Annotated in this window: 49 protein-coding genes (1 of these 49 only partly in view); 23 read left to right on the top strand and 26 right to left on the bottom strand. The window is 72.5% G+C overall.

What is annotated here, in order from left to right:
- The 6 genes from ACFRCG_RS00245 to ACFRCG_RS00220 all read left to right on the top strand — a co-directional run.
- Positions 1 to 1275: the 3' portion of an MFS transporter gene (locus tag ACFRCG_RS00245; RefSeq protein ID WP_380027017.1), read on the top strand. Its footprint begins 186 nt before the window's first position; 1275 of the gene's 1461 nt are visible here — the last part of the coding sequence; the start codon falls outside the window, past its left edge; its stop codon occupies positions 1273 to 1275.
- Positions 1276 to 1351: 76 nt separating this feature from the next.
- The gene (locus ACFRCG_RS00240) at positions 1352 to 2533 is read left to right on the top strand and encodes a GDSL-type esterase/lipase family protein (RefSeq protein WP_380027015.1); all 1182 of its coding nucleotides are present in this window, start codon (positions 1352 to 1354) and stop codon (positions 2531 to 2533) included.
- Positions 2534 to 2669: 136 nt separating this feature from the next.
- A complete protein-coding gene (locus ACFRCG_RS00235; RefSeq protein WP_380027013.1) occupies positions 2670 to 3368 on the top strand; it encodes an alpha/beta fold hydrolase in 699 nt (232 codons plus the stop codon).
- Between the two features lie 15 nt (positions 3369 to 3383).
- Entirely contained in the window at positions 3384 to 4019 is a 636-nt protein-coding gene (locus ACFRCG_RS00230) for a C39 family peptidase (RefSeq protein ID WP_380027011.1), read from the top strand.
- Positions 4020 to 4089: 70 nt separating this feature from the next.
- Positions 4090 to 4524, top strand: a complete 435-nt coding sequence (locus ACFRCG_RS00225; protein WP_380027009.1) for a hypothetical protein — start codon at positions 4090 to 4092, stop codon at positions 4522 to 4524.
- 39 nt (positions 4525 to 4563) lie between these two features.
- The gene (locus tag ACFRCG_RS00220; RefSeq protein WP_380027007.1) at positions 4564 to 5298 is read left to right on the top strand and encodes a peptidase inhibitor family I36 protein; all 735 of its coding nucleotides are present in this window, start codon (positions 4564 to 4566) and stop codon (positions 5296 to 5298) included.
- Positions 5299 to 5357: 59 nt separating this feature from the next.
- On the opposite strand, the gene ACFRCG_RS00215 is transcribed toward ACFRCG_RS00220, so the two are convergent.
- From ACFRCG_RS00215 to ACFRCG_RS00135, 17 genes are all read right to left on the bottom strand, one after another.
- Positions 5358 to 6698, bottom strand: coding sequence for an MFS transporter (locus ACFRCG_RS00215; RefSeq protein WP_380027005.1), 1341 nt, complete (start codon positions 6696 to 6698; stop codon positions 5358 to 5360).
- A 5-nt stretch (positions 6699 to 6703) separates the two neighbouring features.
- On the bottom strand, positions 6704 to 8038 hold the full coding sequence (locus tag ACFRCG_RS00210) for an acetyl-CoA carboxylase biotin carboxylase subunit family protein (protein WP_380027003.1): 1335 nt from the start codon (positions 8036 to 8038) through the stop codon (positions 6704 to 6706).
- Positions 8039 to 8170: 132 nt separating this feature from the next.
- Positions 8171 to 9331, bottom strand: coding sequence for a saccharopine dehydrogenase C-terminal domain-containing protein (locus ACFRCG_RS00205; RefSeq protein WP_380027001.1), 1161 nt, complete (start codon positions 9329 to 9331; stop codon positions 8171 to 8173).
- Positions 9324 to 10409, bottom strand: a complete 1086-nt coding sequence (locus ACFRCG_RS00200; RefSeq protein WP_380026999.1) for a saccharopine dehydrogenase — start codon at positions 10407 to 10409, stop codon at positions 9324 to 9326. Before ACFRCG_RS00200 ends, ACFRCG_RS00205 begins: the two co-directional genes overlap by 8 nt.
- Before the next feature lie 81 nt (positions 10410 to 10490).
- Entirely contained in the window at positions 10491 to 12818 is a 2328-nt protein-coding gene (locus tag ACFRCG_RS00195; RefSeq protein WP_380026997.1) for an iron-containing redox enzyme family protein, read from the bottom strand.
- Between the two features lie 43 nt (positions 12819 to 12861).
- Complete coding sequence (locus ACFRCG_RS00190; RefSeq protein ID WP_380026994.1) at positions 12862 to 13779, bottom strand: 3-oxoacyl-ACP synthase; 918 nt, start codon at positions 13777 to 13779, stop codon at positions 12862 to 12864.
- Positions 13776 to 14639: an isocitrate lyase/phosphoenolpyruvate mutase family protein gene (locus ACFRCG_RS00185; RefSeq protein ID WP_380026992.1), complete on the bottom strand. Its 864-nt coding sequence runs from the start codon at positions 14637 to 14639 to the stop codon at positions 13776 to 13778. The genes ACFRCG_RS00190 and ACFRCG_RS00185 overlap by 4 nt, the downstream gene beginning before the upstream one ends.
- A gap of 70 nt (positions 14640 to 14709) precedes the next feature.
- Entirely contained in the window at positions 14710 to 15504 is a 795-nt protein-coding gene (locus ACFRCG_RS00180; protein WP_380026990.1) for a thioesterase II family protein, read from the bottom strand.
- Complete coding sequence (locus ACFRCG_RS00175) at positions 15501 to 16595, bottom strand: C45 family autoproteolytic acyltransferase/hydolase (protein WP_380026988.1); 1095 nt, start codon at positions 16593 to 16595, stop codon at positions 15501 to 15503. Before ACFRCG_RS00175 ends, ACFRCG_RS00180 begins: the two co-directional genes overlap by 4 nt.
- Complete coding sequence (locus ACFRCG_RS00170; protein WP_380026986.1) at positions 16592 to 17206, bottom strand: GNAT family N-acetyltransferase; 615 nt, start codon at positions 17204 to 17206, stop codon at positions 16592 to 16594. The genes ACFRCG_RS00175 and ACFRCG_RS00170 overlap by 4 nt, the downstream gene beginning before the upstream one ends.
- 1 nt (position 17207) lies before the next feature.
- Positions 17208 to 17471: an acyl carrier protein gene (locus tag ACFRCG_RS00165; protein ID WP_380026984.1), complete on the bottom strand. Its 264-nt coding sequence runs from the start codon at positions 17469 to 17471 to the stop codon at positions 17208 to 17210.
- Positions 17455 to 19005: an AMP-binding protein gene (locus ACFRCG_RS00160; RefSeq protein WP_380026982.1), complete on the bottom strand. Its 1551-nt coding sequence runs from the start codon at positions 19003 to 19005 to the stop codon at positions 17455 to 17457. Before ACFRCG_RS00160 ends, ACFRCG_RS00165 begins: the two co-directional genes overlap by 17 nt.
- Positions 19002 to 22343 (bottom strand): amino acid adenylation domain-containing protein, encoded by a 3342-nt coding sequence (locus ACFRCG_RS00155; protein ID WP_380026980.1) that lies wholly within the window; start codon positions 22341 to 22343, stop codon positions 19002 to 19004. Before ACFRCG_RS00155 ends, ACFRCG_RS00160 begins: the two co-directional genes overlap by 4 nt.
- Positions 22340 to 24667 carry a class I tRNA ligase family protein gene (locus tag ACFRCG_RS00150; RefSeq protein WP_380026978.1) on the bottom strand — a complete coding sequence of 776 codons (2328 nt, stop codon included), beginning with the start codon at positions 24665 to 24667 and terminating at the stop codon, positions 22340 to 22342. The genes ACFRCG_RS00155 and ACFRCG_RS00150 overlap by 4 nt, the downstream gene beginning before the upstream one ends.
- Positions 24668 to 24686: 19 nt before the next feature.
- Positions 24687 to 25781: an NAD(P)/FAD-dependent oxidoreductase gene (locus ACFRCG_RS00145; protein WP_380026976.1), complete on the bottom strand. Its 1095-nt coding sequence runs from the start codon at positions 25779 to 25781 to the stop codon at positions 24687 to 24689.
- Complete coding sequence (locus ACFRCG_RS00140) at positions 25778 to 27130, bottom strand: lysine N(6)-hydroxylase/L-ornithine N(5)-oxygenase family protein (RefSeq protein WP_380026974.1); 1353 nt, start codon at positions 27128 to 27130, stop codon at positions 25778 to 25780. Before ACFRCG_RS00140 ends, ACFRCG_RS00145 begins: the two co-directional genes overlap by 4 nt.
- Positions 27131 to 27977: 847 nt before the next feature.
- Positions 27978 to 28139 carry a hypothetical protein gene (locus tag ACFRCG_RS00135; RefSeq protein ID WP_380026972.1) on the bottom strand — a complete coding sequence of 54 codons (162 nt, stop codon included), beginning with the start codon at positions 28137 to 28139 and terminating at the stop codon, positions 27978 to 27980.
- Positions 28140 to 28472: 333 nt separating this feature from the next.
- Here ACFRCG_RS00135 and ACFRCG_RS00130 point away from each other — a divergent pair, with 333 nt between their 5' ends.
- From ACFRCG_RS00130 to ACFRCG_RS00115, 4 genes are all read left to right on the top strand, one after another.
- Positions 28473 to 28625 carry a hypothetical protein gene (locus ACFRCG_RS00130; protein WP_161500921.1) on the top strand — a complete coding sequence of 51 codons (153 nt, stop codon included), beginning with the start codon at positions 28473 to 28475 and terminating at the stop codon, positions 28623 to 28625.
- Positions 28626 to 28771: 146 nt separating this feature from the next.
- Positions 28772 to 30700 (top strand): hypothetical protein, encoded by a 1929-nt coding sequence (locus ACFRCG_RS00125; RefSeq protein WP_380026970.1) that lies wholly within the window; start codon positions 28772 to 28774, stop codon positions 30698 to 30700.
- Positions 30697 to 31986: a hypothetical protein gene (locus tag ACFRCG_RS00120; protein ID WP_380026968.1), complete on the top strand. Its 1290-nt coding sequence runs from the start codon at positions 30697 to 30699 to the stop codon at positions 31984 to 31986. The genes ACFRCG_RS00125 and ACFRCG_RS00120 overlap by 4 nt, the downstream gene beginning before the upstream one ends.
- A complete protein-coding gene (locus ACFRCG_RS00115; protein WP_380026966.1) occupies positions 31983 to 33287 on the top strand; it encodes a cupin in 1305 nt (434 codons plus the stop codon). The genes ACFRCG_RS00120 and ACFRCG_RS00115 overlap by 4 nt, the downstream gene beginning before the upstream one ends.
- Here the strand turns inward: ACFRCG_RS00115 and ACFRCG_RS00110 are convergent.
- Together ACFRCG_RS00110 and ACFRCG_RS00105 are read right to left on the bottom strand one after the other, a co-directional pair.
- On the bottom strand, positions 33274 to 34770 hold the full coding sequence (locus ACFRCG_RS00110; protein WP_380026964.1) for a sensor histidine kinase: 1497 nt from the start codon (positions 34768 to 34770) through the stop codon (positions 33274 to 33276). The genes ACFRCG_RS00115 and ACFRCG_RS00110 overlap by 14 nt on opposite strands.
- Positions 34764 to 35498 carry a response regulator transcription factor gene (locus ACFRCG_RS00105; protein ID WP_380026962.1) on the bottom strand — a complete coding sequence of 245 codons (735 nt, stop codon included), beginning with the start codon at positions 35496 to 35498 and terminating at the stop codon, positions 34764 to 34766. The genes ACFRCG_RS00110 and ACFRCG_RS00105 overlap by 7 nt, the downstream gene beginning before the upstream one ends.
- Before the next feature lie 214 nt (positions 35499 to 35712).
- On the opposite strand from ACFRCG_RS00105, the gene ACFRCG_RS00100 reads away from it, so the two are divergent.
- The 3 genes from ACFRCG_RS00100 (at position 35713) to ACFRCG_RS00090 (ending at position 38543) form a co-directional block, all read left to right on the top strand.
- A complete protein-coding gene (locus tag ACFRCG_RS00100) occupies positions 35713 to 37932 on the top strand; it encodes an MMPL family transporter (RefSeq protein ID WP_380026960.1) in 2220 nt (739 codons plus the stop codon).
- On the top strand, positions 37926 to 38060 hold the full coding sequence (locus tag ACFRCG_RS00095) for a hypothetical protein (RefSeq protein ID WP_380026958.1): 135 nt from the start codon (positions 37926 to 37928) through the stop codon (positions 38058 to 38060). The genes ACFRCG_RS00100 and ACFRCG_RS00095 overlap by 7 nt, the downstream gene beginning before the upstream one ends.
- 84 nt (positions 38061 to 38144) lie before the next feature.
- Positions 38145 to 38543, top strand: coding sequence for a hypothetical protein (locus ACFRCG_RS00090; protein WP_380026956.1), 399 nt, complete (start codon positions 38145 to 38147; stop codon positions 38541 to 38543).
- A gap of 90 nt (positions 38544 to 38633) precedes the next feature.
- Here the strand turns inward: ACFRCG_RS00090 and ACFRCG_RS00085 are convergent, their stop codons facing one another.
- Entirely contained in the window at positions 38634 to 39530 is an 897-nt protein-coding gene (locus tag ACFRCG_RS00085) for a sigma-70 family RNA polymerase sigma factor (RefSeq protein WP_380026954.1), read from the bottom strand.
- Positions 39531 to 39632: 102 nt separating this feature from the next.
- On the opposite strand from ACFRCG_RS00085, the gene ACFRCG_RS00080 reads away from it, so the two are divergent.
- Positions 39633 to 40094, top strand: a complete 462-nt coding sequence (locus ACFRCG_RS00080; protein ID WP_380026952.1) for a carboxymuconolactone decarboxylase family protein — start codon at positions 39633 to 39635, stop codon at positions 40092 to 40094.
- Positions 40095 to 40246: 152 nt separating this feature from the next.
- On the opposite strand, the gene ACFRCG_RS00075 is transcribed toward ACFRCG_RS00080, so the two are convergent.
- Positions 40247 to 41026 (bottom strand): alpha/beta fold hydrolase, encoded by a 780-nt coding sequence (locus ACFRCG_RS00075; protein WP_380026950.1) that lies wholly within the window; start codon positions 41024 to 41026, stop codon positions 40247 to 40249.
- 188 nt (positions 41027 to 41214) lie between these two features.
- On the opposite strand from ACFRCG_RS00075, the gene ACFRCG_RS00070 reads away from it, so the two are divergent.
- The 3 genes from ACFRCG_RS00070 to ACFRCG_RS00060 all read left to right on the top strand — a co-directional run bounded on the left by ACFRCG_RS00070 (position 41215) and on the right by ACFRCG_RS00060 (position 44098).
- Positions 41215 to 42189: a S1C family serine protease gene (locus ACFRCG_RS00070; protein ID WP_380026947.1), complete on the top strand. Its 975-nt coding sequence runs from the start codon at positions 41215 to 41217 to the stop codon at positions 42187 to 42189.
- 245 nt (positions 42190 to 42434) lie between these two features.
- Positions 42435 to 43082, top strand: coding sequence for a hypothetical protein (locus tag ACFRCG_RS00065; protein WP_380026945.1), 648 nt, complete (start codon positions 42435 to 42437; stop codon positions 43080 to 43082).
- Between the two features lie 803 nt (positions 43083 to 43885).
- A complete protein-coding gene (locus ACFRCG_RS00060; RefSeq protein WP_380026943.1) occupies positions 43886 to 44098 on the top strand; it encodes a hypothetical protein in 213 nt (70 codons plus the stop codon).
- A gap of 133 nt (positions 44099 to 44231) precedes the next feature.
- Here ACFRCG_RS00060 and ACFRCG_RS00055 read toward each other — a convergent pair whose 3' ends face one another.
- Positions 44232 to 45155 (bottom strand): anti-sigma factor RsbA family regulatory protein, encoded by a 924-nt coding sequence (locus ACFRCG_RS00055; protein ID WP_380026941.1) that lies wholly within the window; start codon positions 45153 to 45155, stop codon positions 44232 to 44234.
- Positions 45156 to 45350: 195 nt separating this feature from the next.
- On the opposite strand from ACFRCG_RS00055, the gene ACFRCG_RS00050 reads away from it, so the two are divergent.
- Positions 45351 to 45926, top strand: coding sequence for a DsbA family protein (locus ACFRCG_RS00050; RefSeq protein WP_380026939.1), 576 nt, complete (start codon positions 45351 to 45353; stop codon positions 45924 to 45926).
- 85 nt (positions 45927 to 46011) lie between these two features.
- Here ACFRCG_RS00050 and ACFRCG_RS00045 read toward each other — a convergent pair whose 3' ends face one another.
- The 3 genes from ACFRCG_RS00045 to ACFRCG_RS00035 form a co-directional block, all read right to left on the bottom strand.
- Complete coding sequence (locus tag ACFRCG_RS00045) at positions 46012 to 47448, bottom strand: MFS transporter (protein WP_380026937.1); 1437 nt, start codon at positions 47446 to 47448, stop codon at positions 46012 to 46014.
- Positions 47449 to 47610: 162 nt separating this feature from the next.
- Positions 47611 to 48216, bottom strand: a complete 606-nt coding sequence (locus ACFRCG_RS00040) for a TetR/AcrR family transcriptional regulator (RefSeq protein WP_380026935.1) — start codon at positions 48214 to 48216, stop codon at positions 47611 to 47613.
- Between the two features lie 119 nt (positions 48217 to 48335).
- On the bottom strand, positions 48336 to 49892 hold the full coding sequence (locus tag ACFRCG_RS00035) for a class I adenylate-forming enzyme family protein (protein WP_380026932.1): 1557 nt from the start codon (positions 49890 to 49892) through the stop codon (positions 48336 to 48338).
- A gap of 422 nt (positions 49893 to 50314) precedes the next feature.
- On the opposite strand from ACFRCG_RS00035, the gene ACFRCG_RS00030 reads away from it, so the two are divergent.
- The 3 genes from ACFRCG_RS00030 to ACFRCG_RS00020 all read left to right on the top strand — a co-directional run bounded on the left by ACFRCG_RS00030 (position 50315) and on the right by ACFRCG_RS00020 (position 54837).
- Positions 50315 to 53374 (top strand): hypothetical protein, encoded by a 3060-nt coding sequence (locus ACFRCG_RS00030; RefSeq protein WP_380026930.1) that lies wholly within the window; start codon positions 50315 to 50317, stop codon positions 53372 to 53374.
- A gap of 120 nt (positions 53375 to 53494) precedes the next feature.
- Entirely contained in the window at positions 53495 to 53905 is a 411-nt protein-coding gene (locus ACFRCG_RS00025; RefSeq protein WP_380026928.1) for a BlaI/MecI/CopY family transcriptional regulator, read from the top strand.
- Positions 53906 to 53907: 2 nt separating this feature from the next.
- Entirely contained in the window at positions 53908 to 54837 is a 930-nt protein-coding gene (locus tag ACFRCG_RS00020) for a M56 family metallopeptidase (protein ID WP_380027429.1), read from the top strand.
- 27 nt (positions 54838 to 54864) lie between these two features.
- Here the strand turns inward: ACFRCG_RS00020 and ACFRCG_RS00015 are convergent, their stop codons facing one another.
- Positions 54865 to 55119, bottom strand: a complete 255-nt coding sequence (locus ACFRCG_RS00015; RefSeq protein ID WP_380026926.1) for a helix-turn-helix transcriptional regulator — start codon at positions 55117 to 55119, stop codon at positions 54865 to 54867.
- Between the two features lie 184 nt (positions 55120 to 55303).
- Between ACFRCG_RS00015 and ACFRCG_RS00010 the strand changes: the two genes are divergently transcribed.
- Together ACFRCG_RS00010 and ACFRCG_RS00005 are read left to right on the top strand one after the other, a co-directional pair.
- A complete protein-coding gene (locus ACFRCG_RS00010; RefSeq protein WP_380026924.1) occupies positions 55304 to 55744 on the top strand; it encodes a hypothetical protein in 441 nt (146 codons plus the stop codon).
- A 459-nt stretch (positions 55745 to 56203) separates the two neighbouring features.
- Entirely contained in the window at positions 56204 to 57070 is an 867-nt protein-coding gene (locus ACFRCG_RS00005; protein ID WP_380026922.1) for a hypothetical protein, read from the top strand.
- The last annotated feature ends 32 nt before the right edge of the window (positions 57071 to 57102 follow it).

Raw genomic sequence — 57102 nt, 5'->3', positions numbered from 1 at the left:
CTCGGCCTCGGCGCCTCCGGCCTGGTCTGGACCGGCGCCGCCTACACCCTCGCCTTCAGCGGCCTGCTCCTGCTCGGCGGCCGGATGGCCGACCGGTACGGCCGCCGCAACGCCTTCCGGGCCGGTATCGCCCTGTTCGCCGCCGCCTCGCTGGCCGGCGCGCTCGTCCCCGGCGGGGGATGGCTGATCACCATCCGGCTGCTCCAGGGCACCGGCGCCGCGGTGGCCGCGCCCGCCGCGATGGCCCTGGTCGGGGACGTGTTCCCGGTCGAGGCCGCCCGACGGCGCGCGATGGCCGCGTGGGGCGGACTCTCCGGCGTCGGCGCCGCGTTGGGCATGCAACTCGCCGGTGCCACCGCCACCTGGGCCTCGTGGCGCTGGTCCTTCGTCGCCCTGGCCCTGGTCGGCCTCGTGGTCGCCGCCCTCGCCGGGCGATACCTGCCGGCGGGCCCGACGCCGACGCGCGGCCGGGTGGACGTACTGGGTGCGGCCCTCGTCACCGGCGGCGTCGCGCTGCTCAGCCTGGGCCTGGTGGCCGTCGGGACCCACGGTTGGCTCACCGCCGCCGTACTCCTGCCGATCGGCGCCGGCCTCGTGCTCCTGCTCGGCTTCGGCGTGGCCGAGAACCGGGTCGCCGCGCCGCTGATGCCGCTGCGCTTCCTCGCCTCGGGGCGTCGGGTCGGCGCGCTGGCCACCGGCATGCTCGCGCCGATCGCCGGATCGTCGGCGGCGTTCCTGATGTCGCTGTACTTCCAGCGGGTGCTCGGCTGGTCCGCGTTGCGCTCGGCGCTGGGCTTCGTTCCGTACACCCTCGCGCTGATCGTGGTCAGCGCCACCAGCGTATTGATCGTGGCCCGGCTCGGCGCTCGGCGGACCGCGTCCCTCGGCCTGATCACGATGGCGATCGCGTTCCTGCTGTTCGGCCGGATCGACGCGGAATCCGCCTACGTCGGCGCGCCGTTGCTCGGCATGCTCGTCCTTCCCGTCGGGATCGCACTGACCGCGGCCTCGGCGGTGGTCGGCGCGACGCGGGGCGTGTCGGCCGGGGACGCCGCACTGGCCGGCGGCGCCTTCAACACCTCGATGCTGATGGGCCCGACCATCGGCATGGCCCTGTTCGCCTCGCTCGCCGACGCACACACCGGCACCGGCCCGTCCCCGGAGCAGGCCGCCACCGACGGCTACGTCTTCGCCTTCCACGCCGCGGCGGCGCTGTTCGCGGTCGCCGCGGTGGCCGTGACGGTCCTGCGCGGGAGCCGGCCGGCGCGGGCCTGATCGGGCCCGCCCACCGCACCACCCGTCAACTCGCCCGCCGACCAACCACCCTCATCCATCGGGGAGTTCACCGATCATGACCAGCATCGACACGACCACCACCACCCCCGTCACCGCTGCCGCCCCCGCCACCACCTGGGTGGCGGGCTTCCGCTCCGCCGTGCTCGGCGCGTACGAGGAGATCCGGATCCAGCCGTCACGCGCCTTCCGCGACCAGACACTTCGGCAAATCCTGCACATGGACGGCGGCGGCACCACGTTGCGGGTGTTGCTGAGCAACGAATACGGCCGGGAGCCCCTGGTGATCGGGGCGGCGCGGGTCGGCGCGGCCGGCTCGGGCGGCGTCGTGGATCCGGCCGGGGAGGTCGTACTGCGGTTCGCCGGGGCGGCCGAGGTGACCATCCCGGTCGGCGCCCGGATCCGGAGCGACCCGGTCGAGTTCGCCACCGAGGCCGGCACCGACCTGGCGCTGACACTGTACTTCCCGCAGGACACCGGCCTGGCGACCTACGCGCACACCCCTTCCCAGAACGCCTACGTGGTCGCCGGCAACGCCGTGGGGCGGGCCGCGTTCGACGACGCGGAGGAGGTCGACGGGCGGTACTACGTGGCCGGGGTCGACGTCCTGGCCCCCGAGGGCACCGCGATCGCCGTGGCGTTCGGGGACTCCTGGTTCGGCGGCGGTGGCACCACCGTCGGAGCCAACCTGCGCTTCCCGAACCAGCTGAACCGGCGACTGGCCCGGGGCTGGGTGGTCAACCAGGGGCTCGGCGGCAACCGGCTGCTCACCGACGAGGTCGGGCCGCACGGGCTCGCGCGCTTCGAGCGCGATGTGCTGTCCGTGCCGGGCGCCACCCACGTGCTCTTCCACTTCGGCCTCAACGACCTGGGCCTGCCCGGCATGTCCGGGAAGCCGCCGGCCGGCGCGGCGGACCTGATCGACGGCTTCATCGCGCCGGCGGCGCGGGCCCGAGCGGCCGGACTGACTTCGATCGCCGCCACGATGGGCCCGTACGGCGGCACCATCTACCCCGGCGTGGACAGCGTCCAGGGCCGGGCGGAACGCCGTCGGGTGAACGACTGGATCCGCGCCTCGGACGTCTTCGACGCGGTCGTCGACGTGGCCGCCGCGGTGCAGGACCCCGACGCCCCGGACTTCATCCGGGCCGACCTCGACAGCGGCGACCACCTGCACCTCAACGATGCGGGCGTGCGCGTGATGGCCGACGCCTACGACCTGGCATACGTACGGCTGTGACGGTCGCGCGCCCGAGCGCGTCCGCCGTCGAAGCACAGTCCGTCGAACCCCCGTCACCCGCCGCCCGGTCCCAGGACCGCGACCGGCGGGTGACGTCGTTCCGGGCGGTGTCGCAGTGATCGGATAGCGTGCCGCGATGACGGATTTCGTGCTGGTCGCAGGTGCGTGGTTGGGATCCCCCGCGTGGGACGAGGTGGTGCCGGAGCTGCGGGCCGCAGGGCACGGGGCGTATCCGCTCTCGCTCTCCGGCCTCGCCGAGAAGCGGGGCGTACCGGCGGGGCAGCGTACGCACGTCCGGGACATCGTGGACGAGGTCGAGGATCGGGACCTGCGCGATGTGGTCCTCGTCGGACACAGCTACTCGGGCATCCCGGTGGGTCAGGCCGCGGAGCGGATCGGCGAGCGGCTGCGGAGGATGGTCCTGGTCGACTCGAACGTGGCCGTGCACGGCGAGTCGTTCGCGTCCGGATCCTGGTCCGGAGAGGCGGCGATCACCGCCGCGATCGTCGCCGACGGCGGCTTCTGGGCACTGCCGCCGGCGGCGGAGTTCGCGGGACAGGGCCTCACCGACGAGCAGATCGCCCGGCTCGTGGCCGACGCGACGCCGCACCCCGGCGACTCCCTGACCGAACGCGCCGAGTTGGCCGGGTCGTTGGGTGACATTCCGACGACCTACCTGAAGTGCCTCCTCGACGGCCCGGAGCCCGGCGACGCGGTGGCGAAGCTGCTGACGAGCGAACGGTGGCGGCTGGTCGAGATGAACACGGGCCACTGGCCGATGTACTCCCAGCCGCACGAACTGGCCCGAATCCTCCTGGAAGAGGCCGGCCGGTAGCCGGAAGGAGTCCACATGTCCGACCGACACACGCGTCACCCGAACACGCGTCATCCGATACCGGCGATCACCCAGTACGCGAGCCCGGACCTGATCGACGCGATCGTCTACGCCGGCCGTCCGCCGGGCGACGACGACGCCTGGGCGGTGAGCGGGGCACCGGACCGGACCGCCTACGGCTACTGGGCCGGGCGGTGGTGCGGGATGGCCTGTCTGCGGATGGCGCTGTTCGCGCGCGACGGCCATGCGCCTCCGCTGTACGAGCTGATGGTCGGCTGCGCGACGCACGGCGGGTATGTGCGTCGGGAGGACGGCGGGGTCGACGGCCTCTACTACCGGCCGTTCGTCGAATACGTACGGGAGGCGCACGGATTGCGGGCGGAGGTCGTCACCGAGTTGGGGCCGGACCGGCTCGCCGACGAACTCGACCGGGGCCGCCTGGTGATGGCCTCCGTGCACCGGGAGATTCGCCGCCCCGAGCGTCCGGCGCCGGGGCGTGGCGGACACCTCGTCCTGGTCACCGGTCGGCGCGACGACGCGGTCACCTTCCACAACCCGTCCGGACACACCCCCGAGGCGGTATCCGCGGTGCTCGCGCCGCACCGCTTCGACGAGTTCGCGGCGAGGCGCGGCATCGTGCTGCACGTGTGAGGCACGCGGCCCAGGTCGCGGCGCGGCACTACGCTGGGCGCAAACGTTCGTTCGGTGAGGAGCATCGGCCGTGATCCTGAGTTCGCTGACGTTCACGCTCGTGCCGAAGCCGTGGGACAGGATGTCGTGGGTGGAGGTTCCCGACGGCCTCGAGTTCATGCGCTACGAGATCACCACGATCCCCGCGCCGAAGCGCCCGGAGGTGGAGGGCACTCCGGAGGAGGCGGCCCGGTGGGAGCGGGCCGCGCAGGACTTCGTACAGGAACTGATGGACGCCCAGTCCGAGGTGCGGTGGGAGCACGGCATCCGGACGAAGCCCCGCTTCATGGCGGACACCGCCACGGTGCGCCTGTGGCGATACTCCTGGTTCCCCAACCGCCGGGCCCGCTCGCGCCGCTCCTGGGATCGATGCGTGGCCCGCATGCGCGCGGCCGAGGAACGCTACCGCCCGGTGCGCGAGGAGATCGAGGCCCGCGTGGCGGCGACGAAGGCGCGCGAGAACTGAGCCCGCCGGCGGACTCCGGGGCCGGAACCCGGAGTCGGCATGATCGTTGAGCCCGGCATGACACACACCAAACGAATCGTGGTCGGACTGGCAAGCGTGGTCGCGGTGCTCGGCGCCGCGCCGGTCTCCCCGGCCCGGGCGGCCGACGGATACGACCGGTGTCCCGACGGCTACTACTGCATGTTCTCCGGCCTCGACGGAACCGGGGACATGATCACGCTGAGGGCGAGCACGCCGGATCTCGCGGCGCTGGGTATGAACGACCGCGCCGAGTCGGACTGGAACCGGACCACCTCGACCATCCACCTCTGGTCCGACGCGCAATACAGCGGCTGTACGGCCGTCACCTCGCCCGGCCCGACCGGCAAGGGCAACTTCTTCCCGAGCTTCCGCGACTTCTTCAGCTCGGTGCAGTTCGACGGCCCGGGCGGCCAAGCTGCGGCACGCCCCCCGGTGAGGCCCCGGGCGACGAGGCGTGACCGGACCGCTCCCCTGACCGCGCCACCCCGTCACGGCGCGACGGCGGCCGCTCCGGTGAGGGGGAGCGGTTCGGGGCGGCCGGTGGCACGGGCGGTGTACGCGTGCACGTCGGCCCAGGATCGGATGTGCTCGTCGATGCCGCGTCCGCAGGGGCAGTTTTGCGCACCGCGTGTCGCGAAGGCACAGACGAGCGTGGTGTCTTCGGCGCCGCCGCCTTCGAACGGTGCGTTGCGGCCATCGGTTGAGCGTCGGGCACGGTCCGGTGTCGCGCATGCGGGACACCGGCCCGTGTGAGGCGGGGCGAGGGGGACCCCATGACGCGGGTCCTGGGGTGCGACAGCCTGACGGGACTGTCATGGCGGTTGGCGGATGCTTCCGGCGTGGGTCGAGGTGTCGGTGGGGTCGGCTTCGCCGACGGTCGGCCGACCCGTGGTCGGCCGGTCCCGCACCGAGACCAACACCAGCACGATCGACAACGCCGAACCCACCGTCAGAACCGGCCACACCCCGTGTCCGAACCGGATGAACAACCACCCGCCCACGACCGGTCCGACGGCCGCGCCCAGACTCCAGGCGAAGTGGAAGCCCGCGATGTAGTGGCTCTTGAGCCGCGCGGGCCCGGCCACCACCGGATAGGCCGTGGTCGCCGGCCCGCCCAGGATCTCGCCGACGGACCAGACCAGCGTGCCGAGCAGGATCACGGCCGGACCCAGCGGCAGGCCGTACACGCCCACGCCGACGCCCACCAGGACCAACGCCCAGGCGATGGTCAGCCGTTGCGACCACGCCTGCGCGTACTTGGTCATCAACAGTTCGAACGCGATGACGATGAAGCCGTTCAGCGACACGGCCAGCGTGTACCAGAAGATCGCCACGCCGCTGTCCTTCACGTCGAGCGGCAGCGTGGACAGGTACTGCACGTAGACGACCCCGAAGAAGAAGATCGCGGTCAGGTACAACATGTAGCGGCGATCGCGGATCATGGCCCGATACCCGTCGCGCCCGACCGGCTCTCCCTCCCCGCCCTCCTCGCCGGCCTCGGGGGTCGTGTCGCGGCGCGCCGCGCCCGGCTCGGCGGAGCGAGGCGGCAGCGTCACCCACGCGAGGGTCGCGTAGCACAGCGCGACCGCCGCCTCCACCCAGAAGACCAGGGCGTAGCTGTGGCCGGCCAGGTTGTACAGCGCGAACCCGAACAACGGCGCGACGGTGACGCCGAGGTTCAGCCCGAACCGGTACATCGCGAAGATCATCACCTGGCGGTTCGCCGGGGTGAGGTCGGAGAGCAGGGTGGCCGACGCCGGGCGGTACAGCTGCCCGGCCATGCTGACCAGCGCCACCGCGACCAGGATCAGCCCGAACGAGGGCAGGTACAGGATGGCCGCCAGCGGCACGCTCGCGCCGACCATGCTCACCACGCTCGCGTTGCGCGCGCCGAGCCGGATCGACAGCGCCCCGCCGAGCAGGACCCCCACGATCGCGCCGCCGCCGTACACGCCCAGCGCGAACGCCGCCTGCCCGTCCGAGTAGTCCCGCGAGGTCAGGAACAACACCAGGAAGATGTTCAGGAAGGCTCCGAGGCGGTTGATGAACGCCCCGGTGAGCAGCGTCTTCGCCGGGAGCGACGCCTGCCGGAAGGTGGCCACCACGGTCACCTCGTCGCTGTCGTGGCCCTCCTCGCGGGCGACGCGGACCATGCCGGTCAGCCGACGACGACGCGGATGGCGGCGCGCACACGCTGCTCCAGGGCGTCGAGCCCGTCGGGCGTCGGGGCGTCGATGAAGAACGTCACGGACCGGTCGTCGGAGTCGGCGAGCGGGGTCAGCGACGCGCCGCGCTCGCGCAGGACCAGTACGGCGCGCAACGTCGGCTCCTCGCCCGGCCCGCCGGGCTTGATGTCGGGCCACACACCGCTGGCGCCGATCCACTCCGGCCGCACGTCCGGCCAGTCGAGCACCACGTCCTCCAGCGTGCCGGGCCGGTGCTCCAGGTAGACCTGCCGCGTGTAGCGATGCGGCTGCGGGTAGTTCGCCGGCTCGCCGAGCGCGACGCGCAGGATCTCCGGCTCCAGCGGTCGCCCGGTGGCCAGTTGATACAGCGTCAGCAGCCCGTCGCCGGGGGTGCGCGCGGCCACCTCCATCAGGCGCGGGCGACCGTCGTCGCCGACCCGCCACTCGGAGTGGGCGATGCCGTGCTCGAACGCGAGCGCCGCCACCAGTTCCCGATTGGCCGTCAAAAGCGCCTCGCGCAGGTCCTCGCGCACGCTCGGCACGCTGTGCGCCATCTCCACGAAGGTGTGCGCGTGGCTGTCGGTGGTGACCTTGTCGGTCACCGACGCGAAGACCACCTCGCCGTCCTGGACCAGGCTCTCCACGGAGAACTCGGGGCCCGAGACCTTCTCCTCGACCAGGACCACCTCGTGATCGGGGTACGTCGCCAGCTTCGCGCGCAACCCGGCCGGGTCCGCAACCGTCTCGACGCCCGAACTGGACGCGCGGGAGGCGGGTTTGACCACGGCGGGGAAACGCACCGCGTCGAGGTCGACCCGCTCGCGCTCGCCGGCGGGAATGGTCAGCGACGCCGGGCCCAGGTCGGGGGCGTACCAGCGCTGGAGGTACTTGCTGCGGCAGGCGCGGCTGGCCCGCAGCCCGGGCGAGCGCACGCCGAGCCCGTCGGCGAGCAGACCGGTCGGCTCGGCGAGGTAGTCGCCCACCGCGTAGGCGCCGACGATCGTGTACGCCTCGCGCCACGCCGAGGTGCGCGCGATCGCGCCCGCTACGAACGCGCCCTGCACGGTGAAGTCGCCCGTTACATAAGCTATTTCGGTGATCTGTGCGGCGGGGTTGGAGGTGTCGGCCATGGCCTCCGTCGCCTGCGCGCGGTAGGACTCCGCGGTGATGACCAGGATCTTGAGCCCACGCCCGGAGAGTTCGGTCAGGTAGAGCGGATTGCGGCGGATCACGGGAAACGAGCCGGTCAGGATGAACGCCTGGGGCCGGTCGGCCGATTCCCGCGACTCGAACGGTGCCTGGGTCATGGTTGCGTGTCCTCCTGGATCGGGCGGTTCCGGTGGTCCGGGTGGTTCGGGCGGGGTCGAACGGTCGCGGTGCTCGGGCGGCCGGGGTGGTTCGGATGGGGTTGCCGGGTGGATCGTGGCGACGAGTGGTGTTCAGCCCGTCCGGTGCTGCTCGTCGAAGCGCCAGTCGACGCCGTTCTTGCTCAGGAACTCCAGCCACCGACGGGCGTCCTCGGCGCCCTGGGCGGCCTGGCGCAGGCCCGCCGGCATCCGTCCGGCGAGGATTTCGGTGATCCCGTACGCCAGCGGCAGGGACACACACCGCGCCATCGCGCTCTCCTCGGCGTCGCCGACCGTGTCCAGCACGTATGCGCCGCGCCAGCCCGCGCCGTTCGCGCCCTCGACGTCGAGCGCGACGGCGAGCACGACCCGGTCCCGGTCGGCGTCGGTGGTCGGATACCGGGCGGCGAGTTCGTCGGCGAGGGCGGCGATGCGGTCGCCGTCGCCGGTGCGCACGGTGGCGAACACGTCCTCCCACGCCCGCAGCCAGCCGTCGAGGCGAAGTGTGCCCCGGACGAACACACGCGCCCGCCAATCGGCCGGGAACGCGTACTGGGTGAGGTAGGGGAGGCTGTCGCGGTTGGGGTATGCCTCGAACGTCTCGCCGTCGAGCACGAGCGAACGAGTCGCCGTCCACGGGAGGTCGACCACCTGCTCGACGGCGCCGTCGAGGTAGCGGGCCGGCGCGCGCAGCGCGTTCAACACCCCGCGCGGCGCCCAGCTGAACCGGTAGCGGAACTCGTTGGACTCGGCGGGGACTCCGCCGCAGTACGAGGTGAACTCGACCGTTGCGGGGCCGTCGCCGACGACCTCGCGGCCCCTGGCCACCAGCAGGTCGGCGAACAGGTGGTCGATGCCCGGGTCCAGGCCCGCCTCGGTCAGCACGACCAGACCGGCCTTCGCCGCCGCCGGCGCGCCGGCCACGATCTCCTCGGACACGTAACTGCTGCACGCGAAGTGGGCGTTGCGCTCGATACACAGTCGCAGCAGCGCGGGGTGTTCGCTCGCGGGCAACATCGACACGACGATGTCCCCGGTGCGCAACTCCTCGCCCAGCCGGTCGAGATCGTAGGCGCGGGCGGCGGCGCGACCGGTCAGGTCCAGCCGGGCCAGGCACCGCTCGGCCTTGGCGTCGGTACGGCCCCAGACCAGCAGCCGCGCGGCCCGGTCGGCCACCACACGCAGACCGCCGCCGGTGGACAGGCCGGTGCCGATCCAGTGCACGGTTCCGCCGGCGGGTATCGCGTCAGACATGAACGTTCTCCGTTTCCAGGCCGTTCGCCTCGCATGCCTCGCGGAAGATCCGCAGGCAGCGCTGCCAGGGTTGCCCCGGTTCTCCCAGGGTCGATAGATGGGGCGTCAGTTCGGCGGAGAAGGCGGTGCTGGCCTCGCCGGGAAGCAGCGACGGCAGGTTGTCGATGGCGATCACGCCCAGCGGGTCGCCGGCATCGCTCACCACGCGCACCGGCTCGCGCCAATCGGTGATGTCGTCGTAGACGGGCAACACATTGTTCCGGGACGTGACATCGCAGGTGACGTCCGCGATCAGGGACAGTCGCCGGGGGCGCGACCGCAGCGACGCGAGGGTCACGAACGGCGGGGTCGGCGCGGTCACCAGGACGGCGTTGACGAGGATGTCGTGATCGACCAGCGCCGCGTGATCCAGCGACCGGGTCTCGGCGACGTCCCAGCAGGTCGGCTCGATCCCGGCGACCGCCAGCGCGTCGCGCGCGCCGCGCCCGCACCGGCCCAGCGCGCCGATGACCAGCACGCTCGGCCGCGCGCCGGTCGACGTCTCGCGCAACACCCGGTCCAGGTCCTGCTTCGGGCGCGGTCGCAGCGGCGGATCGAGCCGGCCCCGATGCCGGAGCACCGCGAGCGCCGCGCCCACGTATCCGGCCCAGTAGCCGAACGCGGCCAGCCGCCGCCCGTCCGTGTCGGTGAGGTATTCCAGGTCGAGCAGCGCGCCGCCACCCGCCGTAAAGCGCCGCAGCAGCGCCTCGGCGTCGCGCTGGCCCTTGTACGCGTGGCCGAAGAACACATGCCGATGCCGCAACGTCGTCGGTTCGTCCGGGAGTTCCTTGAGGCCCACGACGAACTCCGCGGCCGGGGCCGCCCGCCAGCTCCCGGCCTCGGCGGCCACGCAGCCGGCGTCGAGGTAGTCCCCCATCGGGAACACGCGTTGCGGCGAGTGCTCGACGGTGACCGTGATGCCCTGCGCGACGAGCCGCGCGGCGTCGGCCGGCACGATCGGAGCACGCCGCTCGCTCTCGCGCGTCTCGTGGCGCATCGTGATCCCGACGTCGGTGGTGCGCGGGCGGGGATCGGCCATGTGCTGTCCTCCGGGTGCGGGTCGCCTGTTCGGGGTCGTGCTCGTGCTCGTGCTCGTGCAAAAGCGGGGCCGACGGCCGACTCAGATGACCAGGTCGGCCAGGTCGTCGCTCGCGCCGGGAGAGGAAGGATCGCCGGACACGGTGTCGGGTTCGGCGGGTGCGCCACCGGCGGATATGCGCTTGAGCAGGGGCTGTTCGAGGAAGTACGCGAAGGAGGCGTAGCCGCGCCAGACCCTGCGCCACTGCTCGGCCACCGCCGCCTCGCCCGCGGTGCGCCGCACCCGGTCGAGGAATCCGACGATGATGTCGGCGGCCTGTTTGGCGTGCCCGGCGGAGAAATTGTCGATGGTCAGGTGGGCCTGTTCGTAGCAGTCGTCGATGCCGTGGTGGCGCAACTTCTGGATCTCGTGCAGCCGCATCTCGCCGGAGCCGAACATCTCGATCGCCAGGTTGTAGCCCAGGATCTCGTTGTGGAAACGATCGGGGAACAGGCACATGCACAACTGCTGGATCGCGAACCCGTAGAGATCGTCGGGAAGTTCGTCCTGCTCGATGAACGCCTCGTCGCGGATGTGCGGCAGTTCGATGCCCGCACTGGCCAACACCCGGTGGGTCAGCGTGATGTGGTTCTTGCGCAGGTCGCCGTTGCCCATCTCGTCGGCGTAGATCGCGAACAACATGGCGTCGGTCTCGCGCTCGTCGTGCCCGAGGTTGCCGAGGCGGTGCAGCCACGCGCCGTCGATGAGGTAGGTGAGGTAGTAGGTGGACTGCCGGAACAACACCTCGTCGCGGTCCGGGATCTCCCGCAGCGGTTCGTAGGGATCGACCAGCTTCTCCCAGTAGACCCGCTCGGCCCGCTCGTACAGGGCCCGCGGGCTGTAGTCGAACCAGGTCGCGTCGGTGTACCGGCCGCCGGCCCCGTGTACGAACAGGACCTCCGCGTCCCGGAAGCACTGTTCGGCCCGCTCGGCGGCGATCGGCAGCGTGTTGGCGAAGTTCTCGATGTTGACCAGGCGGTGGAACAGCTCGCGGTGGTCCCGGGGTTCGGCCTCGGCGATGACGACATCGGCGGGGTCGCTGCCGATGATCGCGGCGCGTCGGCGCTCGGCCGCCGCGTCGCCGGCGGTCTCGGCGGAGATCTCGACGGCGGGCCGCTCACCCGCCTGTACGCTCACCGCCCAGGCCCGGAACGTGGCCGCCTCGTGCTCGTCGAAGATCCCGAACATCGGCCCGCCGAAGCGCATCGCGTCCAGGAGCCGGCAGTCGCCGTTGCCGGGTCCGCGCAGGTATCCGGACTCGCGCAGGTCGGTCAGGAATGCCGCGAGATCGATCCGGGCGGCGCCGAAGACGTCGGTCAGCGCCTTGCCGCCGACCCGGGTGCCGCCGTGTTGGCGGCCGGCCAGCGGGGCGTGGCGCGCGATGATCGCGGCGACCCGCGACTCCAGGGTGCGGCCGGCACGCCAGGCCGCGTGCTCGGCGAGCATCGCGACGTGCTCCCGCTCCAACTCCAGGGTCAGCCGCACGGCCGTGTACAACCGGCGGCGCGCGGCCGGTCCCGCCAGGGCCAGATGTTCGGCCAGCACCTCGCGCAGGGCCGGTTCCGGCAGCAGCGGTGCGGTGTCGGTGAGCAGGTCGTCCACGCCGAGCGCGAGGAAGGCGTAGTGCACGCCCGAGACCTCGGGCAGAAAGTTGGCCGGCAGCCGGGACAGGGCCAGGTAGAAGGCGGCGTGCAGCGCGGTGAGCGGGCGGGTGCGGGCCCGGTCCGCGAAGTCGGCGGCGGCGAGCTCCGGCAGGAATACACCCGCGTTCTCCAGCGCGCGCCGGCGCGACCCGGCCTGGCCGCGCTCGGGGTTGCCGCCGCCGCGCAGCGTCAGGTGCTGCGCGAAGAGCCGGTTGACCACGACGGACGGCTGGGTCGCGGGCTGGGAGAGCGTGTCCAGCCAACAGCCGGCCACCAGCGCCAACGGCGCGCGCCCGCGCAGGGCTTCCGCGCGCGCCTCCGGATCCGATCGGGTCAGCGCGTCCAGGATCGCGGCCGACCGGGCCCGGGCGGCCCGCACTTCGGCGGCGATCGCCTCGGCGAGGACGTCGGCCTCGGCTTCGAGTGCGGCTTCGACGTCGGCTGGGCCTTCGTCTACGTCGCCCTCCGGGCCCGGCCCCCGGCCGCCCGCATCGGCCAAAAACGCGTCCAGCACCCACCGGGCGACCACAAGCGTCGACTCCGACTCCTGGTCGCGCAGCAGCGTGCGGAACACCTCGACCGGCTCCGCGCGTACCGCCGCCCGCGCCTCGTCCAGGGCGGCGCGGCCGAAGACGAACGGTCGGTGCGGCAGCGCGTCGACGGTGTCGGGCAGGACGAAGGGCACGAAGGCACGGCCGGGACCCGGCGTAGGCGGTGCGGTGGTCATCCTGAGCCTCCAACTCGGGCGTTCGGTGGTGCCTCGGCCGCGCTCACGCGCCGACCCGGCGCAACAACACCCCGATCCGTTGCCCGGGGACGCCGGCGGCCAACAGGTAGTGCCGGCCCGGTTGTACGTGTCCCGCCTCGGCCCGGTCGACCAGGTTGATCAGCGGATCGGCGGCGAAGCAGTGGCCCACCCGGGTGATGTTGTCCAGATGGAGCTGGGCCGGGGTGAAGCCGGCCTGCCGTTCCTTCATCACGATCACGGGTTTGAAGATGTTCGCGTGCATCAGGCCCGCGATGTCGCCCGGCTTCATGCCCAGGGGGGTCAGCAGGCGCTCGTTCACGGTGCGGGCCAGATCCGCGCTGATCTCGTTGGAGTGCGCCAGTCTGCCCCGGTCCTGGGCGCTCGCGCAGGCAAGGATCTCGTAGCCGCCCGCGATCTCGCCGGCGGCCGTCACCAGGCAGCTCGCCGCGCCGTCGCTGAACAGCGCGTAGCTCGCCATACGGTCGTCCTCGTGCGCGGCGCTGTCGGTGGTGACCACCAGCACCCGCCGGTGGCGGCCGGCGCGGACGAACGCGGTCGCGGTGTCGATCGCGGCCAGCAGGTTGACGCAGCGGTTCATGTTCTGCCCGTAGAAGGGCACGTCGCCCAGGCCCGCCTCGGCCAGGAACGTCTCCATGAACGCGCCGTGCCCCTCCGAGGGGCCGGGTACGCGGGTGGAGCACAACACGACGGCGTCGGCGTCGCTCGCGCCGGCGCGCAGCGTGGCCGCGGCGCTCTCCGCGGCCAGCTCGGCCAGGCCGCGCTCGGTCCGGCGTACGCTGCCCCAGCCCCACAGGTCGGGCGTCGGCGCCATCCTGAACTCCGCGGCACGCGCGCCCAGATTGGCGATGCTCGTGTGCGCGACCTCGAACTCACCCAGCACGTAGCATGGTTGATGCAGGTAGGCGGCCGCTGCGCTCACGCGTCCTCCTCCGCCGCGCCGGCCGGCGCCGACATCAGCGTGTTCGCCTCGGCGTAGGGCACGGCCTCGCCGACGAAGGTGAACGTCCCGTGGTCGTGCACCTCGCGCGCGGCGCGCAGGAATCCGCCCAGCGCGGCCCGGGCGAACGCCGAGCCCAGGCTGATCCGCCGGGCGCCCAGCTTCTCCAACTCCGGGACGGACAACGCCGGTCCGACTCCCGCGAGCACGTTCACCGGCCGGTCGAGCACCGAGCACACGGTGCGGATCGCCTCGACGTCGGGCAGGCACGGCGCGTACAACACGTCCGCGCCCGCCGCCTCGTACGCCCGAAGCCGGGTGAGGGTGTCCTCGAAGTCGCGGCGGCCGTGCAGGAAGTTCTCGGCCCGCGCGGTCAGCGTGAACGGGAACGGCAGCGCCCGGGCCGCCGCCACGGCCGCCGTCACCCGCTCCACGGCCACCTCGATCGGAAGGATCGGGTCGTCCGGGTCGCCGGTGGCGTCCTCGATGGAGGCGCCCACCAGACCCGCCTCGGCGGCCAGACGGATCGTCTCGGCGATCTCCTCGCCCGAGGCGCCGTAGCAACTCTCCAGGTCGGCGCTCACCGGATGCGGCGTCGCGGCCACGATCGCGCGCGCGTTGTCCAGCGCCTGGCCACGATCCAGCAGGTTCACGCCGTCGGAGTGGCCCAGTGCGAAGGCCAGGCCCGCGCTCGTGGTCGCCAGCGCGGTGAAGCCGAGCCCCGTCAGCAGGCGGGCGCTGCCCGCGTCCCACGCGTTCGCCACCACGAACGCTCCCGCGCTCTCGTGCGCCTCCTTGAAGGCGAGGCCCCTGCGGTACTGGTCAGCCGGGTCGAGCAGCATTGCCGTTCCTTCCGATGTGTCGACGCGCCGGTGTGTCGACGCGCTCGTGTGGTCACGCGCTGAGAGAGGGTCAGATCACCTCGACGTGCTGGTCGGCCCGGATGGCGCCGAGCAGCAGGTCGATCACCGCAGAGGGGCCTTTGTCGCGGAAGTGGAAGTGGCCGCCGTCGACCCAGTGGCACTCGGGCGGGCGCACACACTCCCCCTCCCACAACGCGACCTTGTCGGCGGCCAGATAGGGGTCGTCGCGCCCGGCGATCACCGTGACGCCCACCGCCAGCCGTGCGGCGGCCGTGTACTCGTAGCCGGCGGCCATCCGGAAGTCGGCGATCACGCCGGGCAGCAGCAGGTCCAGGACCTCGTCCTGGGCCAGCACCTCCGGGGGCAGCCCCTCGAAGAACTCCAGCGCCTCGGCGAACTCGCGCCCCTCCAGGGCGGCGAGCCGGCACACCCGCTCCGAGGGCGCGAGCGAGGGGGCCGCGACTCCGGAGACGAACAACCGGCGCAGCGTGGGCACATCGCGCAACCGCCGCGCGGTCTCGAACGCGACGAGGCTGCCCAGGCTGTGCCCGAACAGGTACACCGGCCGGGTGGCGTCGGCGCCCGGCGTGCCGGCCCGGGCCCGGATCGCCGAGGCCGCGCCGTCCGCGAACGCCGCCAGTGTCGGTCGGGCCTCGCGGGCCCGGTGCGCGCGGCCGGGCGGGCATACCGCGACCAGTTCGCCCTCGTCGCCCAACCCCTCCTGCCAGGCCAGGAACGACCGCGAGTCGCCGCCGGCGTGCGCGAAGCAGTACACGAGCGGGGTGTGCGCGGCGGCGTCGTCGCGCGAGACGAACCAGCCGTCGCCGGTCACGGACACGCTCACGAGGTCACCTCCGACGGCGCGGATCCGAGTGTCGCGGGTGCGCGCAGCGAGAACGAGTGGGTGCGGTTCAGCGCCGGATCGCCCGGCCGCACGTGCAGTTCGCCCAGGTCGGGACGCAGCACCACGGCGGCCACCGTGCGTTCGCGGCGGATGTCGCCGTTTCCCTCGACCCGGATCGGCGCCCGCGACAGCAGCGCGAAGTGTGCCTCCACGCCGGCGTCGGGCGGCAACTCGCCCACCCGGGTCCGGCAGGCGTCCAGGCGCTGTCGGGAGAAGTTGCGGGCGAAGACGTTGAGTTCGTCGTGGGCGAGGAAGTCCGGGTGCAGGAAGTGGTTGGTGTGCACGCTCGTCGAGGACACGCTCACCCGCTGCTCGTCGTCCAGGATCTCCACCCACGCCGTCTTGCGGGCATCGCACAACACCAGGTTGCGCGAACTCGCCAGCCCGAGGGTGCGCAGGATCCGCACCGCCTCGTCCACGTCGGCGGCGCTGTCCAACAGGTGACGGATGGCCAGGTAGGGCGGCAGGCCCGGCCGCCATCTGCCGCCCAGCACCAGGTTGAGCCCGACCGCCAGGCCGTCGCTGTTGATCCCGAGATAGCCCAGAAGCCCACCGAAGCCGAGCACCAGGACCCGGCGGGGCGAGCCGGTCCGCGCGATGTCCAGGACACAGATCTGATCGTCGAGGTCGCCGTTGAGATCGACCGTCTGCGCCAGCACCGGACCGGCCGCGCCGGCGACGGCGTACGTCGTACAGTCCCCCATGGTCGGGATGCGCTGGTATCCCATCACCTCGCGCCGGATCTGCAGCAGCAGCGCCTCGTCGGCATCGAGTCCCGCACCCTCGGCCAGCCCGCGCAACTCCTCGGCCAGCAGCGGTGTCTGGGCCTCGATCTCGACCCGGTACGCGTCCAGCACCGGCCGCAGCGTCGCCCACGACACCGGGGTCGTCCCGACCCGGTTCAACCGGGCCAGCCCGTCGTCGAGGAAGGCCCGCAGGCTCTCCGCGCGCTCGACGCCGTGCCGCCGCCCGCACGCGAAGGCGTCGCCCCGGGCCCGCACCACCGGCACCGCGAGGGTGTCGGTGGTCATGCCCGCCCCGTCGGCCGGGTCACCTTGGGACCGGCAAGCAACTGCTCGCGCACCGAGGGCCATTCGCCGCGCAGCACGCTGTAGTAGATCGCGTCGCGGCGCCGCCCGCCGGGCATCGGGTTGAAGCTGCGCAGCACCCCCTCCTCGGTGGCGCCGATGTTGCGCAGACCCGCGCGCGCCTGGAGGTTGAGCACGTCGGTCTTGAACTCCACCCGCTCTGCGCCGAGTTGTTCGAACGCGTGCTCCAGCATGAGGAACTTCGCCCAGCGGTTGACGCCCCTGCCCCGGAACTCGGCGCCCAGCCACGACCAGCCGATCTCCAGCCGCCCGTCCGGCTCGGCGATGCTGCAAAAGCTCATGCTGCCCGCCGTGCGGCCCACCGACTTGTCGATCACGTTGTAGACGACCCGGCGACCGGCGGCCTGATCGGCCAGCGCCGCGTCGAAGAACGCGTCGAACTCGGCGTCGGTGGCGATCACCAGCACGAAGTAGCGCCAGATCTCGGGGTCCATCGCCTGTTTGCGGATCGCCTCGCGGTCCTCGGGGACGATCGGGCGCAGCAGGACGTGCTCGTTCTCCAGCGTCGTCGAAGCGGTCCGCACCCAGGTCATCTCAAGCCGCCTTTCCGGCGTGGCGCGACAGCGCCTCGGTCACATCGCGCAGCGTGCTCATGGCCGCGACGTCGGGTTCGGTGAAACAGGCCAGGTCCACCCCTGCATCGTCGCAGGCGGCCATCAGGAACAAGACCTTGTTCAGCGAAGTCAATCCGTACGTGCCGACCATGTCCTGGTCCGGGTCGAGGTCCTGGGGGGCGATGTCGGACTCCAACACCCGGGCCAGGTTCGCCCTGGCCACGGTCTCAATCTCGGACTGCATGGATGCCTCCCTCGGTGTCGTGGATCCGGGAACGGTAGGCGTCGAGAATGGGCCCGCGCCTGGGCTTGAGCTGCGAGGTGAGCAGTCCGTTCCCGACACTGAACCGGGGACTGGCCACCACCACCGCGCGGATCTGCTCGTCGGGCCCGAACGCGGCGTTGGTGCGCGCGAGTTGCGCGGCGACGGCGCGCTCCAGGTCGGGTCCGCCCACCCCCGCCGCCGGGGAGATCACGGCGACCAGCCGGGTCTGCGTCGGGCAGAACACCACACACTCCTCGATCGCGGGACTGGCCTTCATCCGCTCCTCCAGCGGACGCACCACGACCTTGCGGCCGTTGTCCAGCACGATCACGTCGTCGGCGCGGCCGTGCACGTACAGGAATCCGTCCTCGTCGAGCCGGCCGATGTCGTTGGTCCGCACCGTGCCGTCGGGGGCGAACACCCGCTCGGACACCCCGGGCGGCGCCTGCTCGTAGCCCGCGCACACCGGGTGGTCGGCGTGTACGTGGATCACCCCTTCGGCGTCCAGGATCACCCGTTTGCCCGGCAGGACCCGCCCGACACTGCCCCGCCGGTGCGCGCCGGGGTGGTTCTTGGTGACGATGCACGTCTCGTTGAGGCCGTAGCCCTCGAAGATCGGCAGTCCCGCGTCCTCGAAGAAGGCCAGCGTGCCGGTCGAGGCCGGCGCCGAACCGGTCCACAGGTAGCGGACGCGGTCGCCGAACAACCGCCGCGCGCCGTCGCGGCGCGCGGTCGCCTCGTCCGTGTCGGCACCCGCGCCGCGCATTCGCGCCTCGATGTGTTTCCTGGCCGTCTCGAAGAACCCCGGCACGCCCATCACCACCGTCGGCCGGATCGCGCGCAGCGCCGGGAACGCGGCCTCGTAGGTGCAGATCGTGACGTCGTGGCCCCAACGCAGCGCGGAATACGTCCAGTAGCGCTGCTGGAGCACCGACAGCGGCAGGAACACGAGCAGGTTGTCGCCGTCGCCGTGCGCGAACATCTCCTGGACCGCGCGCAGATCGTCGTCGATGCTGCCGACCGACGCGGTCAGCGTCTTGGGCTCGCCCGTGCTGCCCGAGGTGAGCTTCAGCGACAACACGTCGTCGGGCGTGTAGACGATCGGTTCCGATACCCGACCGTCGTCCGGCAGGGCCGACGCGACCTCGATGTCGGCGAGCGCCCTGCTGCCGGGAGCCCGCGGCGTCCCGTCGGTGAACAGCACGCCCAGTCGGTAGCGTTCGAGCAGCCCGGTGTCGGTATCGAACTTGGCCGGGTCGAAGCCCACCGTCACCGCGCCCAGGCGGATCGCCGCGAGATCGAGCAGTACCCATCCGAGGCCGTTCGCGGCCAGGATGCCGATCCGGTCGCCCCGCTCGATACCCAGGTCGCGCAACCACAGCGCGAGGCGTCCGGCACGCGTGTGCAGTTCGGTCAGCTCGATCGTCCGGGTCCCGCCCAGCCGGAAGAAGGAGATGTGCCCGCCGGGGGAGGGGGCCCGGGAGACGATGTGGTTGATCACCGAATCGCTCACGGCGTGCTCGCCCCCGCCCCGGCGCGCTCGGCCAGGCCGCGTTCGACGTGCGCGGCCATCGTGCGGATCGTGTCCACCTCCGGCAGGCGGTCCAGCGTGATGGTCAGACCGAACCGTTTGCGCACCCCGGCCAGGATGCGCGCGGCCACCAGCGAGTCGCCGCCCAGGTCGTACAGCGGGCGCGTGACGTCCAGGTCCACGTCCGCGACGCGCAGCGGCTTGGCCCACAACCCGGCGACCACCAGCTCCAGTTCCGAATCGGCGGCGGTGGGCGCGGCCGACGCCGGCGACACCGCCTCGGCGGCGGCCGCGAGTCGGGCCCGGTCGACCTTGCCGTTGCGGGTCAACGGCAGCGCGGCGTGCCAGTACACGGCGGCCGGGATCATGTACTGCGGCAGATGTTCGCGCAGCGCGGCGCGTACCGCGTCCACGTCCGGGCGTTCGTCGCCGGCCGGGACCAGATGGGCGACCAGCCGATCGCCCCGCGCGCCGGACTGCCGGGAGACCACCGCGCGTTCCACGGCGGGCAACGCGGCCAGTCGGGTCTCCACCTCGCCGGCCTCGATGCGATAGCCGTTCACCTTGATCTGGAAGTCGCCCCGGCCGAGGATGTCGATCTCGCCGTCCGGCAGGTAGCGGCCCAAATCGCCCGTCCGGTACAGGCGTTCGCCGCGCTCCGGGTCGAGCACGAAGCGCTCGGCGGTCAACTCCGGGTCGTCCCAGTAGCCCCGCGCCAAACCCACCCCGGCCGCCCAGATCTCGCCGGTGACCCCGTCGGGCACGTCGCACCCGAACTCGTCGAGCACGTACGCCCGGTTGTTCGCGTTGGGCCGCCCGTAGGGGATGCTGCGCGAGCCGTCCTCGTCCGGGCCGATCGGGTGCGACACGTTCCAGATCGTGGTCTCCGTCGGCCCGCCCAGCGAGACGATCCGCGCGTCCGGTACGAGTTTGCGCAACTCCTGCGGCAACGTCGGCGGAATACGGTCGCCGCTCATCATCACCAGGCGCAGCGTGTCCAGCGCGTCCGTGCCCTCCGCGGCCTGGTCGCGCAGCAGCGACACGATCGCCGGTACCGAGTTCCACACGCTCACCCGCGCCCGGCCGCACAACGACAACCAGTGCGCGGGATCGGCCGCGCGGTCCGCGTCCGGCAACACCACGGCCGCCCCGGCGCACAGGGCGCCGAAGACGTCGTAGACGGACAGGTCGAAGTTGAAGGCGCTGATCCCGAAGAAGCGGTCCGCCGGCCCGATTCCGAAGCGCGCGTTGCAGTCGGCGACCACGTTGGCCACACTCGCGCGAGCGACCATGACCCCCTTGGGCTCGCCGGTGGTCCCCGACGTGTACAGCACATATGCCAGGTGGTCGTCGTTGGCCGCGCCGGGCACCGGACGCGGATCGGGCACCGGTCCCGCCGGCAGCGGCCGGCCGGCGTCCAGCACCAAAACCTCGCGCCCCGCCTCGGCGCCCGCCTCCCCGTCGTTGGTCAACACCACCCGCGCCCGGCCGTTGTCCAGCATGTACGCGCGCCGCGCCGGCGGGAGCGCGGCATCGACCGGCAGGTACGCGGCCCCGGCGAGCAGCGTCGCGAGAATGCCGACGACCTGCTCGGGCCCACGATCGATCACCAGCCCGACCAACTCGTCCGGGCCCACGTCGTGGGCGCGCAACCAGGCGGCGGCGTGCGCGGCGTGCCCGTACACCTGCGCGTAGCTCAGCGAGGCGCCCGCGGTCAACACCGCGGGCGCGTCCGGCGCGCGCTCCACGTGCGCCAGGAACGCGTCGATCAACATGCCCGGCGCGGGCGGCGGCGTCGCCGTCGCGTTGGTCGCCCGGCGGCGCTCGCGCTGCGCCTCGGGCAGCAGGTCGAACGTCCGCGCCGACCACGACTCCTCGGCGAGCAGCGCCTCCAGGAGGTGCTGGTAGCCCGATACCAGGTCCGCCACCAGGCCGTCCGGGAACAGCGCGTCCACGCTGTCGAACTGCACCACCACGCCGCCGTGTTGCTCGAACGTGGAGACGTCGAGCCACACCTGCGGGGTCTGACTGGAGGTGTACACCTCCGGCCCGAACAGCTCCAGGGCCGAGCCGTCGACGTCGGCGTGCGCGTAGCCGAGCGCGCTGTTGAACGTGTACGGCATCGGCCCGTGCGCCGCGCCGTCGCCGCGCCGGGCGGCCTCGCGCAACACCTCGATACCGGTGAAGTGCCGGTTGTCCAACCCTCGGCGCAGCCCCGCCTGCAACGCCCGGGCCCGCTCGACGAAGGGCAGGCGCCGGTCCACCTCGATCTCGACGAGCATCGTCTCGCAGAAGTTGCCGACGGCCTCGAAGATGCGCGGGTGGATCGGCGGACGGTTCGCCACCGTCGTGTTGATCGTGAACCGCGAACCGGCGCCCCAGGCCGCGAGGGTGTCCGCGTAGACCGCGAACAGCACCGCGGAGGGGGTGAGTCCGGCCGCCGCCGCCCGGGCCTTGAGCGCGGTCCACCGCGGCTCGCTCAGTCGGGCGAAGCGCGCCGAGAAGCGGGGCGCCACGATCGAGGAGGGGCTGGTACGCAGGGGCAGGTCCGGGGCGGGCGCGAGGTCGTCGAGGCGGTCCATCCAGTAGGCGCGGGCCCGCTTCGCCGGGGCCCGGGTGCGCGCGGCCTCCACCGCGGCCACGTACGCCTCGAAGGACGCCTCCTCCGCCGCGGCCTCGGCCGTACCCTCCGTCGTGTCGTAGGCCCGGCGCCAGTCGCGGAAGAACAGGAACATGCCGATCGCGTCCATGACCAGGCCGTCGTGGTCGACGTGCAGCACCATCCGATCGTCCGCGAGGACGGTGACGTCGACCGCCACGAGCGGCGCGCGGTCGGCCGGCAGGACGCGGTGCGAGCGCGACGCGCGTTCGGCGCGCAGGTGTTCGTGCCGCGTCGCCTCGGACGCGCCGCGCAGATCCATGCGCCCGATACGCACCTCGACCTCGGCCTCCCGCACCTGGCGGCCGTCGGGGGTGAAGCGGGTGCGCAACGCGTCGTGGCGCGCCACCACCGCGCGCAGCGCGGCCTCCAGGCGGTCGAGGTCCCAGGCGCCCTCGATCTCGTGGTAGACGTGACTGGCCACGTTGCCCATCTCGACGTGCTCGCCCCGCCCGACCAGGTAGCCGCGTTGCAGGTCGGTCAGCGCGAAGCCGTCCGGCGGGTCCAGATGGGTGACGAGGGCCGCCTTGTGCTCCTTGATCAGGCGCAGCAGTTCGGGATCCATACGTTCCCGGGGACCCTGCAGGCGCAGATCGGCTCCGGCGGCCGAGATGGTCAGTCCCCTGGCCTCGATCTCGCGGAGAACCCCGAGGTGGTTCACGCCGGCACCCCCGCGCGTGCGGCAACGTCGTCCGGGTCCAGGCCCTCGGCGATCAGCGCGCTCAGTTCGGCGACGGTGCGCGCGCCGAGCAGTTCCTCGATCGGGATGTCGGCGTCGACCTGCTCGGTGAGTCGGTACTGCAGGGCGATCGCCTGCAGCGATGCCATGCCCAGTTGGATCAGCGAGCGATCGTGCACGGGCTCGTCGGCGGGCAGCCGCAGGAGATCGCGCACCAGCGCGCTGAACCACGGGAGCAGCGGCGGGGCCGATCGGTCGGCGGTGGGGGCCGCGGGTTGCGCGTCGGCGGGGGCCGCGGGTTGCGCGTCGGCCGCCCCGGGGACGGCGAAGAACTCCCGGCCGGCCAGGTCGACGACGGTCCCGGCGGGCACCAGGTCGACCCGGGCGGGCCAGCGGGTGGGCGTGGGGACGCCGAGCGCGGCCGACAGGCGCTCCGCGAACCGGGGCATCACCGGGGCGCCGCACGTGGCGAGCAGTCGGGCGGCGGCCAGTTCGAGGGCGATCCCCGTACGTGCCTCGTCCTTGAAGTCCGCCACGTCGGCGGCGGGGGCCTGGTGACGGACGAAGGTGGTGACGTCGGTGACGATGCCGTCCAGCAGTTCGGCCGCGCGATTGAGCGAGAAGCCGTCCTGCCCCAGCGCCCCGGTCAGCGCCGAGCGGCGCGCCTCCAACCGGGCCAGGAAGGCCGCGTGTTCGGGCCGCCAGACGCCGGCGTCGGGCGCCACGCCGGCGTATCGCTCGGCGACACGCCCGCCCAGGTCGTGCAGCCACGCCTGCCAGGTGCCGACCAGGGTGTCCCGCACGAAGGTCTCGTACGCGTCGGGGGAGAAGCTGGTGCGCCGGCCCTCGGGGCGGGTCAGCGCGAGGTAGAAGCGGATCGCGTCTACCGTGCGGGGGTTCAGCACGTCCTTGCCCCAGATCGCGTGGCCGCGGCTGGTGGAGAACTTGCTGTCCTCCAGGAGGTAGAACTCGTTGATGTTGTAGTCGATGTCCGGCTCCCAGCGCGGATGCGCGACCCGGTACAGCGCCGGGACGAACATGGGGTGGAAGAAGCTGCCGTCCGAGCCCAGGAAGTGCACGATCTTCCAGTCGGGCGAGGGGGCGTCCGCGTCCCAGTCCCGGCCCAGGTCGCGGCCGAGTTCGCCGATGCCGTACAGGATGCTGAAGGCGTAGTCCAGCCAGGACCAGATCACCTGACCCGGCACATCGGTCTCGGCGGGGGCGATGCCCCACTCGGCCATGTGCGTGACCGGGATGTTCAACTGTTCGCGCCGGCCCAGGCGTTCGGCCAGCTCCTTGACCGCCGCGGGGACCCGGCCGAGCCGGTGGTGGTCGGTGACCACCTTCCCGAACTCGTGCAGCGGGAAGGTGTAGCGCACCAGCGCCCGCTCGTGCGGCGGCGCGTCGCACGCCGCCGAGCGCGGCTCGATCAGGTCGGTGCACACGTTGGGTTCCAGGCACGTCTCGCAGATGTTGCCGCCGCTGTCGCCGTCGCACGCGGGGCAGCGGCCGGACACCCCCGACTCGTACAGGTACTCGCCGGTGTCGGCGGCGAACAGCGCGGCACTCTCGCGCGGTGCGACGGTTCCCGACGCGGTCAGTCGGGAGAAGAACGCCCGCAGCGCGGCCGGATAGGCGTCGTCGCGGCTGGTCGCGGTGTACTGGTGGACGTCGATGTCCATCAGCTTCAGCGTGGCCAGGATCTCGGCGCTGTAGTGCGCGGCGGTCTGCGCCGGGGTGCGGCCCTCCCGACGGGCGGCGGCCACCACGTAGTTCTGGTAGTCGTCGCTGCCGGTGATGTGCCACGCGTCGGCGCCGAGCATGCGCTGGTGGCGGACGAATACGTCGGCGCCGAAGAACGGCCCCGACAGATGCCCCAGATGCAGGTCGCCGTTGGGCGTGGGGGCGGAGGAGAAGACGAACACGGGACGGGTGCCGAACCCGCGGTGCCCGGTGTCGTGGGCGGCGTTCATCGCCCGTTCGCCGTCGCGCCAGTACAGGCTGACGAACAGCAGGTCGGTGTCACCCGTGTTCTCCACGGAGTGGGTCTCGAACGGTTCGAACTGGACCACGGTGGAGGCGGACACCGGATGGCGCTCGGCGTCCACGGTCAACTCCCCGGTGCCCGAGACGAACACCCATGTCTCCGTCTCGTCGTGCTGGTGCGCCTCCGAGCGTGCGCCGGGGGCGACGCCGACCCAGGTCGCGCCGACACCCAGCCGCGTCGCGGAGCCCGCCTCCACGGCGGCCACGGCGACGCCGTCGGCGGCGTGGGGGGCGTCGGGGCGGTAGGTGCTGATCTTCACGACGGCTCCTTCACTTCGATCACGCGTGCGCAGGAATCGAGGACAGGTCCAGCAGATCCGCGGCCTGCGCCGCGATCGCCGGGGCGAGCCGATATCCGGACCCGTTGGCGGCGCCGGCGAAGACGACGCGTCCGCCGCCCAGCGCCCGCACCTGCGGTTCGCCGGTGGGGCTGTACGCGTCGCAGAACACCCGTCCCGAGACGCGGTGTTCGGCGAACGCCGGGGCGTGGCGGCGCAGGCTCGCGCGCGCCTGGTCGACGTCGTCGGCGGACAGGCCACCGGCCAGGTCGTCGGGATCGACGTCCCAGGTCGTACAGGTGTAGCTGAACAGCCAGTGCCCCGAGGCGTGCAGCGGCAGCAGGAAGGCGTCCTCGTCGTGGAAGACGACAGCCCGGTCGGTGCGGGTCGGGACCCGCTCGACGTGCAGGGCGACGATCTTCTTGACGCGGGCGCCCAGCGGGGCCAACAACTCGCGCCAGGCGGGTTCGGCGAGCCAGGGTCCCGGAGCCAGCACGACCCGATCCGCGGTCACCGTCTCGCCGGTGCCGAGGGCGAGTTCGACGCCGTCCGGGCCAGGGCCCGGGTGGCCGACGGCGCGCAGCGTGTCCACGTGCACACCCTCGCGCAGGGTCACCCGTGCCCGCAGTTCCCGGATGAGGTCGTGGACCAGCGTGTATACGTCGGCGTACTGGGCGCCCCGACAGTCCCAGACCCGCGCGTGCTCGGGAAGTCGCAGGTCGGGCGGGCCGGTTCGGCCCTCGGGAGGGTCGATGGGGGTCAACTCGGCGCTGTCGAGGTAGATCTCGCGCACGCGTGCCGCGTTCGCGGGGGAGGCGACCACCGACATCGGCACCGCGTGGATCGGCAACGCGGGTGCGGCGTCCTTGAGTTCGGCGTAGTACCGCTGGCTGTACGCCGTCATTTGCCGTACCCGCTCCGTCGCCCCGCGCGGACAGTGCAGTCCGGCCGACCGCCGGCTCGCACCGGTACCGACGGTGTCCCGGTCCAGGAGCAGGACGGACGCCTCCGGAGCGCGGGCGACGATCTCCCGGGCGACCAGGCAGCCGACGATTCCGGCGCCGACGACCGCCACATCGGCGTGTTCCCGGCTCACAGGGCGTCCAGGTCGTCGACGGGCGGTTTGGCGGACCACTCCACGAACGACGGCAATTGTTCGTCGGAGCCCACCCCCAGAAGCCGGTCGAGGATGCGCCGGCTGCGCCAGGCGGTCAGGCTCAGATTGGGATCGGCGAGGCCGCGCTGACCCCGTGCCGCGTTCTGCATGAAGATGAGGCGATCGCGCGGCCCGTCCCATTGCACGGCGAAATCCCGGTCGATGCGATACTCGTCGCCCTCGCGTTCCAGGCGGCTTTCGATCGGCGCGAGGAATTCGGTCGACGCCGGACGGAATCCGGTGGCCCACACGATGGTGTCCACATCCACGTACTCGACCACACCCGGCCGGTCGTTGTGGCCCATCTCGATGGTCCATCCGCCGGACTCGTTCCCGCTCACGTCGGTGACCCCGCGATTGGGCAGCAGCGCCAGCAGATCCTGCGTGCCCTCGATGAAGCGGTGTTCGTAGCAGCGCTGGTAGATCTGCCGCAACGTCGACTCGGAGATGCCGTCGCTGCTCAGCACATGACGACTGTTGAGCGACTCGCGGACCGCCCGGTCCACCCCGGCGAAATACTCCGAATAGCTGGGCGTGTAGTACTCGTTCGTGAACGGCGAGTCGTCGATGGGAAAGTAGTTCCCGCGCCGCGAGATCCAGGTCACGCGCCGGGGTAATTCCTGCGGCGCACGGGATATCAGATCCAAGAACGCCTCGGCCCCGGACTGACCGCCACCGACCACGGCGACCCGCTTTCCGGCGAGTCCGGGGCGTGTTCCGTCGATGAAGTCGCTGACGTGGAACTGGGTGTCGCCGAGTTTGTCCCGGGCATGCTCGGGAACCCACGACGTGGTGCCGACACCGACGCAGATGTTCTCCGCCGTCACGGTGCGCCGGCCGGTGTGCACGACGAACATGCCGCGCGTGTCGTCGAACTCCACGGCAACCACTTTTTCGCCGAAGACGATGTTCTCGTTGCGTCGGCTCGCCCACTCCAGATAATTCCGGAATTCCCGGCGGGGAACCGCGTCGTACTGCGCGTTGATGAAGTGGTAGATCTTGCCCTGCTCGTGCAGATACGAGAGGAAGGAGAACCCGTTGGTCGGGTCGGAGAGGATGACGAGATCCTTGAGCAGCGACACCTGTAACGACGCGCCGGGGATCTGCTGATTGTCGTGCCAACCGAACCGCTCCTTCTGGTCGAGAAAGAGGTTCGGCGTCTCCGCGCGCCCGTGCAGCAGTGACGCCAGGCTCAGGTTGGCGGGACCGACTCCGATGCCGACACAGCGGTACTGCGCCGACTGGGGTTCGATGTTTCCCGAAACACGGTTTTCGACTGGTTTCCCCACGGCTCGACGACACTCCCAGCACTCGCGCAGGACTGGTCATCCGGCGAAATCCCCGTTGGACGCGCGTAACACGCGTGACGGCCGGGGACAGCCCCGGGCGTCGGGAACGGCACGCACGGAGCTTCACGACGGATGCTTCTCGGAGGGGTGGCCGCCGGGCACCGCGGTGGTCGAACGATGGTCCGCGGCGCGCGTCGGGCGGTGACAAGTGGTCGGATGGTGCGCGCACGAGATTCCCTGCCGGCCTGTTCTCGAATTCCGAGAATCGGCGGTAGGGACGCGAAGGCCCGGCCCCGGCTCGTCCGGTCGATGTCGACCGGAGGAGAGGGCGTCGGCTTCGCGGGGAAGCTTCGGAATGGCTAGGGTTCAGCTATTCTATTCATTTCGATTTAACCGAAGGTTCGGGTCATCAAATTTTCCCGTGCGACTTCGCGCGGACTGATGACCGGGATTGACTGTATAGCAGGCCGGTCGGCTTGGCTAGTGTGTCGCGCCGAATCCGGCGGAAGATCGATTACCTGTCGATCGCAGAAAACGCGAAGATCGTATTCCGTTTCCCCAGTCTGTGACAACTGCCGAGATGGTATTGATCGGCTTGTTTGCCTTGGATATCGGCGGGTGTATGCGCAGGTCGGGCCATGGGTGGGCGAATTTGATCATCGCCGGCCGACGGGATCGATGAAGATCGATGCGCGCATTTTTGGCGACGGCATATCGTCGCGTTCCCGAGGGAGGGGAGTCCTCGATTTCGGGATCGTCCGGGTGCCGGCTCGGCCGGGGCGGACGCGTGAAGTGTGGTCCGGGCGCTCGTCGAGCCGGCGATGCCGCCGTGCTCGGTGCGCGTGGATCAGGTACGTACGGCCGTCGCCGGCGTGGCGCTCTGCCGCGCGGCGTGCTCCGGGCGTGGCCGGCTCATCACGCGGGCGAGGTACCGGCCCAGGGACAACAGCGCCCAGAGCGGTACCCCGAGGAGGGTGAGGGCGAGGAACAGGCCGCCGATGAGGAACATGAATCGGAAGTATGCCGGACGAGATGGGGCACGTCACCCTCTTCGGGTCGATCGACTCGGCTCCGCCCCGGGACCGACGCCCTCCCCGACCCCGACGGACGGTCCGGAAGGGCGATTTCCGGCCTGCCGGCAGGTCCCGCCCGCCGGCCCCGGGCCCGCCGTCGCCGACCGGGAAACGGGTCCGGGCCCGGTCGGACAAGTGTCCGGAATTCGACTGCCGTCCTCAGGAATTCCCGCCAATGATGAGGTCTGTCGGCGGGTATGCGGGCCTCTCCGGCCGTGATCGACACGCCGACCCACCCCTCACCGAAAGCACACGGAAGGGAGATTGCGATGGAATTGCGCGGCGGTACGGAACTCCGCATCGAATCGGCCGACGAGGACGAATCGTTCGACATTCTCGTGGGTGACCTGGAGTTCGAACTCGTGGACGACCGGCTTCGTCCTCCGACGAGCTGTACCCACTACGGGTACTGCCCGGCCTGAGGCTGAGCCCGCACGTCGGATGCCGTGCCCGAGGGTGCGGCATCCGGCGTGTTCCGGCGGATCCGACGCCCGGAACCGCACATCCCGACCCGAGGCCGACCCGGGTTTCGCCCGAGCCCCGCCCCGTCACGGAAGGACGATTCGTCTTGGCCACCACGCTGCCGGTTCCCGTGCTCGACCGGCTGATCCGGCATGTACGGGAGGGCGGCGCCCAGGAGGTGTTCCCGCCCGTCGTCACCGACGGACCGGCCGAAACCCTGGCGCCCGACGAAGCGTTGGGCGGTGTCCGGGACGCCGAACAGGTGGCCGCGCTGCTCGCCGAGGACCGGTTCGCCCCCTTCCGGCGCGCGATGGAGCGACTCGACGCCTGGAGCGTGCGCGCCGCCGCCGGCGTCAGCGCCGACCTCCTGGCGCCCGGCGTACTCGACCCGGTCGACTCCGCGCTGTTCGGCCCCACGCTGAGCGCGATCTTCACCGCGTGCCATCACTCCCCGACGGAGGTGGCCGAACGCCTGGCGGATCTGCGCGTCACCCAACTACAGGCCGCGCTCGACCTGTTCCTGGTCCGCCTGGGCACCGACCCGGGCGCACCGAACCGGCCCCGGGATCCGCGCCTGGCCGGTCCCGTCGTCGAACTGCGCGCGCACGGCGCGGAAACCCACAACGGCGGACTGCGAGTGCTACGACTGGCGTTCGCGGGCGGCGGCGCGCTCGCGTACAAACCGCGACCGGCGAACGGCGAAGCCCTGTTCCTGGCCGACGGCCCGATAGGGGAGGACGGGCAACCCGCGGAACCGGGCGGCCTGTTCGAGCGGATCAACGCACTGCCGGAAGCCGCCGGACCGGTGCGACTGCCGACCCTGGCCACCTGGAGCGGCAGCGGTCCCGGCGCGCGCGGCTACAGCTGGCACGAATGGATCGAAGCACCGGCCGAGCAGGGTCCCGTCCGCGTCGACGGCACGACCACGATGACCGGTACGGTCCTCACCCCCGAGCAGGCGCGCCGCTTTTGGCGTCGGGCCGGCAACCTCGCCGCGACCTGTGTCGCCTTCGGCATCTCCGATCTGATCGGCGGCAACGTCCTGGCCGGAGCGCGCCCGCACCGGGCGCACGACGAACCCATGCTGTACCCGGTGGACCTGGAGTGCTACCTCACCGGATCGAGCGGGCTGCGCGCCACCGGCCTCCTGGGCCCGGCCCCGTCGCCCGCCGAGGCCACCGCCGACGACTTCGAATATCCGCCCGGGCTGGAGGACACCGCCGACTGGCGGGCCCTCGAGGGCGGCGCGCTGGTCTGGCGACGCGCGGCCGACGGGACGCTGCGACTGCTGCCCATGGACCGCCCGCCGACCCGCACGGTGGTCCCCTCCGCCGTCGCGGACACCGAGGGCGGGTTCGGCCGCGCGCCCCACCTCCTGTCGATGCTGCGCGGCATGTTCGACGCCTGGACGCTGCTGTGTCGGCACCGCGAGGCGGTGCGGCGCGAACTGGAACCCCGGGCGCGCCGGGCGTACATCCGCATCGTGCCGCGCCCGACCGCCGACTACGCCCGGGCCATCGACGCCCGACTGCGCGGCACCACCGCGGAACGTTATCCGGACGGCGAACCCTTCGGCGTCGACGAGAAGGCGCAACTGAGCCGCTGGGACGTGCCCTACTACTTCTGCGCGGCGGCCCCCGCCGACGGCGACCCGGCCGCCCCCGGCGCACCGCTGCTCACCATGGCCCCGGCGCCGGAGCCCTTCCTGGCCACGCCCGTTCCGCTTCGGGAGAGCCCCGAGGCGGAGGTCCCCGAATTCCCCACGGCCGGACTGCACCGCTACGCCGACCCCACCCTGGCCGCGCTCGGCCCTGCCCTGCGCGACGCGGTGGTCGGTGTGATCGAGCAACTGCCGGACACCCGAGCCCTGGTGGACCCCGCACTCGGGGTGACGCTGCGCTGGTCCGAGGGCGGTGCCGACGGTCGGGTCGACTTCGACTGGCCGAGGGCGGGCCGGCGGATCGGCTACGAGTGGTCCGGCGGCACACTGCGCATCCACCTGGTCGGGCTCGACACCCCCACGGAGGCGTCGTGAGCGGCACGGCCACCGGAAACGCCGAAACGACCGGGCCGCCGGCCCCGACCGGCGGGCCGACCGACGAGCGGAGCGGGGCCGACTGGCGGGACGTCTGCGCCCGCGCCTGGGATCGCGAACCGGCCCGCGCATCGCGCGTCGTGCCCCCGATCGACGCGGTGACGGCCTTCCGTACCGCCACCGCGATGAGCGGCCCGTTCCGCGCCGGAGCGCGCCCCCGGTCGGTGTCGGCCGTGCGCTTCTTCACCGTCGACGGCCGACTGGCCGCCCCCGGCGCCCTGCTGCCCACCGAGGACGACCACGACCTCGATCGTTACGCGGACCGGCTCGACGACGAACTCGACGGCAAGGGCTGGCTGCTGACGATCCGGCACCCCTTCGTCCTGGACTTCCCCCGCTGGGCGCGGGCCCGGGACGCGCTGGCCGGACTGTGGTCCAGGATCGGGTGGCCGGCACTGCCGCTGACCTCGGAACTCTGCTTCGGCCACGACTTTCGCACCCCACCACCCGCGCCCGGGACGGACGTGCTGACCTGGGTACTCGCCGGCACCCATGGGCGCGACGCCGGCGCGGGCGAGGTGCTGTACCACCCGGCGGCGGCCGTGGAGCCGGACGGGGGCGAGGAGTTCACCGATCGGGCCGCCGTGTTGCGGATCACCGTACCCACCGATCCGACCACCGCGCTCCCGGCCGTACGCGGCGTGCTCCAGGACCTGATCCGCCGGGATCCGGTGGCCGCCCAACCGATGCCGTACCTGCCCTATCCGCCGCCGGAGAACGCGGACGGCTCGACGCCGCCGATCGCCGAGTTCGCCGAGGTCGCGCGGGTGCTCGGCCGGGTGGCGGGCGACCCGGACGGCGAGTTGACCCGCACGGTGCGCCGCCGCTGGGCGGCCCGACGCACGGCGGCCGGCCTCGAACCGGTACCCGAACCCCGCTCCGCCACCGCGCCCGGCCCCGGCACCGAACCGGCCGTCGACGCCCGCTCGCGATTCCGGCTCGCCGCGGAGGTCCTGCGGGTGCCCGAAGGCCCCGCGGCGGAAGTATGGGCGGTCAACGGGCTGTTGCTCCCGGTACGCGGCGCACTGGCCCCGCGTGTCCTGGCCGCCCTGGACCGGCGGCGCACCAGCGACCTCGCCGAGGTGTGCGCCGACGTGGGCGTGACCGGCCACACCACCCGCGAGGAGGGCGTCCTGACCCTGCTGCGTGTGCTGTACCGGGTGCGCGCCATCGAATCGGCGGCCGAGGCGGACACGACCGAAACGACGGCGGGGGAACCGACATGACCGACCGCACCGGTGGCGTCGACGTCATCGACGGGCTCGACTGGGACCTGATCGCCGACCGCTACTGGGACCGCCGCCCGGTCCTGATCCGCCTCCCGGGCGGCCCGTCGGTCCACCCCTTCCGCCCGGACGACGTGTTCGGCTCCGCCGTGGCCGCCACCGCCGCCAACGCCGCCGGGGAGATCCCCAAACACGTGCGCTTCGCCGTCGACCGCGACCTCAAATCCCGCCCCGACGGCTGGTTGCCGCTCGCCGAGGACGACTCGCTCGACGGCTACGCCACACGCCTCGCCGAACGCCTCGACGGCCGCCGGTACTCGCTGACCGTGCAGGCGTTCCACGCCTTCCACCACCCGCTGTGGCGCCGCGAACGGGCTTTCTACGACGGCGCCTTCCGCCGCTTCGGACTGCCGCTGAGCAGCGCCATCACCACGATGTTCCACGGCAACTACGAGCACACCCAGATCGGCGCGCACAAGGACCGGTTCGCGTCGTTCATGTTCGCCCTCCAGGGCCGCAAGGTGATGCGCTTCTGGCCGGAGCGGCCGTGGACGGAGGCGGTCACCTCGGTGCTGGACTACGAGCGCTACCTGCCGGGTTCGTTCGCGGTCGAGGTGCACGCGGGCGAGATGCTCTACTGGCCGTCGAGCCACTACCACGTGGGGGAAAGCGCGCTCGACGACACCCCCGCCACCAGTGTGAATGTCGGCCTGCCCCGCGAGTTCACCCGCGCCGCCTTCGAGGTGGCGGAGTATCTGACCGACCCCACTCCCGAGTCCATGCTCAGCGAGGAGATGGAGACGGCCGGACTTCCGCCGCTCGCGGGACCGTCGTGGGCGTCGCCCGACGGGGTCGAGGAGTCGCTGTCGGCAGGCGTGTTGCCCGCCGCGCTCGACCAGGCGGTGGACTTCTTCCGCCGCGGCGCGAACGAGGAGGCGGCCCGCGAGTGGGTGGCGACACTGTCGCTGCGCCGCTGGACGGCCGGCGGCTTCTTCCCCGCGCCGCCGCCCGCGCCGCACCGGTCGCTGACCGACGGGGTCGCCGTCGGGCTGCCCGCCGACGAGCCGGTGCGTTGGCAGGACATCGGTGCGGTACGGATCGTCGCCGCGTGCGGGCACACCACGCGTACCCCCCTGCCCGCCGAGGCCCTGGCCCGCCTGCTCGCCGCGCTGCGCGCGCCCGCACGGCCCCCGCGGGTCGGCTCGCTGCTCGACGAACTGCCCCCACCCGCCCGGGAGGACGGCAGGCGCCTCCTGGAGGACCTGACCGGTTTCCACGCCCTTACCGTCAGGGGGGATTGAAGCCGCGGATCGGCCCGCCCGTCCCACCGACCGGGCCCGCCTCCCACCCCGACCCCGCCTCCGCGTTCGTGTCCGCCTCCGCCAAGGCGGGCAACCGCACCTCGACCACCGTCCCCCCGCCGGGCGCCGGGCCGATCGTGATCGTGCCGTGGTGCATCTCCACGATCGCCGCGACGATGGACAACCCCAGACCGCTGCCGCCCTGGGTGCGGCTGCGGCTCTTGTCGGCCCGATGGAACCGGTCGAAGACGTGCGGCAGATCGGCGGCCGGGATGCCCGGGCCGCGGTCGCGGACCGTCAGCAGCACCTCGCCGCCGGCGGCGCGCAGTTCGACCTCGGCCGGGGTGTGCGCGGGCGTATGCATCCTGACGTTGCCGAGCAGGTTGGCCACCAGTTGCCGCAGTCGGTCCTCGTCCCCGAGCACGCTCACCCGGTCCTTGTCCGGCAGGCCTGTGCGGGTCAGCGGTCGGTCGGGCTCGATCGCGGCGGCGTCGCGGCAGGAGTCGGCGACCACCCGGGTCAGGTCGACCGGTTCCAGGTCGGTGTCCTGTTCCTCGTCCAGGCGCGCGAGCAGGAGCAGTGCCTCGACCAGGCCGTTCATCCGGCGTATCTCGGCACGCATCCGGCTCACCGCGTCGTCCACAGCGGCCCGGTCGGGCAGCGCGCCCCGCTGGTACAACTCGGCGTATCCGCCGATGGATTGCAGCGGATTGCGCAGTTCGTGCGAGGCGTCGGCGACGAATCGGCGCAACCGTTCCCGGGAGGCGTCCCGGGCGGCCAGCGCGGCCTGGATCCCGTCGAGCATCCGGTCGAGCGCGATGGCCAGCCGGCCGACCTCGGTGCGCGGGCCGATCAGCGGATCGTGCACGCGTTGTGCGTAGTCGCCGGCGGCGATCGTGTCGGCGACCCGGGCGGCGCGCTCCAGCGGCCGCAACTCCCGCCGCACGAACAGCGCGGCGAGCAGGGCCAGGGTCGGCAGCGCGATGCCGACGGTGGCCAGCACGACGTAGAGCGCGTGGTCGGCCGCCGCCTCGGTCTCGCGCACGCTCAGCGCGATCAGGGCGGTGCGCCCGTCGGTCAACGCCTGTACCCGCACCCGGAAGCTCTCCCGCGACCCCGGCCGCGCCGAGCCGGTCGTGAACGTGGCGCCACTCGCGGGCAGCGGACCGGTCAACCTCGGTCCCGGGCCCTGGGGTTGCCGGTGCACGACGGCCAGTGCGACGTACAGGCCGCCCGGGTACTCCAGCCACACGCCCGGATCCAGGCTCATCGGCGCGTTGCTGCGCTCGCGGGTGTCCAGTGCGCGCAACGCGGCGGCGGTGGTGTCCAGTTGCTCGTCCAGGCGATCGAACAGCGACTCCCGGAGCACCCCCACGGTCACCGCGGCGCAGGTGTTCAGCACTACCGTGCACACCACGATGATCACCACCACCAGACGGCGGTGCAGCGGTTGGGTGCGGATCCCGGCGCGCAGCCTCAGCACGGCGGGGTGCGCAGGCAGTAGCCGACGCCGCGCCGGGTGTGGATCAGCGGCGGACTCTGCCCGTCGTCGATCTTGCGGCGCAGGTAGCTGATGTAGGTGGCCACCACGGTGTCGTCGCCGTTGAAGTCGTAGGACCAGACGTGTTCCAGGAGCCGGGCCCGGGTCAACACCCGATCCGGGTGCAGCATCAGGTAGCGCAGCAGGCGGAATTCGGTGGGGGACAGGTCGATGTGCCGGCCCGCGCGGCGCACCTGGTGGGCGGAGGAGTCGAGTTCGAGGTCGGCCACGCGCAACACGTCGCCGCCGGGGTCGGCGCGGCGGGTACGCCGCAGGACCGCCTCGATGCGCGCGGTGACCTCGTCCAGTCCGAAGGGTTTGGTGATGTAGTCGTCGCCGCCGGCGGTCAGCCCGCGCACCACGTCCTTGCGGGTGTCGCGTGCGGTGAGGAAGACCACGGCGACGGGCAGGCCGTCGGCGCGCAGCCGGCGCAGCACCTCGAAGCCGTCGCCGTCGGGCAGCATGATGTCGAGCAGGACCAGTTCAGGCAGGAAGTCGCGGGCCACGGTGAGCGCTTGCCGTCCGGTTCCGGCGGTGCGCACGTCGTAGCCGACGAAGCGCAGGAACCGGGTGACGGTGTCCACGATCGCGGGTTCGTCGTCGACGACCAGGAGGCGACCGCGCTCGGTCGGCGGCGCGGACGAACCGGCCGATGGGTCCGCAGTGTTCATCTGGTTCCTTCTCGATGCGCGTTTCGCCGGACGGGCGGGCCCCGGTCCGGTACCAGCGTGGCCCACGAACCGGCGTGCATTCCATGGGAGTCGTGTGTGAATGGGGCCTTTCGCGGCCCGGTTCGCGGGGGTTGCCAGGTGGTCGGCTCCTAGCGTGGACGCGGTCGGGTCGACCCGATCCCATCCCCGTGCCGTATCCGTCCGGGAGTTCGTGATGTCCTCGCTGTTGTATCGCCTCGGCCGTTTCGCCTATCGCCGCCGCCGGTTCGTCATCGCCGCCTGGGTGCTGATCCTGGTGGCCTCGGCGGCGTCCGCACTCACCCTGATGAAACCTTTCACGTCACGCAACGACATCCCCGGCACGGAGTCGCAGCGCTCCCTCGACGTGTTGCGCGAGCGTTTCCCGACCGCCGACGGCGCCGAAGGCCGGATCGTCTTCCGCGCGCCGAACGGGGACCGGATCGACGCGGGACCGGCCCGCGCCGCGGTCCTGGCGGCCACCGAACAGGCCGCGGGCGTCCGCGGGGTGGCCGCCGCCGAGGCCCCCTACGAGGCCGGCGCGGTCTCCGCCGACCACGGCACCGCGATCACCGCGCTGACCTTCGCGGCGAAGCGGCCGGAGGACGTGCCGGCGTCGGTGCGCGACGCGGTGGCGGAGGTCGCCGAGCGGGCGCGGGGCGCGGGGTTGACGGTGGAACTGGGCGGCGAGGCGTTCGTCGAGGAGACCGCGCCGTTCGGCGTCGCCGAACTGGCCGGACTGTTCGTCACGTTGGGCGTGTTGGTGTTCGTCTTCCGCTCGTTGCGGGCCGCGGTGGTGCCGCTGGTGACCGCGCTCGTCGGGGTCGCGGTGGGCGTGCTGTTGGTGCTCGCGGGCGGGCATTTCGCGACCATGGACAGCGGTTCGCTGACCCTGGCGTTGATGCTGGGACTGGCGGTGGGGGTGGACTACGCGCTGTTCATCGTCTCCCGGCACCGTGATCAGGTCCGGGCGGGGATGGAGCCGGCGGAGTCGGTGGGACGCGCGGTGGGTACGGCCGGGACGGCGGTGGTCTTCGCGGGCGCCACCGTGGTGATCGCGCTGTCCGCGCTCGCCGTGGTGCGCATCCCGTTCCTGACCGTGATGGGAGTGGCGGCCGCGGTCACGGTCGTGGTGTCGGTACTGGTGGCGCTGACCCTGCTGCCGGCGCTGCTCGGGGTGCTGGGCGCGCGGGTGGCGTCCAGTGCGATCCCGGCGCTGCGGCGGGCGGCGGATCGGGCCGACGGGGCCGGCGGGTCCGGCCGGGCCGAGGGACGGGCGGCGCCGGGCACGCGGTGGGTGGGCGTGGTGACCCGCTCGCGGTGGGTGGTGCTGCCGCTGGGCGTGGCCGGCCTGGCGCTGTGCGCGCTGCCCGCCCTCGACCTGCAACCGGGGCTGCCCAAGGACCGCGGCGATACGACCGCGGTGCGGGCGCAGCGGCTGATCGACGCGGGCTTCGGCCCCGGGTACACCGGCGCGCTGGTGGTGGTCGTCCAGGGTTCGCCGGCGAGCGCGATGCCGGCGGCCGAGATGCTCGCCGCGAAGGCGGCCACACTCGCCGACGTCGCCTCGGTGGCCAAGCCGGTGCCCGACGCGAGCGGCGGGACGGTGATGGTGAACGTGGTGCCGGCCGCCGGGCCCGACTCGACCCGCACCCGGGACCTGCTCGACGACATCCGGCACGCGCGCGACCCGATCGCCGGCGGCACCCGGACCCGGATCGACGTGACCGGCGATACGGCGGTGGATCTGGACGTGGCGGGCAGACTCGCCGCCGCGCTGCCGGTGTACTGCCTGGTGGTGATGGGTCTGGCCGTCCTGCTGCTCACCGTGGTGTTCCGGTCGGTGGTGGTGCCGGTGAAGGCGGCGCTGGGCTTTCTGCTGTCGGTGCTGGGCGCGCTCGGCGCGGTGGTCGCGGTCTTCCAGTGGGGCTGGGCGTCCGGGCTCGTGGGACTGGCCGGCACCGGGCCGATCGTGAGCTTCCTGCCGATCCTGCTGATCGGCATCCTGTTCGGCCTGGCCATGGACTACGAGGTGTTCCTGGTCTCGCGGATGCGCGAGGAGTACACCCACGGGCGGCCCGCGCTCGACGCGCTGCGGGTGGGCTACGGGCACAGCGCCAAGGTGGTCGCCGCCGCCGCGTTGATCATGGTGTCGGTGTTCGGGTCGTTCGTGTTGTCCGACAACGTGGTCGTCAAGGGCATGGGCTTCGCGCTGGCCGCGGGCGTGTTGTTCGACGCGTTCGTGGTCCGGATGACGCTGGTGCCGGCCGCACTGGCGGTGCTCGGTGCTCGGGCCTGGTGGTTGCCCTGGGCCCTCGACCGGTTCCTGCCGGACGTGGATGTGGAAGGCGCCGGCCTGGCGCGCCGTCTCGACGGCGCCGGCGCCGTGCCGACGGAGCGGGTGCCCACGTGCTGAACGAGACCCGCTTTCCGCGGTACGGACCGGGGTGCCACATCGCCCTCGGCGACCTGATCGACGTCGCGGAATCGAGCGACGGATCGGATGTGGTGGACGTGCCGCGGGTGCGCTACGGGGGCACCTGAGGCGGGTACGCCCGGCGGGCGGCCCCGACGCCCGATGGGAACACGCGTTCGAATTCGGGTTCGATCGGGGCTACCATGATCGGCATGACCGAGCCACCGGACGTCGACGCACTGGAGGCGTCGTTCTCCGGTGGCCGAGCGACCCTGGGGCAACGCGTCGACGCCACCCGCGCGCAGGCGGCCCGCGCCGGCGCGGGCGCGGAGACGCCGCAGCACACCCGGCCCGGACCGCCGCCACCGGCGGAGGGCACGTGGGTGTGGGTCCGGCAGCCGGAGGACCGCGGCGTACTGCTGTGTCGTGTGGTGCGCTGGGAGCGCACCGCGTCCGGCGCCTGGGCGCTGCGCGTCGACCTGCCGATCTGGGCCGGATACCGGGTCCCGGGCGGGTACGAGATCGACGGGTCGCACCACTTGCAGATCGCGCCGACGCACGCGCTGATCGAGATCCCGGGTCAGGACTACAGCCGCATCCCGCGCCCGTAGGGCGTACCCGCGTCACAGCGACCCGTCGCGCGTCGGCGGGCGGCGCGGAGGCCGAAGGCCCTTCGCACCGCCCGCCGTGGGGCGATCCGGTCAGCCCGTGAGCACGCTCAGGTCGATCCCGGCCAGCCGCTCCGGGTCGGTGAGGATGTCCAGCGAGGTGATCCGCCCGTCCTCGATCGTGAACGCCATCACCGACAGCGGCGTGCCGTCGGAGGCCAGTGAGACCACGCCCGGCGTGCCGTTGATCAGCGCCGGAAGCGCGATCTGGGCGAAGCGGGCGAAGGTGATCGCCTGCGACGCGACCTCGGCCGCACCGCGCCGGACCAGGCTCGGACGCAGCGTTCCGCCGTCGGAGCGGGCCACCACCTCGGGGTGGAGCACGGCGACCAGGGCCTCGAAGTCGCCGCCGCGCGAGGCGGCGAGGAACGCGTCGACCACCGCGCGCCGCCGACCCGGATCGGGCTCCGGCGCGGGCGAGAGGCCCTGGACCCGGCGCCTGGCCCGACTGGCGAGCTGCCGGGTGGAGGCGAGCGTACGGTCCAGGACCGGGGCGATCTCGTCGAACGGCACGCCGAACATGTCGTGCAGGACGAGGGCCAGCCGCTCGTCGGGGGCCAGCGTCTCCAGCACCACGAGCAGCGCGATGCCGACCGAGTCGGCCAGCAGGATCTCCTGCTCGGGATCCATGCCGTCGGGACCGCTGACGATCGGATCGGGCAGGCGCACGAACCCGTCGTCGTCCTGCAGCGGATCCTCCCGGCGCGCCGTCCGCGACCGCAACATGTCCAGGCACACCCGACCGACCACCGTGGTCAGCCAGCCGCCCAGGTTTTTCACCTCGGAGACGTCGGACCGACTCAGCCTCAACCAGGCGTCCTGAACCGCGTCGTCGGCCTCGCCGAGCGAGCCCAGCATCCGGTAGGCCACCGCCCGCAGATGCGGCCGGGTCTCCTCGAACCGCTGTGCCAGGAAATCTTCTTCGCTCACCCGTCACATCTCCGTCGGCCGTTTCGTCAGTGCAGTGAAGGACGATAACCGGCCGGTACTCGAACGAACCGACCGCCCACGATCGAGAAGGAAGAAGACGTCATGAGCGCTCGGATGAAGAACCCCGCCATGGTCCTGCCGGACACGATGAAGGGCATCCAGTCCATCTACAAGGCGATGTACTCCGGCGGCGTGGCGCAGGAGGTCCTGGAACTGGTCCACCTGCGCGCCAGCCAGATCAACGGCTGCAGCGCCTGCGTGTTCGCCGGCGTCGCCGGCGCCAGGAAGGCCGGCACCACCGACGAGCGGCTGCACGCCGTCGCGGCCTGGCGCGAGGCCCCCTTCTTCTCCGACGCCGAGCGCGCCGCACTGGCCCTGACCGAGGCATCCACCCGGCTCGCCGACCACAGCGGCCAGGCCGTACCGGACGCGCTGTGGGACGAGGTCGCCGACCACTTCGACGAGCGGCAGTTGTCCGCGATCATCCTGATGATCTCGATCACCAACTTCTTCAACCGGATCAACACCACGATCGAGGAGCCGGCCGGCGCCTCCTGGGGCTGAGCCGTCGCGGCGCGGGGCGATACCCGGGATCCCGCGACGGTCCCGGGGCCGACACCACGCGCGGAGGGCGTGCGTGGTGTCGGCGGAACGGGGGTCGAAGGCGTGTTTGCGGACACACCTTCGACGGTCGCCCGGGACGTGCGGGGCAGGGCTCAGGAGCCGACGGGCAGGAACGCGTCGAGGATCGGGAGCAGCAACTCGGCGCGCCCGGGCACGCCCATGTGTGTGGTGTCCGGCAGGACCGCGAGCCGGGACGAGGGGATCGACGCGTGCATGAACGCGGCGTGTTCCACCCGGATGAAGTCGGTGTCGCCGATCACCAGGAGGGTGGGCGCGGTGATCGCGCGCAACTCGTCGTCGGTCCATTCGGTGAAGCCGTGCGCGACGGGCTGGAGCTTGGCCAGGGTGGCCTCGAAGGCGGTCGGGTCGGGGGCGACCCGGGCGTACGCCTCGACCATCGCCTTGAAGTCGGCCTCGGTCGGCAGGCGCGGCGAGGTCTGCTCGGGGGCGGAGATCTCCGGGAAGTAGCCGTCGTGCCGACAGTGCGTGGCCAACAGGGCCAGCCGGTTCACCCGTTCCGGCGCGCGCACCGCGGCACGCAGCGCGGTCAGGCCGCCGAGGCTGTAGCCGAGCAGGTCGGCCCGATCGATGTCGAGGTGGTCGAGCAGCGCGATCACGTCGTCGGCCAGCACCTCCAGCGACATCTCGCGATCGGTGTCGGCGGTGTGCCCGTGCCCCTGCAACTCGACGCCGATCACCCGCCGGTTCGCGGCGAGCGCGGGCAACAGCGCGCCGAAGGACAGGTCGATGGTCTGCGCCCCACCGTGCAGCAGAACCAACGGCGGCGCGGCTCCCTCGACACCGTGCTCCTCGTAGTACATCCGGATCCCGTTGACCGGCGCATAGCCGGCGGTGCGTGCACTGATCGTCATCCCACTGCTCTCCTGATCCTCGTCCGAGTGATTACGCGACGTCACACTCATTGGACCGCCGGGGCCGGCAAAACTCATCGCGGGCTCGCGAGTGTGCGGGTACGCGGACGGGTCGCGGGGCCGGGTTTTGGGGTGGGCTTGGGGGTGTTCTCAGGGGGTCTTCATCCGCGGGATCGAGAGTCTCGGGTATGACGGAAGACAATGCGGGGCGTGCGCAGTCCACCGGGAGCGAGACGCGGACCCCGGGTCGGCGGCGGTTGAAGCGGGCCTTGCCGGTGCCGGTGGTGGCGGCCGTGGTGGCCGGTCTGGTCGGCGGGTTGTCCGGGGTGGTCGTGGTGCGCCACTTCGAGGACTTCGACCACGCGCCGCCGGCGGCGATCGGCGGGGCGCCGGTGCGGAACGCCTCCGCGGGCGGCGGCGCCGGGTCGGTGTCGGCCGTGGCGGCGGCCGTCCGGTCGAGTGTGGTCGAGTTGCGGGTCACCTCGCGGCGCGGCTCGGTGACGGGTTCGGGGGTGGTCCTGGACACCGCCGGTCGGATCCTGACCAACGATCACGTGGTGGCCGGGGCGGGTCCCGGCGGCCTCACGGTGGTCTTCGCCGACGGTCGCACCGCCGCCGGCACCGTTTCGGCGAGCGACGCCGCCCACGATCTCGCGGTGGTCCGGGTGAGCGGTGTCGGCGGCCTCACCCCGGCCGTGCTCGGCGACTCGGCGTCGTTGCGAGTGGGCGACGGCGTGGTCGCGTTCGGGTCGCCCCTCGGCCTGGGGGGCACGGTCACCTCCGGTGTGGTCAGCGCGCTGAACCGGCCCATCACCACGTCCGGGGAGAGGGCGGTCGTGCCCGACGACGCGAGTGGCGTGCGTAGCTCGCCCATCGCGGCGACCGACTCGAACACGGTGACCTACCCGGCGATCCAGACCGACGTCGCGTTCGGCTCGGGCAGTTCGGGCGGCCCGCTCGTCGACCTGTCCGGCCGGGTCGTGGGCATCGACTCGGCCATCTACGACACCACCTCCGAGGGCGGCGACGACCTGCCCCGGGGCGGGATCAGCGGTGGCGGCGGGATCGGCGCCGAGGCGGACGCCGGCGGTGTCGGCATCACCTTCGCGATCCCGATCGATGTGGTCAAGACGTTCCTGAGCACCCTCGGCCCCGACGCCTGACACCGCCCCCGGTCGATCGTGGACCAGCGCACCGGCACCTCCACGTCGCCGTCGCGGTCGAACTGCAGCCCGGTCCAGCGCCGCTCCTCGGCGAGCGTGGTGACACGGACGGCCTCGATGCCGGCCACGACACGGCGGCCCGCCACGACGACCGAGGCGCCGGGCGGCGGATACGCGCGAAGGAACCCGTTCGGAGCGGGCCGCGTCCATTCGCCGGATGTGTCGACGGAAGGGGAGTCCGGGCGATGGGTGGACGGCGGGTCACCGTGGGGACGGCGTGGCTGCGCGGGGCGGTCGTACCGGTCGTGATGGCCGTGACGGCGACGGTGACGGTGACCGCGTGCGGCGATTCGGGTGGGGGCGGGTCACGGCGGTCCTCTCCGGACCAGGCGCCCTCCGCGCTGCCGTGGACCGGGGAGGGGGCTCGGCTGACCCTTGCGACGGTGCGCACCCGGGTCGCGGTGTTCCGGCTGCGCGTGCCCACCGACCGCTGGGTGCAGGGCGATTCGGCGGCGGTGTCCGGCTCGTTCTGCCCGGGCGCGCGGGTCGTGGTCAATCGGGGCATGGCCGGCCCGGACCTGGTGATCCAGTCCTTCGGCACGGCCTGCGACCCGCGCGCCATGCCGGGATGGGAGGGCCTGGGTCCGAAGGACCTCTACCGCACCGAGTCCGACATCCCGACGGACCGCCCGGTCGAAACCGTGCCCACTCCGCTCGGCCGAGCCGTGATGTTCGCCGGCACGGGCGGCCGACCGACGGCCGTCGTCTTCCTCGCCTCCCCGCTCCTGCCCGACCATCCGACCCTGGTCATCCGTACCGGCGGCCAACCCCAACTCTTCGCCACGGCCCAACTGGCCGACCTCCTCCACAACGGCCTGCTCCCGGCGCAATAGCCCCGGGCGGCGCGGGTCGGCGGACGAGGCGTTCGACTTCGCGGCCGGGATGCAAGCCGGACACGAGCGGTGTGAACCGCGTGCGCGGTGCCCGGGTCCGGTGGGCGGCGGCATCGCGGCCGTCCAACGCGGGCACCGCGCGGGCGACTTCGTGCGCGGACAACCCGAGCGGGGCGTCCGCGACCGGCGGCACCGGCCAGGCGCGGCCACCGCCGGCACCCACGCGTGATCGTGCTCGCGCGGCACCGCGCGGTACAGGACGGTCTGCTTCAGCCGGTGCACGGCCACCTCCAGGACGCGGTCCGCGAGCAGTACGCCGGCCGCTCCTCGTACACCGCGCCCGCGCCGGCGGGATGGCACGTCGTACGAGGCCGCGTGCGGATCGGGCGGCGGGCCCTGCCCGACGGGGGTGACCCGATGGCCCGCCCACACGCGCTCCAGGGCGGTGAGCAGGCCGACCACGCCGCCGGAGGCGATCACGGTACGCGTCACCGTCCCACGTCGGCGCCGCCTCGGTGTCGCCGACGAGCGGTTCAGCCCTTTTCGGCGCGCCGCCTTCCCGGGCCGCCTCCGTCGCCCCGGCCGCGACGGCCCGCCCGCCGTCCCGGTCGATCACCCGGACGGGCCAACCCCGCCCCGCCCGTCTCGACGGCCGACCGCGTGCCGGTGACCTCGTACTCCGTGTCCCCGCACGTGGATCGGGACCATCCGGCCCGGCTCGGGGCGGCCCCGGCCCGGATGCGCGCGGGACCGCCCCCGGATTGCATGGTGAAGCCGGTGAATCCCAGCACACGGGAGCGGAAATGCATGTGATGCGAGCGGTCGAAGGTCCGGACAACGTCGTGTGGCACGCGATGGAGGGTGAGGACACCGCGTTGTGCGGCGAGACCCTGCCGAACTTTCGTGAAGTGCACGGCAGTCGCCGGCGGGAGACGTTCTGTGTGGCGTGCATGATCGAGATCGAACAGATCGCGGCGCCGGGCGCGACGCCGGACGCGACATCGACCTCCCACTGACATCCCCCACCAGTCCGTCCCACCAGCCACCTACCAGCCTTTCCCACTCCGCGGCCCCGACCTCGCCCGCCCGCTCCTCCGGGCGAACGAGGTCGGGGCCGTCGCACGGCGGCACCGGTTTTCGGGCGACCGATCAGTCCGACACCCGCAGGCGCAGCCGCACGGTGGTGCCGGTTTCGGTGGAGCGGATCTGGACCAGGTCGCAGATCTGGTTGGCGATCCACAGGCCGCGGCCGCCGTCCTGATCGGTGGTCGGGCGGTGTCGGCCGGCGAGCGGGTCGGTGATCCGGCCGGCGTCGTGGACGTCGCAGAACAGGTGGGCCCCCTCGGACCACACCACGATCGTGCCGGCCGCACCGCCGTGCACGACGCTGTTGCCGGTGATCTCACCGATCGCGAGCAGCGCGTGATCGACCCGGATCCGGGTCGCGTCGGGCAATGTCCGGCGGACCAGCGTCCGGACACCGGCCAGTTCGCCCGCCCGGAAGGCCAGGCGTTCGGCGTGCCCCGGGGCGGCCGGCAGCGGCGGGCCGCGCAGGGTCGCCGCGTACACCTCGGCGTCCGGGCGCGAGCACCGCTCGCCGGTGGCGCCGGCCGGCGGCGGGGGGTGGGCGCGCCGCGCCTCGGTGATCACCTCGGGGTGCAGGCCGGAGACGTCGTACGGACACAGCAGCCACCACGGCTCGCCGGCGAAGGCCAGGTCGAGCAGTACCTCGTGGTGGCCGCACTCGACCAGTTCGGCGGCGTCGCGGCCGACCCAGATCGGCTCGGCGACACCGCGCCGACCCCGCGGGCCCTGCGCCGCCGTCCACTCCCGCCAGGTCGGGATGATCCGCGCCGGATTGCGGCCGACCCGCTCCATGTCGATCCAGGTCACCAGGTCGGCGTCGGCGGCCAGTTCCTTGCGCAGCGCGCCGGCGCGCGATTCGATCACCGCGACGGCGACCGCCTCGCCCGCGCGCAACCCCGCGCGCACGAAGGCCGCCGTGCGCTCGACGAAGTCGTCGAGCCCCGCGTACAGCAGGGCCTCGTGGCGAAACCTCGGGGCCGCGTCCATCCGGGCGTCACCTTCCCCAGTGCCGGGGGAGTCGTTCCCGACCGGCCGGTTCCAGTGAACCTACCCGATGACCGCAAACGCGCCGAAGCACCCCCTGACGGCCGTGCGGGCGGACGACACGGCACACGATCGACCGGTTACCCCGAACGGGCGGTCGCAGGAGTCGCGGCGCGGCCGGCCGGACAGAGGCGAACAATGAGCTTCCGCACCGCTCCCGGCGCGCACGGCACGGCCCTCGTCTACGGGCCCCAGGACCTCGCCCGCTGTCTGGACCTCTACGCCGACCCGCGCTGCCCGTTCTGCCGACGCATGGAGGTGGGGCTCGGGCCGGTGTTTCGGCGACTGGCGGACGAGGGCCGGTTCGTACTGCGGTACCACTTCGCCACCTTCCTGGACGTACGGCTGGGCGGCGAGGGTTCGCATCGGGCGGTGAACGCCCTGCGCGGTGCGGCGGACGTCGGCCAGGGTCCGTTCCTGGACTACCTGCACGTGCTGTACCAACGGCAGCCGGACGAGTCGACGGACACCTTCGCCGACCCCGACTTCCTGCTGGACGCCGCCGGCGAGGTGCCCGGGCTGCGCGGGGCCGACTTCGACCACGTCGTGCGCGGGTTCACCCATCGGGCCTGGGTGGACCGGACACAGGCGGACTTCGCCGATTCCGGGGTGACCGGCACCCCGACCGTGCTGCGCGACGGCACCCCGCTGACCGTCCTGGACGCCTCGGGCAAGGCCCTGCGCCCGAAGGTGTTCCTGGCCCAACTGCACTGAAAGCGCCCGGTGTCCGACCGGCCGAGACCCCGTGGGCACGGCCTCCGGAGAGGGCGTGCCCACGAGGTGTCGATGGTGCGGGAGGTCAGACGCCGACCGGGACCTTCGGGGCCGGGGCCTCCGTCGCCGACTCCGTGCGGGCTCGCGGGATCAGCGCGGCGGCGACCGAGCCGACGCCGGCGAGGGCGGCGCCGACCCACAGCGCCGGGACGAGGCCGTCGACGAAGCTCTGGGGCGAGGCGAAGCCGCCGTTGGAGCTGAAGACCGAGGCGAGCACCGCCACGCCGAGGACGCCGCCGAGTTCGCGCAGCGCGTTGTTGGCGCCGGAGGCCACGCCCTGCTGGTCCGTACGGACCACGGACATCAGCAGGCTCGCGGTGGGGATGAAGTACAGCGACATGCCCAACCCGGACAGGATCAGGGCCGGGATCTGCTGCGCGTAGGTGACGTCGGTCGACGCGGTGAGCGCGAACCAGGCCAGACCCGCCGCACTCAGCGCGAGACCCGCGACGACCAGCGGCCGGCCGCCGATCCGGGCGGACAGCGGGCCGGCGAGCGGGGCGATGACCACGGGCATCATCGTCCACGGCAGGATCCGCAGACCCGCGTCGAGCGGCGAGTAGCCCTGGACACCCTGGAGGTACTGGGTGAGCAGGAAGATCGAGCCGAAGACGCCGGCGAACATGAGCAGCCCGGAGAAGGTCAGGGCGGTGAAGGCACGGTTGCGGAACATCGTCATGGGCAGCATGGGCTGTGCGGCGCGGCGTTCGTAGCCGACGAAGACGGCGATCAGGGCGGTGCCGAGGGCCATCGGGGCGATGACGCCGACGCTGGACCAGCCGTGGCCCTCACCGCGGACCAGCCCGAAGACGAGGCCGAGCAGGCCGAGGCTGACGAGGACGGTGCCGACCAGGTCGAGGCGGCTGTTGGGGCCGTGGCTCTCGTCCACCTCGCGCAGCGTGAGCGGGACCAGGATCAGGCCGAGCGGGACGTTCAGCCAGAAGATCCACTGCCAGGAGCCGTGTTCGACGACGGCGCCGCCGACCAGCGGGCCCAGGGCCACCGCGAGCCCGTTGATGCCGCCCCACAGCCCCAGGGCCATCGGGCGCTTCTCGGGGGCGACCGCGCGGGTCAGGATGGTGAGGCTGAGCGGGAGGATCGCGGCGGCCCCGGCACCCTGCAGAGCGCGGGCCAGGATCAGCGTCTCGGAGTTCGGGGCGATCGCGGCGATCGCGGAGGCGACCGTGAAGATCCCGATGCCGGTCGCGAAGATCCGGCGGCGGCCGAACCGGTCGCCCAGCGCGGCGCCCAGCATGAGCAGCACCGCGAAGCTGAGGGTGTAGGCGTTCACGGTCCATTCGAGCTCGGATATCCCGGCGTCGAGGTCCTCGCGGATGGACGGCAGCGCGGTGGTGACGACGAGGTTGTCGAGCGAGGCCATGAAGAGGGCGAAGCTGGAGGCGAGGAAGGTCCACAGGACGGTGCGCGATCCGGTCGCGGGTCGCGCCTGCTGCTGGCTCATGGGATCCCTTGGGTCGAGGTCCGGATGTAGTGATCGATGACTAACTTTTGCGATGCGGATTAGTTATTGATTACTAACTATTGCGGGCAGGGCTCTGCTCATCGGCACCCGGGGCGGGCGCGCAAGGGCCCGCGAGTGGTGCGGGCGGGTCGGGGGCGGGGGTCAGTCGGACGGCGCGGGGGCGGGCGGCTCGGACGCGGGCGGCTCGCCCAATCGCTCGGAGTCCTCGCACAGGTCGCAGCGGAGCAGCTTGCCGTCCGCGGAGAGAACGTCGTCGAAGTACCGGTTGCGGGGCAGGTCGAGCGAGGCGATGACGTTGCAGAGCATGCCGCGCGCGAAAAAGTTGGTCAGCTCTTCGCCGTCGACCCCGGTGACCTCCCGGGCGAACGCGTCCAGCCGGTTCCAGAACCCGCGGATCTCGGACCGCAGTTCGGCGTCCTCGGCCGCGGCGTAGGCCTGCAACTGGATACGCAGCAGATCGGTGTCGGTGTCGAGGAAGTCGTGGTAGGCGTGCGCCATCGCATGCATCGCCGGGTAACCGGTGAGCCCTTCGGTGGCACGGCGAAAGCGCTCCTCGACCCGATCGAAGGCGTACTCCACGGTGGCGACGAAGAGCGCCTTCTTGTCGTCGAACAGGCGGAACAGGTACGGCTGCGAAACGCCGACACGCTTCGCGATCGCCGAGGTGGAGGTGCCGTTCAGACCACCCTTGGCGAACTCGGTCACGGCGGCACGAATCACCGCGACCCGACGCTCGTCCGCACTCATCCGAACAGTGCCGGCCACACGACTGGTAGGAGCTGCCATGCAAAGTAAGTTATTACTCAATAACCACCCCGTCAACCCCACCCCACCCCCTCGAGGCCGGGGCCGGAGGCGGTCGCACGTCAGATCGGAGGTCGGCTGTCGGCCATCTCGCGCAGCGACTTCTTGAGGACCTTGTCGAGGGTGCCGAGGGGGAACGCGTCGACGAAGTAGATCGCGCGGGGCACCTTGTAGTCCGACAGCCGCTCGCGGCAGGCCGCCAGGATGCTCTTCTCCAGGGTGTCCTCGTCGGACGCGTCCGGTTTGCGGATCACGAAGGCGACCACGACCTCGCTGAGGAAGTCGTGGTGTTTGCCGACCACCGCGACCGACGCGACGCCGGGGATCGCGCCGACCACGTCCTCGACCTCGCGGGCCGAGACGTTCTCGCCGCCGACCTTGAGCAGGTCCTTGTCGCGCTCGCGGTAGAACACGTTGCCGCCGGCGCCGAGCAGGACCATGTCGCCGGTGCGGAACCAGTCGCCGACGAACGCGGCCTCGGTGGCCTGCGGATCGCCGTGGTACTCCAGGAACAGCTGTACGCCGCGTCGGCCGCGCAGCCACAGCTCGCCCACCTCGCCCTCGGCGCACTCCCGGCCGGTTTCGGGGTCGACCACGGCGCAGGCGTACCCGGGTGCGGGGCGGCCCATCGAGCGGGCGGGCAGGTACTCGGTGGGTTTGCCGGTGATCGCGTGGGTGACCGTCTCGGTCATGCCGAACGCGGCGTACACACGCAGTCCGAGCATCGTGTCCAGGGCCGGGGCGACCTGGCCGAACACGCCCACTCGCAGGGCGGTTTCCGGGCGGTTCGGGGCGGCGAGTACGCCGAAGCAGAACGGCATCAGCGACATGTGGGTGATCCCGTGCCGGGCGACCACGTCCCAGAATCGGCTGGTCGACCACTTGGGCGTCAGGACGGCGGTCGCGCCCACGCCGAGTACCGAGAAGAACGACCAACTCTGCGCGTTGACATGGAAGAAGGGCAGGTGGATCAGGTAGCGGTCGTCGGGGCCCAGGTCGATGCTGCGCGGGCCCGAACGGCTTGCCCAGATCGCGTTGGCGTGCGTGTGTACGACGGCCTTGGGGCGGTTGGTGGTGCCGGAGGTGAACATGATCCCGAACGGGAGCAGCGGTTCGATCGCACGTCCGGTCCAGGTCGCGGCGTCGCCGTACAGGTCGGCGAAGGGGACCGTGTCCGGGGCGGTGCCGTCGATGACCGCGACCCAGTCCAACGCGGCGCCGGACTGTGCCAGCGGGGCGGCCAGGTGGGGTTGGGTGACGGCGGCCACGCAGTCGGCGCGCTCGACGAAGTAGGCGATCTCGGCGGGGGTGGCGCGGGTGTTCGTGGTCACCGCCACCGCGCCGACGGTCGCGCAGGCCAGCCAGGCCAGCACCATCTCGGGGCAGTTCTCGCTGTGGACCAGGACCTTGGCGCCGCGGCCGATGCCGCGTCCGGTCAGGCCGGCTGCCAATCGTTCGGTGTCGCGCAGCAGTTCGGCGTAGGTCCAGGTGCGGCCGGTGCCCTCGGCGGGCTCCCAGACCAGGGCCGGATGTTCGGGGCGGTGCTCGGCCCAGTGCCGGAGCAGCCAAGGGATGTCCTGCCCGTGCACCTGGAATCCGTCGATCGTGCCGCCCGCCATGGTGATCCCCTCGTGCTCGTCGTTCGCGCGACCCGCGTCGGCACGGGAACGATAGGCAAGGGTTTTTGACGACGTCAAGGATATGGCGAAAACAGGTTCTCGTGAGAGGCGTGTCCGCCTTCTTCTTTCACGAGGATCAACCGCCGCCTTCGCCCGTGCGCAGATCCGCGAAGTCGTCCCCCGGGTCGCGTCGCGCCGGCATGCTGACTGGTGCCGAGGGTGGGGAGCGGGTCCCGGTGGAGGCTGACGCGCGTGCCGTGGTGGTGGGGATCGGCCGATCGGATGCGGTCGGTTCGAAGGGGTGCGGAGGGGGCGGAGGGGGCGCGCCGGATTGGGCGGGGGTCGCCGCGGCGCTGGGTCGGCTCGGGTACCGCACGACGGAGGTCCATACCGGCGTCCGGGGCGCGGAGCCGGGCAGCGGTGTGGCCGACACGATCGCCGCCGCCCGGGTGGTCTACGTCGCCGGGTACGGGCGGATCGGGCCCGACGTCGCGGTCGGGCGGTGGATCGCCGACGCGGAACGGGATGACGCGCCGACACTTTTTCTCCTCGACATGCACGGGGCCGACGCGGCCGCGCTGCGGGCGTGGGCGCATCGCTCGGATACGTCCACGCGGGTGTGGGTGATTGCCGCCGGCGCGGGGGAGCCGGGTGTGTGCGACGGGGGGTTCGGGCGGGCCCTGGTCCGGGTTTTCGACGAGGTCGCGCGTACCGGACTGGATACCGACCCGGCGCGCTCGCACGTCGCCTTCTCCGTGGTGGCCCGGCGGATCCGGCAGGTGATGGGGGAATCGCCCGCCCGCGGCCTTCCCGTGTACGGCACGGCGACGCCTTCGGCTCGGGACGAACCGGTCCCGCCGTTTTTTCCCAACCCACGCTTCGATCCGACCGCGCCAGGTTTCGCCGGCGTCGATCCGGAGTTGCGGGCGTTCCTCGAATCCGGGGTCGTCGGGTACGGCGTGGCCGATGGTCCCGCCGGCATCGGGTTTGTGGGGCGGCGTTCGGGGCTGCGGGGGTTGGTCGGCTGGGTGGACGATGTCGAGGTGGGCGGGCTGCGGGTGGTTGCCGGTGGTCCCGGGGCGGGCAAGTCGGCCCTGCTGTCGGTGCTCGCGTGTGCGGCGCACCCCGTATTGGTCGCCGCCGCTCCGCGGGTGCGGCGGCGGTTGCTCGCCGACGACCCTCGATGTTGTCCCGCCGTGTCCGTGCACTTGGCGGCCGTGCACGCGCGGGGGCGTACTCGGCACGAGATTCTGGCCGCGATCGTTCGGCAGCTCGTGCCCGACGACCCGCGCCCGGACGACCTTTTCGACGCGGGGGCGTTGGCGCGGCTGCTCGGGGACGGGCCACACATTCCGGCGATCCTGGTCGACGCTCTCGACGAAGCCCTCGAACCGGCCGCGACCTGTGCGGACCTGGTCGACCTGGCGTGGATTCGGCGCGCCGACCGCCGCCCGGCGGTGCGGTTGATCGTGGCCGCGCGGCGCCTGCCGATCTTCGATCGATTGTTCGAACCTGCCCGCGTCCAGGGTGGGTTGCTCGACCTGGATGCCGCCGACCCGGACGAGGTACGCGCGGACCTGGCCGGGTATCTCCGGGGTCGGTTGGCCGAGGTGCCCGCGTATCGGCCGGCCGCGATGGTAGCGATCCGGGAGAGCTTGGCCCGGGCCGTCGCCGATCGGCTCGTGTCGCGTGGCGGGGAGGGGGCCGCGTGGGGGGCGTTCCTGATCGCCGACGTGTTCGCCCACTACCTGGCCGCCGTCCCGCCGCCCGCGGACCCGGACGAGGCGGCGCGTCGGGGCGGCCTGGCGCCGACCGACCTGCCGGCCGTGCTCGACCTGGACCTGGGTGTACGGGCCGACGGTGAGCACATCCGGGCGATCCTGGCCGCTCTGGCACATGCGCGCGGTGAGGGCATGCCGGCGGACGTCGCGCTGCCCCTGGCCGGACTGTTCGCGCCCGACCTCGACCCCGAGCGGGCCCGTGCGCTGCCGCCGGACGCGCTGTGCCACGTGCGCGCGACCCCCGACCACGACGGCACGCTCCGGTACCGGCTTTTCCACCAGGGACTCGTCGACCACCTCGTTCGTCACCCACGCTCGTCTGCCGAGGCGGGTGTGCCGACGGCCGGGGCCGTGCTGGATCGGTTGCTGGGGTGTGTCGGGCGTGACGGGGCGCGGCGTCGATGGGATGTGGCTTCGCCGTATGTGCTGCGGCATGTCCTGGTGTATGCCGAGGCGGCCGGGCGGCTGGGCGAGTTGTTGGCCGATGACGGGTACCTGACGTGGGGCGACCCCGCCGATCTGCTGGCCGCGTTCGCTCGGGCGGGGATGTCGGAGCGGCGGATGGCCGCCGTCGTGCGTCCGACGCCGCCGCCGCACGGGGCCGTTCCGCCCGCCCGGCGGCGGCTGCTCGCGCTGGAGGCGCATCGGCGCGGTGCGCCCGCGTTGGCCGCGTGGCTCAACCGCACGACCGCGCCCGGTGCGTGGAAGCCGATCGCCGCCGGCGGCACCGGGCTCGTCGACGAACCGCGCGGGCCCCGGCACGGCCACGGGCGCGCCGTGTGGGCGGTGGCCTGCGCCACGGTCGCCGGTCGGCCGGTCGTGGTCACCGGCGGGCAGGACGACCGGATCCGGATCCGCCGCCTCGACATCCTCGACCCGATCGGCGCCACCCTGGCCGAACCCGTCTGGTGGGTGCACACGATCGCCTGCACCACCGTGCGCGGCCGGCCGATCGCGGCCACAGGGTCCCGCGACAACGCGGTCCGGCTCTGGGACCTGACCAGTCGGGCCCGACTCGGCGAGCCGCTGACCGGACACACCGGGTGGGTGACCGCGTTGGCGTGCACCACGCTGCACGGTCGGCCGATCGTGGTCAGCGGATCCGCCGACGCCACGATCCGGATGTGGGACCCGCTCACGGCCCGCCCGATCGGGACGCCCCTGACCGGCCACACCGGACCCGTACACGCGCTGGCCTGCACCGTCCTCGACGGCCGCCCCCTCGTGGTCAGCGGCTCCGCCGACGGCACCGTACGGGTGTGGGACCCCGCCGACGGTCGGCCCGTCGGCGCACCGCTGACCGGCCACACCGGCGTGGTGCACGCGCTCGCCTGTACGACCGTGCGCGGCCGTCCCGTCGTGGTCAGCGCCGCCGGCGACGCCACCGCGCGGATGTGGGATCCGCGCGCCGGCACCCCGCTCGGCCGACCGCTGACCGGTCACGCGGACAGCGTGCACGCCGTCGCGTGCGGCACCGTCGGCGGCCGATCCGTCGCGGCCACCGGCGCCGACGACCACACCGCGCGAATCTGGGACCTCGACGCCGGTCGCCTCCTGGACCGCATCCTCCTCCCGGCCCCGTCCCGCGCGCTCACCTTCACCCCGCGAGGCCTGCTGATCGCCTTCGACATGGACATCGGCCTGTGGGCCCGACAGCCCGCCGACACCTCGGGTCGGCGCGGCGCCGGGGGCGTCCCGTAGCGTCGGGGCCGCGGGGGCCGCGGTGGGTGCGGCCGGTGCCGCGGATGTCGGCGGCGATACTCTACATAGGTGTAGAAAGCACAGAGGTGCAGGACCCGCGGCACGACTCCCGGAGGCGATATGACGGTCCGTCCAAATCCCGGCAAACCGTCGGCGCGTGGGGTGCGGCGCGGCCCGGGGGAGTTGGAGTCGGAGGTGTTGGCACTGCTGTGGGTCGCGCGCGGACCGCGGACCGCGGCCTGGGTCCAGGCCGAACTGGCCGGTGACCTCGCCTACACCACGGTCGTGACCATCCTGTCCCGCCTGCACGACAAGGGACTGCTCGCCCGGGCCCGCTCCGGACGGGCGTACGCCTACACCCCGGTCACCGACGAGGCCGGCATCGTGGCCCGCCGGATGCGCGCGCTCCTCGACCACGAGGCCGACCGCCAGGCGGTGCTGGCCAGCTTCGTCTCCGAACTCTCGGCCGCCGACGAGTCGATCCTGCGCGCCCTGCTCGGCGCCGCCGGACCGGCCGAGAGCCGGGGTTGAGCATGCCGCTCGCGCTCTACCTGCCGCTGCTGCTGCCGCTCACCGCGTTCCCGGTGGCCCGACTGGCCGGCGACCACCTGCACCCGCGCACCGCCACCCGCCTGCTCACCGTCGTCTCGGTGGTCCTGTCCGTGTGCAGCACCCTGTGCCTGGCACTGCTGGTCGTGGTCGGCACGGCCCAACTGCCCGGCAATCCGCTGCCCGACGGCTGGTCGGACGCGGAGGTACGCGACGCGATCCCGCACGTCAGCCTGTTCGGGATCCTGGCCATCCCCACCTTCGTGGCCATCCTGACCGCCGTCGCCGTCACCCACCGGCGCGACCGGGTCGAGCACCGCCTGGCGCTGAACGCCGTCGCGGGCGCGCCCGCCGGCGGCGAACTGACCGTGCTGCCCGACCCGACGCCCTACGCCTACGCCCTGCGCGGGCCGCCCGACCGCATCGTGGTCTCCACCGGGATGCTCCTCCCGCTCGACGACGAGGAGCGCCGCGCGCTGATCGCACACGAGCGGGCCCACCTGAGGGGTCGCCACCACCTCGCGCTCGCCGCCACCCGACTCGCGGCCTGCGCCCATCCGCTGCTGCGCCCGATCCACACCACCGTCGCCTACACGGTCGAACGCTGGGCCGACGAGGACGCCGCCGAAGCCCTCGGCGACCGGCGCACGATAGCCCGCGCGGTGGGCAAGGCGGCGCTGGCCGCCAAGGGCCGCCCGCCGTTCGCCGCCCCCGCGTTCGCCGCGCCCGGACCGGTGCCGCGTCGGGTCGCCGCCCTGCTCGGTCCACCGCCGCCCACCGCGTGGCCCACCCCCCGCTCCCGCGCGGGCGTCGCGGCCCTGGTCGCGGCGACGGGCACCACGGTGTCCGTACTGGCCTCGCTCAACGCCGCGGTGGCCCTGGTCCTGCTGTTGATCGCCGCGACGCCGTTGTAAGTGCGAAGCCACGCCGCCGACCGCGCGCTACTCGTGGGCCACGCGCTCGCGGGTGGCCGCGGAGGCGCGGTACATCCGGCGTCGTTGCCCGTCGACCGTCCGGTGCTCGGACACGAGCGTGCCGTCGCCCTCCATGCGGCGCAACATCGCGTACAACCGCTCGGCGGTGACCTCGAACCCCTGCCGCCGCAACTCGTCGAGCAGCCACGGCCCACAAAACTCCCGCTCGACCGCGACGCGAACGATCTGCCGCCACATGGCACCCCGCTGAGCCCTACTCACCGCGCCAGAGCCCCCTTCCGCGCCTTCCGCGCCTTCCGCGACCAAAACTTCTACAACGATGTAGAAACCATACAGCCCGCCTCCGACCCCATCGCTGCGATCGCGGAACGCGCGGCCGTTTCGGGCCGAGACACGCGGGGTGGGAAAGTGACGCCGGGCGGGGTGGGTAACGGAGAATGACGGGGTGCTTCCAGATGACGATTACCTGTTGAAGATCGGCCGACTGACCTATTCCGTGACGCTCGTCGAGGGGCTTGTGCTCTCCGAACTGTCCCGTCTGACCGGCCTTCCGCCCGGCTTGCGGACGCGCAAGCTGGCCGGGCGTTCGGCCGGGGCGATCGGCAAGGCGCTCCAGGATCCGGGGAACATCGGCCACGTCACCGACCCCGCCGTGCGCGAGTGGTTGCGGGTGGCGGGCGAGGAACTCGCGGCGGTGGCCCGACTGAGCCACGCGCTGCTGCACGCGCGCCCCGCCGAGGCCGGCGAGGAACCGCGCCTGCATCGGTGGCCGGCCGAGGTGGGGGAGAGCTTCGACATCACCCACGCGTGGCTGGACACCGCGCAGTCGACCGTCGACGACGCGATCCGCCAGGTCGACCGCTCCCGCGTACCCAGTCGGGTCTGACCCGACCGCCGTTCTCCCGACTTCCCGGCCGGCGGATCCGGCCCCGTGCCACCCGCCGGCCCATCCAGTCCCTCCGGCCTGTTGCCCGAGCCACCACGCCCGGCCGCACCCCACTGCGCCCCACCCCCGGACTTCGTCGGCGGGTTCCCGCGCGAACGGGCTATGGGGTTTGGGGGTGTTGTTTCGGGTGCGACGGTCACTCGTTCGGGCGCCGTGCTTTCGGGGCGGGCGCGCGCGGGCTCGGTTCCGTGGTGGGGCCTCCTGGCGCGGTGACCGGTGGTTTTGTGGGAAAGCGCGTGCCGGCGGGGTGGGTTCGGGACGGGCGGCCGGGGCCGGTGGGCCGGTCGGCGGTCGACTGAATGGGTGTCGACCCGGGTACACGCGGGCGTCCGGCACGGAGGACGCGATCGACGGAACGCGTGTCGGCACGGTCCCACCTGTTGACTTGGAGAACGCGTCATGGCAATCCCGTCCAACCCGCATGCGGTGGCGTCGCCCCGTACCCACCTCGATCCTCCCCCGTCGCCGATCCCCGATCCCGCCGCCTCCTCGACCGTGCCGGCGACGAGAGATGGTGGTCCGGCCGACGAACTCCTGCGGTTGGCGGTGGTGAACCGGCCGATCCCGGACGTGGCCCGCGTCCTCGCGATCCTCAAGGACTGCTCGGACGTGAACGCCGACAACGCCCTGCGCGAGGTGGCGATCAAGCGGCCGATCAGCGATCTGGTGCTGCTGGCCGAGCTGTTGAACGATCCGGTCCATGCCGCACAGGGCCCGCGACCCGCCTCCGATCGCCGTCCCGACGCACGTGGTGCGCGGCGGGCGCGGGTCGGGCCGGGGGGCTCCGGTCCCGGCCGCGGCGGCGTGGCGCGGGAGGCGGCCGGCGCGGCGCTGCGGTGGCCGACCGCCGCCGGGTTGGCCGTCTCGGGCCTGGCGTTGGCGAGCCTGATCCCGGACGGCCTGCGCCGACCGCCCTATGCCGCCACCTGGTTGGCCCTGCTCGGCATGGCCTGCCTGTTCCTGGCCGGCGTGATGGTCGTCGGCGCCGGCGTGACGGCGTTCCGGGTCGCACTCGGCGCGGGCGCGGCGACGGTCGGCACGTTCGTGTTGCCGCGCCTCGTCGGCCTCGCGGGCGGCGGCTCGCTCGGTTGGCTCGACCCGCGGGGCCTGATCGTGCTCGGCGGGGGACTGCTCACCTCGGCCTGTGCGGCGTACTACCTGCGGCGTCCGATCGCCCGCCCACGACCGTGGCCCGCCGTCCCGATCGGACAGGCGCCCCTGGTGCCCGGCCGTCGCGGCGCCGACACCGGCGGCCTCTTCGGCTGACCCGACCCCACCCCACACGACCGGGCCGACGC

Source organism: Embleya sp. NPDC056575 (assembly GCF_042793325.1).
In the GTDB taxonomy this organism is placed as follows: Bacteria; Actinomycetota; Actinomycetes; order Streptomycetales; family Streptomycetaceae; genus Embleya.
The sequence above is the reverse complement of the archived record's forward strand: the minus strand, read 5'-3'. Positions and strand labels throughout refer to the sequence as shown.

Excerpts from the sequence above, each read along its gene's own strand:
- ACFRCG_RS00240 (WP_380027015.1), top strand. The coding sequence starts at position 1,352 with ATGACCAGCATCGACACGACCACCACCACCCCCGTCACCGCTGCCGCC.
- ACFRCG_RS00235 (WP_380027013.1), top strand. The coding sequence starts at position 2,670 with ATGACGGATTTCGTGCTGGTCGCAGGTGCGTGGTTGGGATCCCCCGCG.
- ACFRCG_RS00230 (WP_380027011.1), top strand. The coding sequence starts at position 3,384 with ATGTCCGACCGACACACGCGTCACCCGAACACGCGTCATCCGATACCG.
- ACFRCG_RS00220 (WP_380027007.1), top strand. The coding sequence starts at position 4,564 with ATGATCGTTGAGCCCGGCATGACACACACCAAACGAATCGTGGTCGGA.
- ACFRCG_RS00215 (WP_380027005.1), bottom strand. The coding sequence starts at position 6,698 with ATGGTCCGCGTCGCCCGCGAGGAGGGCCACGACAGCGACGAGGTGACC.
- ACFRCG_RS00210 (WP_380027003.1), bottom strand. The coding sequence starts at position 8,038 with ATGACCCAGGCACCGTTCGAGTCGCGGGAATCGGCCGACCGGCCCCAG.
- ACFRCG_RS00205 (WP_380027001.1), bottom strand. The coding sequence starts at position 9,331 with ATGTCTGACGCGATACCCGCCGGCGGAACCGTGCACTGGATCGGCACC.
- ACFRCG_RS00200 (WP_380026999.1), bottom strand. The coding sequence starts at position 10,409 with ATGGCCGATCCCCGCCCGCGCACCACCGACGTCGGGATCACGATGCGC.
- ACFRCG_RS00195 (WP_380026997.1), bottom strand. The coding sequence starts at position 12,818 with ATGACCACCGCACCGCCTACGCCGGGTCCCGGCCGTGCCTTCGTGCCC.
- ACFRCG_RS00185 (WP_380026992.1), bottom strand. The coding sequence starts at position 14,639 with ATGCTGCTCGACCCGGCTGACCAGTACCGCAGGGGCCTCGCCTTCAAG.
- ACFRCG_RS00175 (WP_380026988.1), bottom strand. The coding sequence starts at position 16,595 with ATGACCACCGACACCCTCGCGGTGCCGGTGGTGCGGGCCCGGGGCGAC.
- ACFRCG_RS00170 (WP_380026986.1), bottom strand. The coding sequence starts at position 17,206 with ATGACCTGGGTGCGGACCGCTTCGACGACGCTGGAGAACGAGCACGTC.
- ACFRCG_RS00165 (WP_380026984.1), bottom strand. The coding sequence starts at position 17,471 with ATGCAGTCCGAGATTGAGACCGTGGCCAGGGCGAACCTGGCCCGGGTG.
- ACFRCG_RS00135 (WP_380026972.1), bottom strand. The coding sequence starts at position 28,139 with ATGTTCCTCATCGGCGGCCTGTTCCTCGCCCTCACCCTCCTCGGGGTA.
- ACFRCG_RS00130 (WP_161500921.1), top strand. The coding sequence starts at position 28,473 with ATGGAATTGCGCGGCGGTACGGAACTCCGCATCGAATCGGCCGACGAG.
- ACFRCG_RS00115 (WP_380026966.1), top strand. The coding sequence starts at position 31,983 with ATGACCGACCGCACCGGTGGCGTCGACGTCATCGACGGGCTCGACTGG.
- ACFRCG_RS00105 (WP_380026962.1), bottom strand. The coding sequence starts at position 35,498 with ATGAACACTGCGGACCCATCGGCCGGTTCGTCCGCGCCGCCGACCGAG.
- ACFRCG_RS00100 (WP_380026960.1), top strand. The coding sequence starts at position 35,713 with ATGTCCTCGCTGTTGTATCGCCTCGGCCGTTTCGCCTATCGCCGCCGC.
- ACFRCG_RS00090 (WP_380026956.1), top strand. The coding sequence starts at position 38,145 with ATGACCGAGCCACCGGACGTCGACGCACTGGAGGCGTCGTTCTCCGGT.
- ACFRCG_RS00080 (WP_380026952.1), top strand. The coding sequence starts at position 39,633 with ATGAGCGCTCGGATGAAGAACCCCGCCATGGTCCTGCCGGACACGATG.
- ACFRCG_RS00075 (WP_380026950.1), bottom strand. The coding sequence starts at position 41,026 with ATGACGATCAGTGCACGCACCGCCGGCTATGCGCCGGTCAACGGGATC.
- ACFRCG_RS00070 (WP_380026947.1), top strand. The coding sequence starts at position 41,215 with ATGACGGAAGACAATGCGGGGCGTGCGCAGTCCACCGGGAGCGAGACG.
- ACFRCG_RS00065 (WP_380026945.1), top strand. The coding sequence starts at position 42,435 with ATGGGTGGACGGCGGGTCACCGTGGGGACGGCGTGGCTGCGCGGGGCG.
- ACFRCG_RS00060 (WP_380026943.1), top strand. The coding sequence starts at position 43,886 with ATGCATGTGATGCGAGCGGTCGAAGGTCCGGACAACGTCGTGTGGCAC.
- ACFRCG_RS00055 (WP_380026941.1), bottom strand. The coding sequence starts at position 45,155 with ATGGACGCGGCCCCGAGGTTTCGCCACGAGGCCCTGCTGTACGCGGGG.
- ACFRCG_RS00050 (WP_380026939.1), top strand. The coding sequence starts at position 45,351 with ATGAGCTTCCGCACCGCTCCCGGCGCGCACGGCACGGCCCTCGTCTAC.
- ACFRCG_RS00045 (WP_380026937.1), bottom strand. The coding sequence starts at position 47,448 with ATGAGCCAGCAGCAGGCGCGACCCGCGACCGGATCGCGCACCGTCCTG.
- ACFRCG_RS00040 (WP_380026935.1), bottom strand. The coding sequence starts at position 48,216 with ATGAGTGCGGACGAGCGTCGGGTCGCGGTGATTCGTGCCGCCGTGACC.
- ACFRCG_RS00035 (WP_380026932.1), bottom strand. The coding sequence starts at position 49,892 with ATGGCGGGCGGCACGATCGACGGATTCCAGGTGCACGGGCAGGACATC.
- ACFRCG_RS00025 (WP_380026928.1), top strand. The coding sequence starts at position 53,495 with ATGACGGTCCGTCCAAATCCCGGCAAACCGTCGGCGCGTGGGGTGCGG.
- ACFRCG_RS00020 (WP_380027429.1), top strand. The coding sequence starts at position 53,908 with ATGCCGCTCGCGCTCTACCTGCCGCTGCTGCTGCCGCTCACCGCGTTC.
- ACFRCG_RS00005 (WP_380026922.1), top strand. The coding sequence starts at position 56,204 with ATGGCAATCCCGTCCAACCCGCATGCGGTGGCGTCGCCCCGTACCCAC.